Source organism: Streptomyces sp. NPDC047886 (genome assembly GCF_043204435.1).
Lineage (GTDB): Bacteria > Actinomycetota > Actinomycetes > Streptomycetales > Streptomycetaceae > Streptomyces.
In genome coordinates this window covers 897,448-955,118 of the sequence record NZ_JBIDCF010000001.1, presented here as the reverse complement: position 1 = coordinate 955,118, position 57,671 = coordinate 897,448, and the positions used below count along the sequence as shown (strand labels likewise).

Annotated in this window: 39 protein-coding genes and 1 pseudogene; 15 read left to right on the top strand and 25 right to left on the bottom strand. The window is 71.6% G+C overall.

Translation table 11 applies throughout. The features are described 5' to 3' along the window. Positions 1-6: 6 nt before the first annotated feature. The 8 genes from ACGF5U_RS04175 to ACGF5U_RS04140 all read right to left on the bottom strand — a co-directional run bounded on the left by ACGF5U_RS04175 (position 7) and on the right by ACGF5U_RS04140 (position 9,774). Positions 7-1,056 carry a glutamate ABC transporter substrate-binding protein gene (locus tag ACGF5U_RS04175; RefSeq protein WP_392712782.1) on the bottom strand — a complete coding sequence of 350 codons (1,050 nt, stop codon included), beginning with the start codon at positions 1,054-1,056 and terminating at the stop codon, positions 7-9. Between the two features lie 91 nt (positions 1,057-1,147). Then, positions 1,148-2,569 (bottom strand): hypothetical protein, encoded by a 1,422-nt coding sequence (locus tag ACGF5U_RS04170; RefSeq protein WP_392712781.1) that lies wholly within the window; start codon positions 2,567-2,569, stop codon positions 1,148-1,150. Between the two features lie 352 nt (positions 2,570-2,921). After that, positions 2,922-3,947, bottom strand: a complete 1,026-nt coding sequence (locus ACGF5U_RS04165) for an N-acetylglucosamine kinase (RefSeq protein WP_392712779.1) — start codon at positions 3,945-3,947, stop codon at positions 2,922-2,924. After that, a complete protein-coding gene (locus tag ACGF5U_RS04160) occupies positions 3,938-5,200 on the bottom strand; it encodes a 6-phospho-beta-glucosidase (protein WP_392713199.1) in 1,263 nt (420 codons plus the stop codon). Before ACGF5U_RS04160 ends, ACGF5U_RS04165 begins: the two co-directional genes overlap by 10 nt. Before the next feature lie 17 nt (positions 5,201-5,217). After that, a complete protein-coding gene (locus tag ACGF5U_RS04155) occupies positions 5,218-6,114 on the bottom strand; it encodes a carbohydrate ABC transporter permease (protein WP_392712778.1) in 897 nt (298 codons plus the stop codon). Positions 6,115-6,119: 5 nt separating this feature from the next. Further along, positions 6,120-7,094, bottom strand: a complete 975-nt coding sequence (locus ACGF5U_RS04150; protein WP_392712777.1) for a carbohydrate ABC transporter permease — start codon at positions 7,092-7,094, stop codon at positions 6,120-6,122. Between the two features lie 7 nt (positions 7,095-7,101). Continuing rightward, positions 7,102-8,439 carry an ABC transporter substrate-binding protein gene (locus ACGF5U_RS04145; RefSeq protein ID WP_392712776.1) on the bottom strand — a complete coding sequence of 446 codons (1,338 nt, stop codon included), beginning with the start codon at positions 8,437-8,439 and terminating at the stop codon, positions 7,102-7,104. 171 nt (positions 8,440-8,610) lie between these two features. Then, a complete protein-coding gene (locus ACGF5U_RS04140; RefSeq protein WP_392712774.1) occupies positions 8,611-9,774 on the bottom strand; it encodes an ROK family protein in 1,164 nt (387 codons plus the stop codon). Between the two features lie 481 nt (positions 9,775-10,255). On the opposite strand from ACGF5U_RS04140, the gene ACGF5U_RS04135 reads away from it, so the two are divergent. The 3 genes from ACGF5U_RS04135 (at position 10,256) to ACGF5U_RS04125 (ending at position 21,078) form a co-directional block, all read left to right on the top strand. Next, a complete protein-coding gene (locus tag ACGF5U_RS04135; protein WP_392712772.1) occupies positions 10,256-13,975 on the top strand; it encodes a LamG domain-containing protein in 3,720 nt (1,239 codons plus the stop codon). 103 nt (positions 13,976-14,078) lie between these two features. After that, positions 14,079-20,639: an RHS repeat-associated core domain-containing protein gene (locus ACGF5U_RS04130; protein ID WP_392712770.1), complete on the top strand. Its 6,561-nt coding sequence runs from the start codon at positions 14,079-14,081 to the stop codon at positions 20,637-20,639. A gap of 163 nt (positions 20,640-20,802) precedes the next feature. Further along, positions 20,803-21,078 carry a hypothetical protein gene (locus tag ACGF5U_RS04125; RefSeq protein ID WP_392818317.1) on the top strand — a complete coding sequence of 92 codons (276 nt, stop codon included), beginning with the start codon at positions 20,803-20,805 and terminating at the stop codon, positions 21,076-21,078. A 161-nt stretch (positions 21,079-21,239) separates the two neighbouring features. On the opposite strand, the pseudogene ACGF5U_RS04120 reads toward ACGF5U_RS04125, so the two are convergent. The 4 genes and pseudogenes from ACGF5U_RS04120 to ACGF5U_RS04105 all read right to left on the bottom strand — a co-directional run bounded on the left by ACGF5U_RS04120 (position 21,240) and on the right by ACGF5U_RS04105 (position 23,990). Continuing rightward, positions 21,240-22,055, bottom strand: a pseudogene (locus ACGF5U_RS04120) (IS5 family transposase). After that, positions 22,052-22,405 carry a hypothetical protein gene (locus ACGF5U_RS04115; protein ID WP_392712768.1) on the bottom strand — a complete coding sequence of 118 codons (354 nt, stop codon included), beginning with the start codon at positions 22,403-22,405 and terminating at the stop codon, positions 22,052-22,054. The pseudogene ACGF5U_RS04120 and the gene ACGF5U_RS04115 overlap by 4 nt, the downstream one beginning before the upstream one ends. Further along, positions 22,402-22,869, bottom strand: coding sequence for a hypothetical protein (locus tag ACGF5U_RS04110; RefSeq protein WP_392712767.1), 468 nt, complete (start codon positions 22,867-22,869; stop codon positions 22,402-22,404). Before ACGF5U_RS04110 ends, ACGF5U_RS04115 begins: the two co-directional genes overlap by 4 nt. A 38-nt stretch (positions 22,870-22,907) precedes the next feature. Next, on the bottom strand, positions 22,908-23,990 hold the full coding sequence (locus ACGF5U_RS04105) for a mechanosensitive ion channel family protein (RefSeq protein ID WP_392712765.1): 1,083 nt from the start codon (positions 23,988-23,990) through the stop codon (positions 22,908-22,910). A gap of 236 nt (positions 23,991-24,226) precedes the next feature. On the opposite strand from ACGF5U_RS04105, the gene ACGF5U_RS04100 reads away from it, so the two are divergent. After that, positions 24,227-24,763: an HNH endonuclease gene (locus tag ACGF5U_RS04100; protein WP_392712763.1), complete on the top strand. Its 537-nt coding sequence runs from the start codon at positions 24,227-24,229 to the stop codon at positions 24,761-24,763. Between the two features lie 165 nt (positions 24,764-24,928). On the opposite strand, the gene ACGF5U_RS04095 is transcribed toward ACGF5U_RS04100, so the two are convergent. Then, positions 24,929-28,129 carry a beta-N-acetylglucosaminidase domain-containing protein gene (locus tag ACGF5U_RS04095; protein ID WP_392712762.1) on the bottom strand — a complete coding sequence of 1,067 codons (3,201 nt, stop codon included), beginning with the start codon at positions 28,127-28,129 and terminating at the stop codon, positions 24,929-24,931. A 343-nt stretch (positions 28,130-28,472) separates the two neighbouring features. On the opposite strand from ACGF5U_RS04095, the gene ACGF5U_RS04090 reads away from it, so the two are divergent. The 3 genes from ACGF5U_RS04090 to ACGF5U_RS04080 are packed head-to-tail and all read left to right on the top strand — an operon-like array spanning position 28,473 to position 31,237. Continuing rightward, positions 28,473-28,721, top strand: coding sequence for a hypothetical protein (locus tag ACGF5U_RS04090; RefSeq protein ID WP_392712760.1), 249 nt, complete (start codon positions 28,473-28,475; stop codon positions 28,719-28,721). Positions 28,722-28,757: 36 nt separating this feature from the next. Beyond that, the gene (gene malQ / locus ACGF5U_RS04085) at positions 28,758-30,986 is read left to right on the top strand and encodes a 4-alpha-glucanotransferase (protein ID WP_392712758.1); all 2,229 of its coding nucleotides are present in this window, start codon (positions 28,758-28,760) and stop codon (positions 30,984-30,986) included. 20 nt (positions 30,987-31,006) lie between these two features. Further along, the gene (locus ACGF5U_RS04080) at positions 31,007-31,237 is read left to right on the top strand and encodes a hypothetical protein (RefSeq protein ID WP_392712756.1); all 231 of its coding nucleotides are present in this window, start codon (positions 31,007-31,009) and stop codon (positions 31,235-31,237) included. Between the two features lie 93 nt (positions 31,238-31,330). On the opposite strand, the gene ACGF5U_RS04075 is transcribed toward ACGF5U_RS04080, so the two are convergent. Then, on the bottom strand, positions 31,331-31,858 hold the full coding sequence (locus ACGF5U_RS04075; protein ID WP_392712755.1) for a MarR family winged helix-turn-helix transcriptional regulator: 528 nt from the start codon (positions 31,856-31,858) through the stop codon (positions 31,331-31,333). Between the two features lie 232 nt (positions 31,859-32,090). Here ACGF5U_RS04075 and ACGF5U_RS04070 point away from each other — a divergent pair, with 232 nt between their 5' ends. Together ACGF5U_RS04070 and ACGF5U_RS04065 are read left to right on the top strand one after the other, a co-directional pair. After that, complete coding sequence (locus ACGF5U_RS04070) at positions 32,091-33,059, top strand: EamA family transporter (protein ID WP_392713197.1); 969 nt, start codon at positions 32,091-32,093, stop codon at positions 33,057-33,059. Between the two features lie 57 nt (positions 33,060-33,116). Beyond that, positions 33,117-34,055, top strand: coding sequence for a DMT family transporter (locus tag ACGF5U_RS04065; protein ID WP_392712754.1), 939 nt, complete (start codon positions 33,117-33,119; stop codon positions 34,053-34,055). 186 nt (positions 34,056-34,241) lie between these two features. Here ACGF5U_RS04065 and ACGF5U_RS04060 read toward each other — a convergent pair whose 3' ends face one another. After that, positions 34,242-34,811, bottom strand: a complete 570-nt coding sequence (locus ACGF5U_RS04060; protein WP_392712753.1) for a hypothetical protein — start codon at positions 34,809-34,811, stop codon at positions 34,242-34,244. Between the two features lie 222 nt (positions 34,812-35,033). Here ACGF5U_RS04060 and ACGF5U_RS04055 point away from each other — a divergent pair, with 222 nt between their 5' ends. Next, positions 35,034-35,936 (top strand): LysR family transcriptional regulator, encoded by a 903-nt coding sequence (locus ACGF5U_RS04055; RefSeq protein ID WP_392712752.1) that lies wholly within the window; start codon positions 35,034-35,036, stop codon positions 35,934-35,936. An 87-nt stretch (positions 35,937-36,023) separates the two neighbouring features. Here ACGF5U_RS04055 and pepN (ACGF5U_RS04050) read toward each other — a convergent pair whose 3' ends face one another. From pepN (ACGF5U_RS04050) to ACGF5U_RS04035, 4 genes are all read right to left on the bottom strand, one after another. Further along, positions 36,024-38,588 (bottom strand): aminopeptidase N, encoded by a 2,565-nt coding sequence (pepN, locus tag ACGF5U_RS04050; protein ID WP_392712751.1) that lies wholly within the window; start codon positions 38,586-38,588, stop codon positions 36,024-36,026. A 122-nt stretch (positions 38,589-38,710) separates the two neighbouring features. Further along, positions 38,711-39,727, bottom strand: coding sequence for an aspartate-semialdehyde dehydrogenase (locus tag ACGF5U_RS04045; RefSeq protein ID WP_392712750.1), 1,017 nt, complete (start codon positions 39,725-39,727; stop codon positions 38,711-38,713). A gap of 230 nt (positions 39,728-39,957) precedes the next feature. Beyond that, positions 39,958-43,272 carry a S8 family serine peptidase gene (locus tag ACGF5U_RS04040; protein WP_392712749.1) on the bottom strand — a complete coding sequence of 1,105 codons (3,315 nt, stop codon included), beginning with the start codon at positions 43,270-43,272 and terminating at the stop codon, positions 39,958-39,960. Between the two features lie 210 nt (positions 43,273-43,482). Further along, the gene (locus ACGF5U_RS04035; protein WP_392712748.1) at positions 43,483-44,028 is read right to left on the bottom strand and encodes a CGNR zinc finger domain-containing protein; all 546 of its coding nucleotides are present in this window, start codon (positions 44,026-44,028) and stop codon (positions 43,483-43,485) included. 183 nt (positions 44,029-44,211) lie between these two features. On the opposite strand from ACGF5U_RS04035, the gene ACGF5U_RS04030 reads away from it, so the two are divergent. From ACGF5U_RS04030 to ACGF5U_RS04015, 4 genes are all read left to right on the top strand, one after another. Further along, positions 44,212-44,667, top strand: coding sequence for a VOC family protein (locus tag ACGF5U_RS04030; protein ID WP_392712746.1), 456 nt, complete (start codon positions 44,212-44,214; stop codon positions 44,665-44,667). A 20-nt stretch (positions 44,668-44,687) separates the two neighbouring features. Next, positions 44,688-45,596 (top strand): pyridoxamine 5'-phosphate oxidase family protein, encoded by a 909-nt coding sequence (locus ACGF5U_RS04025; RefSeq protein ID WP_392712744.1) that lies wholly within the window; start codon positions 44,688-44,690, stop codon positions 45,594-45,596. A gap of 27 nt (positions 45,597-45,623) precedes the next feature. Further along, a complete protein-coding gene (locus tag ACGF5U_RS04020; RefSeq protein WP_392712742.1) occupies positions 45,624-46,082 on the top strand; it encodes an NUDIX hydrolase in 459 nt (152 codons plus the stop codon). Between the two features lie 176 nt (positions 46,083-46,258). Continuing rightward, positions 46,259-47,440, top strand: a complete 1,182-nt coding sequence (locus ACGF5U_RS04015; RefSeq protein ID WP_392712741.1) for a serine hydrolase domain-containing protein — start codon at positions 46,259-46,261, stop codon at positions 47,438-47,440. Positions 47,441-47,507: 67 nt separating this feature from the next. On the opposite strand, the gene ACGF5U_RS04010 is transcribed toward ACGF5U_RS04015, so the two are convergent. Together ACGF5U_RS04010 and pepN (ACGF5U_RS04005) are read right to left on the bottom strand one after the other, a co-directional pair. After that, a complete protein-coding gene (locus tag ACGF5U_RS04010) occupies positions 47,508-48,515 on the bottom strand; it encodes a hypothetical protein (RefSeq protein ID WP_392712740.1) in 1,008 nt (335 codons plus the stop codon). A 297-nt stretch (positions 48,516-48,812) separates the two neighbouring features. Further along, positions 48,813-51,395 carry an aminopeptidase N gene (gene pepN, locus ACGF5U_RS04005; protein WP_392712739.1) on the bottom strand — a complete coding sequence of 861 codons (2,583 nt, stop codon included), beginning with the start codon at positions 51,393-51,395 and terminating at the stop codon, positions 48,813-48,815. A 146-nt stretch (positions 51,396-51,541) separates the two neighbouring features. On the opposite strand from pepN (ACGF5U_RS04005), the gene ACGF5U_RS04000 reads away from it, so the two are divergent. After that, positions 51,542-52,177, top strand: coding sequence for a DsbA family protein (locus ACGF5U_RS04000; protein WP_392712738.1), 636 nt, complete (start codon positions 51,542-51,544; stop codon positions 52,175-52,177). A gap of 206 nt (positions 52,178-52,383) precedes the next feature. Here ACGF5U_RS04000 and ACGF5U_RS03995 read toward each other — a convergent pair whose 3' ends face one another. The 4 genes from ACGF5U_RS03995 to ACGF5U_RS03980 form a co-directional block, all read right to left on the bottom strand. Beyond that, positions 52,384-53,019 carry a superoxide dismutase gene (locus tag ACGF5U_RS03995; RefSeq protein ID WP_392712737.1) on the bottom strand — a complete coding sequence of 212 codons (636 nt, stop codon included), beginning with the start codon at positions 53,017-53,019 and terminating at the stop codon, positions 52,384-52,386. Between the two features lie 77 nt (positions 53,020-53,096). Further along, entirely contained in the window at positions 53,097-54,257 is a 1,161-nt protein-coding gene (locus ACGF5U_RS03990; RefSeq protein ID WP_392712736.1) for a glycerophosphodiester phosphodiesterase family protein, read from the bottom strand. A gap of 77 nt (positions 54,258-54,334) precedes the next feature. Then, positions 54,335-55,846, bottom strand: coding sequence for an amino acid permease (locus ACGF5U_RS03985; RefSeq protein WP_392713196.1), 1,512 nt, complete (start codon positions 55,844-55,846; stop codon positions 54,335-54,337). A 202-nt stretch (positions 55,847-56,048) separates the two neighbouring features. After that, the gene (locus ACGF5U_RS03980; protein ID WP_392712735.1) at positions 56,049-57,425 is read right to left on the bottom strand and encodes an amino acid permease; all 1,377 of its coding nucleotides are present in this window, start codon (positions 57,423-57,425) and stop codon (positions 56,049-56,051) included. Between the last annotated feature and the right edge of the window lie 246 nt (positions 57,426-57,671).

Genomic DNA, 57,671 nt, shown 5'->3' with positions numbered 1-57,671 from the left:
AGAGTGTCAGCCGGTCCGGTACTTCGCCGCCGGGGGGCCCGATATCCCGGGCAGGTCGGTGCTCAGCCACTTGTGGTACGAGGCCATCCACGGCCCCTTGCGGTACTCCGCGAGCACATGGTTGACACGGCGCACCAGATCGTCGTTGCCGAGCTTGGCGGCGACACCGTAGTACTCGGTGGTGAAGGGCTTGCCCTTCAGTTCGACGGCCGGGTCCTGCGCCGCCTGGCCGGCGGCCAGCGCGTTGTCCGTCACCACCGCGTCCACCTCGCCCATCTGCAGCCTCACCAGGCAGTCCAGTTGGTTGGGCACCGTGTACAGGTCCGCGTCCCGTTCGGTGCCGTCGCCCTCGTCCTTGAACGTCGCCCCGAACGGGTTCTTCTCCAGCGCCTCGTACGCCGTCGACCCCTCCGCCGAGCAGACCCGCTTCCCGGACAGCGACCTGTCGTACCCGGTGATCGGCGAGTCCTTCGGCGCGAGGACCTGCTGACCGGCCTGGAAGTACGCCGTGGAGAAGGCGACCTGCTCGATCCGGGCACAGTTGATCGTCATCGTGCGGACGACCAGGTCGACCTTGCCGCCCTCCAGGGCGGCGATCCGCTGGTTGGTGGGGACGGCACGGAAGATGACGGCGTCCTCGCTGCCGAGGATGTTCGCGGCGATGGCCCGCGCGAGATCGATGTCGAATCCCTCCAGGGTGCCCTTCGCCGGGTTCCGGTAGCCCCACCGGTAGCTGTTCTGGTCGACGCCGACGATCAGCTTGCCGCGCGCCTTGATGGCGTCGATGGCCGGCCCGTCGGCGACCGACGGGGTCAGCGACGCCTCCGGGTCGGTGCAGGAGCGGATCTCGGCCCGTACGACACCGGTCGGGCCGTGGGCGCCCGGCGACTGCGGGACGGCCGCGCCGCCCCGGGACAGCGGCAGCAGGGTGAGCGCGGCCGTCAGTCCGCACGCGGCGGCCATGGCGGCCACCCCGCCCCAGCCCCGGAGCCGGCCGGCGAAGCGGCCCGCCGGCCGGCCGGGGAACCGGTCGCCGAACCGGTCGTCGCCCTCCATGCCGTCTCCTCCGCTCACTCCCGTACGCTCTTTCCCACTTCCGCCGCCGCTGCCACCGGCCGGTTCCGTCGTCGTCTCGGCCACCGCCACCTCACCGGTACTCCGACAGCCTGCGGTTGACACCCACGACGACGCCCGCGGCGCCCAGCACGGCCAGGGCGGCCGCCCCGACGGGCAGACCGGTGAGCGCGCCGAGCCCGGCGCCGGCCGCCCGCGTGAACTCGCCCTGCTCGTGGTCCAGGGCCTTCTTCAGGGCCGCGTCCACCTGGTCGAAGGAGGCACCGGTGGAGTCCTTGCCGCCGATCACCCGGGCCAGCGCGCCCTCGTAGTCACCGGCGTCGTCCGTCTCGCGGGCGCCCGCGTGCCGCTTCTGCCATTCGCCGACGCGCAGGAGGGCGTCATCGACGGGGGCCCCGCCCGCCGTGTCGTCGGCGAGCCGGCGCGCCTCGGTGAGCGCGGCGCGCAGCCGGTCCATGCCCGCGCCGTACTGGGTCTCGTACTTGTCGTGCCTGCCGTCGTCGGTGAGCACCGCGCCTCGCGCCACGAGGGTCAGGTTCTCGTTCGCACGGGCCTTGAGGGAACTGATCCGGGCCTCGTTCAGCACCTTGAGCGAATTCTGGCCATGCGCGGTGGCCTCCCCGAGCCCGGCACGCGCGAGCGTGTGCCCGGCCGCCAGCCACAGCAGCACCGCCGCGGCCGCCGCTGTCGCGGTGAGCAGGCCGCGGTTGAAGACCCGGTTCGTCCGCAGGTAGTGGCGTCGCTGCGTCCAGGCCAGCAGGGCGAGGACCACGACTCCCGCCGCCAGCGACAGGAAGGGCCACGAGCGGGCGTCCCGGTCGTCGTCGGCGAGCCGGGCGGTCTCCGCCTCGTAGAGCCGCTCGGCGGCCGGCAGGAGCTGGGTCGTCATCTGCTGGTTCGCGTACCGCAGATAGGCGCCGCCCAGCGGCAGCCCCTGGCGGTTGGCGGCACGGGCCCGCTCGATCAGTCCGGTGTAGCGGGGAAGCCGCTCGTTGAGCGTCGCTATCTCGCGGGCCGACTGCGACGAACCGTCCGTGTTCGCCGCCGCCTTGACGAGCAGCCGCGACGCGGTCGCGATGTCGTCGTCGTACCGCTCCCTGACCTGGGCCGGCTCCTGCGCGCCCGCGAGGAATCCGCTCGCGGCCGCCGTGTCGGCGTCGGCCAGCGAGCGGTAGATGTCGGCCGCGTCGGCGCTCAGCGGCTGGCTGCGGCTCACCACGTCGTCGGCGGCCGACGCGCGGGCGGCGACCTCCAGGGCGGTGCACGCGCCGAACGCCACGACGAGCGCGGCCAGTACGGCACCGAGGATGCGCAGGCGGCCCGGTTCGGTCGTCGCGGCGGCGCGCAGCCTGGCCGCGCCCTCGGCCCAGGCGCCCCTGCCCGGGGGCGGCTCCGGCACCGGCGGGACGGCCCCCGGCGCCGGCGGCCCCGGGGGCGGCGGCTGGGGTCCCGCGTGAGCGCCGGGCGCGGGCTGCGCGTTCGGCGGGTATGTCACGTGACCTCCCCCTCGGTCGCTGACGTCGGCCCGCCCCCGGCGGGTCGGGGGACGGCTGCCCGGCCAGCAGTATGGCCGCAGGGGCCGACGATGACACCACGATTGACTGGATCTTGTTCCTATCGTGCCCGACGTCCCCGCCGCGCTCTCACGCGGCACCCCACCCGATCCACCCGATCCGTCTGATCCACACCGCGCGCCCGTCGATCCCCACCCGTGAATACGTTCCGCACGCCCGATCGGTTCCCGTCCACCTGTACCGCGCCCGGCCGTTCCCCGGCCGGTCAGCCGTACCGCGCCCGGCCGTTCCCCGGCCGGTCAGCCGTAGTGCGCCCGGTCGTTCCCGGGCCGGTCAGCCGTAGTGCGCCCGCAGCGTCAGCGCCGCCTCCGCCGGTGCCCCGACATGGTCGAGGCCGAGGAGCGCCGCGCCCAGCACCGGCGGCTCCGTCACCACCCGTACCCGCGCCTTGGGCGCCTTCACCGCGAGCAGTTCGGCGATCCGCGGGTTGAGCCGCGGGTGCCCGGCGGCCAGCACACTCCCGCCCAGCAGCACCGGAACGTCCGCGTCCAGCAGGTTCAGCCTGGCCAGCGCGACCGTCGACATGGCGACGACCTCCTCGGCCAGCCGCTCGACCAGGGCGCGGGCCACCGGGTCACCGGCCGCGCCCGTCGCGAACAGCACCGGTGTCAGCTCATGGCGCCGCGCGTACGGGATACGCCCCAGGTGCAGCGCCTCGATCAGCGCGTACATCGAATCGAGCCCGAAGTGCGCGGGCAGTGTCCTGGCCAGCTCGGTCGGCTCGCCGCGCCCGTCCTCCGCCCGCGCCCCCCACCACAGGGCCTCCTCGGCGAGCCCCGAACCGCCGCCCCAGTCGCCCGAGATGCGGCCGAGCGCGGGGAACCGGGCGGTGCGCCCGTCCGGGAGCATGCCGACGCAGTTGATGCCCGCCCCGCAGACGACGGCGACGCCCCGGGGCTCGTCCACCCCCGCCCGCAGGATCGCGAACGTATCGTTGCGCACCTCGGCGGACGCGCCCCAGCCGCGCGCCCTCAGCGCGCGCGTCAACTCGCGCTCCTCCACCGGCAGGTCGGCGTTGGCGAGGCAGGCGGACACATGCGTCGCGTACGGGGCGCCGGCCGCCGCGACACCCGCCGCCGCACAGGCCGCGTCCACGGCCTCCGCCAGTACGCCGAGCGCCACGTCGACGCCCACGACCGGCGGCTGGAAGCCACCGCCGCGCGCCGCGCCCAGGACCGTACCGTCCGCACCGACGACCGCGACGTCGGTCTTGCTGTTGCCCGCGTCGATGGCGATGACGGCCGCCCGCCGGGGCGCGCCGCCTGCGGACGCGCCCCCGCGCACCCCGTTCACGCCCACGCGAGATGCTCCCGGTTGTGGGCGATCAGCCGGTCCGTGAGCGTCTCGGCGTACGCGTACTGCCCGATCAGCGGATGGGCGAGCAGCGCCCTGAACACCCGGTCACGGCCGCCGCGCAGAGCCGCGTCCAGGGCCAGCTCCTCGTACGCCGTGACCTGCGCGATCAGCCCCGCGTACAGCGGGTCGAGCTCGGGCACGGCGAGCGGTACGGCACCCGACGCGTCCACCTTCGCCTGCACCTCGACGACCGCGTCGTCCGGCAGGAACGGCAGCACACCGTCGTTGCACGTGTTCACCACCTGGACCGCGTCCCGCCCGCCCAGCAGCGACGCCGCGAGGTCCACGGCCGCCTCCGAGTAGAAGGCCCCGCCGCGCTTCGCCAGCAGTTCCGGCTTCTCGTCCAGCGCCGGGTCGCCGTACATCTCCAGCAGCCGCCGCTCCATCGCCGCGACCTCGGCGGCGCGCGACGGCTTGGTCCGCAGCTCCCGTACCACCTCGTCGTGCGCGTAGAAGTACCGCAGGTAGTAGGAGGGGACGACACCGAGCCGGTCGAGGAGCGCGCGGGGCAGCCCCAGGTCGTCAGCGAGGCCGTCCCCGTGCTCGGCGATCAGCTTCGGCAGCAGGTCCTGCCCGTCGGGACCGCCCAGCCGCACGCCCCGCTCCCAGGTCAGATGGTTGAGTCCGACGTGGTCGAGGTGGAGGTCGCCCGGCGCCACACCCAGCAGCTTCGCGAACCGCCGCTGGAACCCGATGGCCACGTTGCACAGCCCGACGGCCTTGTGCCCGGCGTGCAGCAGGGCCCGCGTCACGATGCCGACCGGGTTGGTGAAGTCGATGATCCAGGCGTCCGGGTTGGTACGCCGTACCCGCTCGGCGATGTCCAGCACCACCGGCACCGTCCGCAGGGCCTTCGCGAGCCCGCCCGCACCCGTGGTCTCCTGCCCGATACAGCCGCACTCCAGCGGCCAGGTCTCGTCCTGCTGCCGCGCCGCCTGCCCGCCGACACGCAGCTGGAGCAGCACCGCGTCGGCGTCGGCGACGCCCGCGTCCAGGTCGGCGGTCGTCGTGACGGCCCCCGGGTGGCCCTGCCTGGCGAAGATGCGCCGGGCCAGCCCGCCCACCAGCTCCAGCCGGTCCGCCGCCGGGTCGACGAGGACCAGTTCATCGATCGGCAGGAGGTCGCGCAGCCGCGCGAAACCGTCGATCAGTTCGGGGGTGTAGGTGGAGCCGCCCCCCACCACGGCCAGTTTCAAGCTCATGTCGATCAGCCCTAGCCCTTCACTCCGGTCAGTGTGACGCCCTCGACGAATGCCTTCTGCGCGAAGAAGAACACGAGGATCACCGGGGCCATGACCAGCACCGTCGCGGCCATGGTCAGATTCCAGTCGGTGTGGTGCGCGCCCTTGAACGACTCCAGTCCGTAGCTCAGCGTCCAGGCCGCCGGATTCTCGGAGGCGTAGATCTGCGGCCCGAAGTAGTCGTTCCACGCGTAGAAGAACTGGAACAGCGCGATCGCCGCGATGCCCGGCTTCGCCATCGGCAGCACCACCCGGAGCAGCGTCCTCAGCTCCCCGCAGCCGTCGACCCTCGCCGCGTCGAGGTACTCGTCCGGGATGGTCAGCAGGAACTGGCGCAGCAGGAAGATGGAGAACGCGTCCCCGAACGCCATCGGCACGATCAGCGGCCACAGCGAGCCCGACAGGTCCATCTGCTTCGCCCAGAACAGGTACATCGGGATGATGACGACCTGCGGCGGCAGCATCATCATCGAGATGACCAGCATCAGCGCCAGCCGCCTCCCCCGGAAGCGGAACTTGGCGAGCGCGTACGCGACGGGGACCGACGACACGACGGTGAGCACCGTCCCCAGCCCGGCGTACAGCAGCGTGTTCCGCCACCAGCCGGCGAACCCGGGCGTGCGGAACACCTCCACGTAGTTGCTCCACTCCCACGTCCGGGGCACCAGGTCCCGGGTGAGCGCCTGCTGGTCGCTCATCAGCGACGTCAGCAGGACGAACACGAACGGCAGCACGAAGAACAGCGCGGCCGCCACGCCCAGTGAGTGGACGGCGATCCAGTGCAGCACCGCCCGCCGCCGGGCGGTCCGCGCGGCGACGGTCACCGTCCGCGCGGGGGCGACCGGCGGCCGTTCGAGTGTCTGTGTCATGGCGATCAGTCACCCACCTGTACGAGGCCGCTCCGCCGCCGCATCAGCAGCGCCGTGAAGGCCATGGCGAGGGCGAACAGCACCAGGGCGACGACACAGGCCGACCCGTAGTCGAAGCGCTGGAAGCCCAGGTTGTACACGAGCTGCGGCAGGGTGATCGTCGACTTCTCCGGGTAGCCGGGCTCGAACTGCTGGCCGCTGTTGCCGATGATCCCGGAGGCGACCTTCCCCGCCACCAGGGGCTGCGTGTAGTACTGCATGGTCTGGATGACCCCGGTGACCACCGCGAACATCACGATCGGCGAGATGTTCGGCAGGGTGACGAAGCGGAACCGCTGCCATGCCGACGCCCCGTCCAGCTCCGCCGCCTCGTACTGCTCCTTCGGCACGTCGAGGAGCGCGGCCATGAAGATCACCATCAGGTCGCCGACGCCCCACACCGCGAGCATGGTCAGCGCCGGCTTGGACCAGGCCGGGTCGTTGAACCATCCCGGAGCGGGCAGCCCCGCCCCCTCCAGGATGGCGTTCACGGGTCCCGTACCGGGGTTGAGGAGGAACACGAAGGCGAGGGTCGCGGCGACCGGCGGGGCTAGGTACGGCAGGTAGAACAGCGTCCGGAAGACCCCGGCCCCCGTCCTGATCCTGGTGATGAGGAGCCCCACGCCGAGCCCGAACGCGACCCGGCAGGCGACCATGACGACCACCAGCCACAGCGTGTTGCCCATCGCCGGCCAGAACGCCGGGTAGTCGGTGAAGACGTAGGTCCAGTTCTCCAGTCCGTTGAAGACAGGCTCCCTGAAGCCGTCGTAGTGGGTGAAGGAGAACCAGACGGAGGAGAGCAGGGGGTAGGCGAAGAAGACCGCGAACCCGATGAGCCAGGGCGACAGGAAGGCCAGGGTGCGCAGCGCGCCGCGTACCCGCCGGGACCGTGCCGTGTACGCCCCGACCCGCGCCACGGGATGCGTCGTACCGGTACTCATCGCCGGTCTACTTGGCCTTCTCGATGTCGGTGTCGATCTGCGCCGCCGTCCGCGCGAGGCCGGCCTTCAGGTCCTTCTCCTTGCCCGACTCGTAGAGGTAGCCGAACTCCTGGAGGGTCACCTGGTAGGCGCCGCCGTTGACGGAGGCCGGGGTCGTGTTGGACTTCGGGTGCCCGGCGATGTTGAGGAACGTCCTGAAGCGCGGGTCCAGCCTCAGCTTCGGCGAGGTGAGCGCCGCGTGCGTGGAGGGCACGTTGCGCAGCTCGTTGGCGAAGTTCACGACCGCGTCCGTGTCGGTCGTCATGTACTTCACCAGCTCCCACGCGGCGTTCTGCTTGGAGCTGGTGGAGGCGATGCCGACGATCGTGCCGGAGAGGTAGCCCTTGCCGTAGTCGGCCGCCTGGTCGTCGGCGACGGGCAGCGGAGCGACCCCGACCTCGAAGGGCACCTTGGCGTCGGCGGTCATGCCGAGCCGCCACTCGCCGTCGAGCTGCATGGCGACCTGGCCGGTGTGGAACGGGTGCTTGGCGCCCCACTCGTCACCGAAGGTGTTGCGGTACTTCTCCAGCTTCGCGAACCCGCCGAGCTTCTCGACCAGGTTCTTCTGCCAGGTGAACATGGCGGCGAACGCCGGGTCCCTGGCGATGTTCGACTTGCCGTCCCCGTCGAAGTACGTGGGCCCCCACTGGGCGACCAGGTGCCCCGGCGTGGACTCGTAGCCGTGGAAGTTCGGCATGAACCCGAGCCGCTCGTAGGAGTCGCCCTTCTCCCTGGTCAGCTTTTTCGCGACCTCGTCGAACTCGCTCCACGTCCTCGGCGGGGCGGTGACGCCCGCCTCCTCGAAGGCGTCCTTGTTGTAGTAGAGGCCGTACGCGTCGCCGAGCAGCGGCAGCGCGCAGCGCGTCCCGTCGAACTCGGTGTAGTCGAGCCGGGGCTTCGGGAACGTCTCGACCAGGTCGATCCCCGACTTCTCGATGAACGGCTTCAGGTCCGCGAAGGCGCCCGACGAGCAGAACTTGCCCACGTTGTCGGTGGTGAACGAGGAGACGACGTCGGGCGCGTTGGACCCGCCGGCGCGCAGTGCCTGCTGGATCTTGTCGTCGGTGATGTTGGGGACGGCCTTCACCTTGATGTTCGGGTGCGCGTCCTCGAACCGCCTGATGTTGTCGTTGACCGCCTTGACCTCGTTGGGCGCCGACCAGCCGTGCCAGAAGGTGAGCGTCACCTCGGCGTTCGGATCGTCGTTCGCGCCGTTGCCGGCGGAGCCGGTGCAGCCGGAGGCGGCCAGGACTATGGACACGGTCGCGGCGAGCGCGGCGACGGCGGCACGCGGACGTACGGGCATGGCGGTGACTCCCTTGATTCGGATCGGGCTTGATACGGATCGGGTACGGGGATCAGCTCGGGCTCGTGGATCTGCTCGGGCCCATGGATCTGCTCGGGCCCATGGGTCTGCTCGGGCTCGTGGATCTGCCCGGGTCCATGGGTCTGCCCGGGTCCACGGGTCTGCCCGGGTTCATCGGGCGGAGGTGTCGAAGACGTCGTCACGGGTGGCGGCCAGGGCGACCTCCAGGGCCCCCCGCAGCACCGGGTCGTGCTGGACGCCGCCGATCACGAGCCGTGGCCGGGAAGCGGCCAGCTCGCCCAGCTCGGCGCGGACCCGCTCGCACAGGGGCTGCCCCCCGGCGACGATCACCCCGCCGGACAGCACGACCAGCTCCGGGTCCAGGACGGCCACCAGTGAGGCGAGGCCGGTGGCGAGGCCCGTCGCGAACAGGTCGAGCAGCCGCCCGTACGCCCCCGAGTCGTCGGCGGCCGCGCGCCGCACCAACTCGGTGGCGACGCCGACGTAGTCGCCCTGCGGCAGTTCGTCGACGCCCGCGTCGGCGGCCAGCCGGGGCAGCACCTGGGCGCCGGCCAGCTCCTGGAAGCCGCCGCTGCCCGCCTTGGCCACCTGCCGCACCAGCGGGGCGCCCGGCACCGGCAGGAAGCCGACCTCGCCGGCGCCGCCGGTGAACCCCCTGTGCAGCCGCCCGCCCAGCACCAGGGCGGCGCCGAGGCCCTCCTCGTTCCACAGCAGCACGAAGTCGTCGTGCCCCCGGGCGGCGCCGAGCCGCTGCTCGGCCACGGCCACGAGGTTGACGTCGTTCTCGTACTCGACGGGCATGGGCAGCACGGCCGCCAACTCGTCCAGCAGGGTCGGCGCGTGCCACCCGGGCAGATGGGACGCGTACCGCAGCCGCCCGGTCGACGGGTCGAACGCGCCGGGCGTCCCGACGACCAGCCGGTGCACGTCCGCCCTGCTGAGCCCGGCGGCCTTGACGGCGCCGTCCAGCGCGTCGGTCACCTGCCGTACGACGCTCCCGGCGCGCCGCCCGGGCGTGGGCAGCTCGAACTCCCCGACCACCTCACCGGTCACGTCGGCGACGGCGGCGAGGATGCGCCGCGGGTTCACGTCGAGCCCGGCGGCGTACGCGGCGCGCGCGTTCACCGCGTACAGCTGGGCGTTCGGCCCCGGCCGCCCCTCGGTCGTCCCGGTCGCCACGACGAGCCCGGCGGCCTCCAGCCGCGCCAGGAGCTGCGACGCGGTGGGCTTCGAAAGACCGGTCAGTTTCCCGATCCGGGTACGGGAGAGGGGCCCGTGCTCCAGCAGCAGATCGAGCGCGGCCCGGTCGTTCATGGCCCGCAGGACCCGAGGCGTCCCAGGCACCCCGGCCCCACCGGGTCCGTACGGACCGCCGGCACCCCCGGGGCTCTGGGAACCCCCGGTACCGCCGGGGCCGCTGGGGTTGTTTCCGGTCACGGCGGGGTGCACCTGCCTTCGTCCGACCGCTGCGCGGGCACTGTTAGGAAAGTTTCCTATTCGGTTGCGCAGAACGTAAGGCGCACGTCAGCGCCCCGTCAATACCCCGCCGCACGCCACGCCGTGGCGGCAACCAAAGTGTTATGCGGTCCGCTCGCGCGGCTCATCGTCGTATGTGTGCCGATTCGATGGGGTTGATGGCGCCTTGTGGGAGGGTCAGGTTCTTGTTAGCTGCATGAACTGCCGCGATAACTCGTTGACCCCCCACGGTGTCGCTCCGTAATGTCGACCATCGATCTTCAATAGATCGCTAGTTCGAAAGTGGGGTCTGGGGAGGCCCCTGGGGGTGGGGTGAGTCATGCCCGAAGGCAGACGAAGAACGACAAGACCGACGACCTACCGGGGGCGGGGGTTCGTCCTGGCGCTGAGCGTGGCGCTGCTGGCAGGGGGCGTGTCCGCGTTCCCGGCGGGCGCCGCGCCGGTGACCGGACCGGCGGTGGAGGAACGCGGGGGCCGCACGGCGGCCGCCGCGTCGCGCCAGGCAGCGGAGTCGGGTGAGCCCGTCGAGGTGGTCGCGGAGCGCTCGGAGTACACCGAGACGCTGGCCAACCCGGACGGCACGTACACGCTGAACCAGTTCACGACACCGCAACGCGCCCGCGCCGAGGACGGTTCGTGGCGCGACATCGACGTGACCCTGGAGCGCCGTGCGGACGGCACGATCGGCCCCAAGGCCGCCGTGGTCGACCTGGCGTTCTCCGGCGGCGGCAGCGGCGAGGACCTGATCCGCCTCGGCTCACCCAAGGGCGCCGTCGAACTGGGCTGGGCGGGCACGCTTCCCGCACCGCGCCTGGAGGGCCCGACCGCCACGTACCCCGACGTGTACGAGGGGGTGGACCTGCAGCTGACCGCGACGCCCGAAGGCTTCCGCGAGGTGCTCGTCGTCAAGTCCGCCGAAGCGGCAGCCAATCCGGCACTGGACAAGGTCAGCCTGTCGGCCAAGGGCGATCGCCTGGACATCGTGGCCGGCCCCGGCGGCGGCATGCGGGCACTTGACGACGACGGCAACGCCGTCTTCACCGGCCCGGCGGGCGTGATGTGGGACTCGTCCGGTGACGCGGGCCCCCAGACCCAGTTGCTGCGGAGCGTGTCCACCGCGGGTGAGAAACCTGGCCTCGGCGACCGCGACCGCGCCCAGCCGGGCGAGGGCGACACCACGGCCATGCTGCCCGTGGAGGTCGGCCCCGGCACGGTGAGCGTCAGGCCGGACAAGGCGCTGCTGCGCGGCAAGGACACGGTCTACCCGGTGTACATCGACCCGCCGCTCTCCGTCGGCCACTCCGAGCGCACGGTGCTCTCGTCGGACGGCGACCGCTTCTGGGCCTTCAACGGCGACTACAGCGTGGGCCGCTGCGGCATGTCCGGCGCGTACTACTGCACCACGGGCACGCCGTACACCAACCGCATGTACTTCGAGTTCGCGCCCACGAACCTGGTCGGCAAGTACGTCATCGACGCCACGTTCCGCGCGTACGAGACCTGGTCGTTCGACTGCAACCCGCACTGGATCGACCTCAAGCGCACCAACAACATCTCCGAGAGCACACGTTGGCCGGGCCCCACGGTGCTCGACCACCTCGGAGACCGGAATGTCGCCGCCGGGCGAGGCGACAACTGCTCGCCCTCGCAGCCCGACTCTTGGATCGAGTTCAACGACAACCCCGACGAGACGGACGAGAACCTGACTCCGACCGTCCGCTCGTTCGCGGCGGGCAAGTTCTCCCGGCTGACGCTGATGCTCGCGGCGAAGGACGAGACCGACCCCACCGCGTGGAAGCGCTTCAAGGACAACGCCGTACTGCAGGTCGTCTACGTGCCGTACGCGGGCGTACCGACGGGCGTGGGCGTCATCCCGGGGGAGGGCGTCCAGCCGCAGTGCGCCACGGCCGCGAGCCCGACCGTCGTGACCAGGCTGGACCCCTACCTGCAAGCTTATGTACAGACACAGGTCCAGCCCAAGGGGACCGAGTTCACCGGGTCGCTGCGCAGCTACAAGGCCGTGGAGAAGTCCGACGGTGCCGGCGGGTGGAACGCCGTCTGGACCTCCATCCATCCCGCGTCGGGCTTCGTCCCCGACGGCTCATCGGCGGGTGTTCGCATGCCCGCGGGCCAGGACGGGGCGACATACCGCTACAAGACGTTGACGCAGTCGTACTACACACACGACGGAACGACACGGTACGTGTCCTCCCCGTTCGCGGCGTACTGCTACTTCACGCTGGACACCACCGCACCGAAGGCCCCGACCATCACCTTCGCCACCGGCACCCCCTACACCGAGTGCACGGCGACCTCGTGCGTGGCGGGCGGCAGCCCGGGGACGCCGGGAAGGTTCACCCTCGCGCCGAACGCTGCCGATACCGACATCACCAGCTACCGCTGGACGCTCCAGGGCCAGCCGCCGGTGGAGACGGCGAAGGGGACGAATCTCACGATCGAGGCTGTCCCCTCCCTTGCCGGGACTCAGATCCTCACCGTGCAGGCCAAGGACGTCCGCAACCGCTACGGCACGCCCGCGGAGGTGTCCTTCAAGGTCAAGCCGGCTTCAGGCGCCGTCGGCCGCTGGCACTTCGATGACGGCACGCCCGGTTCGACCGTCGCCATCGCCGCCGACAGCGCGGAGGAGGGCGGCAGCCACCCGGCGACACTGCACCCGCGGGCCGGTGGCACGGCCGCCGACTGGTCGCCGATGGGACGCCTCGGAGGGGGTGACCACTCCCTGGCGCTGAGCGACGCCGTCAGCGACCCGGTCCTCAACGCCGGGTACGCCGTGACGGAGAAACCCCCGGTGAACACGCGGGACTCGTTCACCGTCTCCGCCTGGGCCTACCTGAACGACACCTCACAGATTCGCATGGTGGCCTCGGCCCCGGGAACCTACGCCTCGGCGTTCAACCTCTTTTATTCGAGTGCGACGAAGAAGTGGGCGTTCAACCGCGTCACCGCGGACGTGCAGGGCTACGTCTACGCGGACTCCCTCGCCGACACGCCCAACCCGCCGACCAAGGTCTGGACGCATCTCGCGGGAGTCTTCGACACGAAGGCCGATGGCGACAAGACCAACGACACCATCCAGTTGTTCGTCAACGGCCGCCCCCAGGGCAAGCCGGTCGTACTGAACGCCGTCAACCCGGCCTACACGCCGCTGGCGTCGGCCGAGGGCATGCTCATCGGCCGTTCCAAGCCGAAGAACTACACCTACTCCGGCCGCATCGATGAAGTCGCCGTGTGGCAGCGGGCGCTCACCGGTGAAGAGATCCGTGCCGAAGGCGCTCTCACGAAGAACAGCCTGCCCGCCACGGAGTTGGTCGGGCACTGGAACATGGCAGGGGCCGCCAGCGGCAGGGTGCCCGAGCTGACTCCGTACCCGGCACAGAACATGACCATCTCGGCCACCGGCGCTGCCGCCGACTCGGAGGCCGGTGAACTGGTCCTGGACGGCGTCTCGGGCTCGCTGTCGACACCAGGACCGGTGGTGGACGAGACCGGTTCGTTCACGGTGACCGCCTCGGTGCGCCTGGACAGCGCCAAGCTCGCGACGAAACCGGTCGGCTACCGGGGTCAGGTCTTCGGACAGCACAGCCCGCTCGGGCAGGAGTCGTCGTGGGCGCTGTGGGTGGAGAAGCTGGCCGAGGACGTATACGTCTGGAAGTTCGGCCGTACAGCGACCGGTCCGGCAGGGAACGTGGTGGAAACGGCATCCGTCCCCTCGCAGGACTTCGCGGATCTGGATACGCCGGTCCAGATCACCGGGGTGTTCGACGCGGCCGAGCCCACCAGTGAGGGATTCGGCGCCACACACCTGTACGTCGGTGCGCTGGATCAACTCAGACGAGACCCGTACTCGTTCACCACACCGATTCAGGGCAGCGGCCCCCTCTCCGCAGGCGCCGGTGCGGCTCTCGGGAGAACCGGCCACCACCTTCCGGGCGGGCTGGGAGAGATCCGCGTCTGGACCGGCGCGATGACGGCCGACCAGGTCGGTTCACAGGTGCTGCCAGACACCGGCACCGCATAGAAGGCGCCCTTTGCCGGGCGGCAGCCGTGGTGGCTGCCGCCCGGACCCCTCGTCGTTCACGGGCTCAGCCCCTGCCGCCCGCGCGGCCTCATTGGAGACTCATATGAACCGGCCAAGAACCTGGAGACGCAGACGCGCCATCGCCGCGACCGTCGGCTTCGCCCTGGTGCCAGGACTACTGACCTCGACCGTCACCTACGCGGACGACGTCAAGCCGCTCGGCAGGCCCGCACTGCCCGCCCCGAGGGCGGACAAGGTCACCCCGTTCACCGAGGCGGCCAACCGACAGGCCGCCGCGACCGCGAAGAAGGCCGAGGAGGCCACGCGCGAAGACGCCGCCCGCGCCAGAACGCAGCAGAACGCCGGCACCGTCACCTGGCCCGAGGCGGGGACCGCTACCCTGACGCTTCCGGCCAAGGGCAAGGCGAAGGCCGCGCCGGGGACGCTGCCCGTCACGTTGGCTCCTCCCGAGACGGACAAGAGCGGAAGATCGGCGAAGTCCGCGACACCGGCCTCTTCTGTGACGGTCGACGTCCTCGACCAGAAGAAGGCCGATGCCCTCGGGGTCAAAGGCGTCGTCCTGACCGTCACGGGACCGCGCGGCGGCGGCCAGGCCGCCATGTCCATCGACTACGGCACGTTCGCCACCGCGTACGGCGGTGACTGGGCCGGCCGCCTCCAGGTGCTGCGGCTGCCGGACTGCGCGCTCAGGGATCCGGCGAGCGCCAAGTGCCGTACGCGCACGCCCGTCGAGTTCACGAACGACCGCGAGCAGGAGACCCTCAACGCTCGACTGACGTTCCAGGCCGCTGCCGCGCCCCGCGAGGTGGCGTCCATGGCCGCCGCGGCTCCGGCGGGCGGCCAGATGATGGTCCTCGCCGTAGCCGCCGGTACCAAGTCGGGGTCCGGCGATTACCAGGCCACGCCGCTCGCCTCGTCCTCCACCTGGGAAGCGGGCGGATCCTCCGGCAACTTCACCTGGTCGTACCCTCTGCGCGTACCGCCCCCTGCGGCGGGGCCGAAGCCCGAGCTGAGCATCTCGTACGACTCGTCGAGCGTGGACGGACGCACGGCCTCCACGAACAACCAGGGCACGGTCATCGGTGAGGGCTTCGACATCACCTCGTCGTACATCGAGCGCAAGTACGGCTCCTGCGACGACGACGGTCACGAAGGCAAGCACGACCTTTGCTGGAAGTACGAGAACGCGTCACTCGTGCTGAACGGCAAGGCCACCGAGCTGGTAAAGGACGACACCACCGGCAGATGGCGGCTGAAGAACGACGACGCCTCCACCGTCATCCACTCCACCGGCGCGGACAACGGCGACAACGACGGCGAGTACTGGACCGTCATCACCGGAGACGGCACCAAATACGTCTTCGGCCTCAACAAGCTGGCCGGCGCCGGCACCGGGGACCGCACCCGGTCGGTGTGGACCGTTCCCGTCTTCGGTGACGACTCCGGCGAGCCCGGCTACACCGACGGCACCACCTTCGCCGGACGCGGCAAGACCCAGGCATGGCGGTGGAACCTCGACTACGTCGAGGACACCCACGACAACGCCATGAGCTACTGGTACACCGCCGAGGCCAACCACTACGACAAGCTGGGCGACGACAACACCGGGACCGCCTACGTCCGGGGCGGCTACCTCGACGAGATCCGCTACGGTCAGCGGGCCGGGGCACTGTTCAGCGGCGCCCCGCCCGCGTCCGGCAAGGTCGTCTTCCACTACGCCGAGCGCTGCCTCGCGGCCGGCACCGGCTGCCAGTCCCTCAACCAGGACACCCGGGACAACTGGCCGGACGTCCCCCTGGACGCCATCTGCAACGAGGGTGCCAAGTGCACCGGCAATACCGGGCCGACCTTCTTCACCCGCAAGCGCATGACCGCGATCCACACGTACGCGTGGAACGCGGCCGCCGCCACGCCGGGCTTCAGCGCCGTCGACTCCTGGGCACTGACCCAGGCGTACCTGGAGCCGGGTGACACCGGTGACGCCACTGACCAGTCCCTGTGGCTGTCGCGGATCCAGCACACGGGCAAGCACGGCTCGCCGCTCACGCTCGATCCGGTCTCGTTCACCCACCAGTGGCTGGCCAACCGAGTCGACGGGGCCACGGACGACATCCTGCCGCTGCACAAGCCGCGTCTCTACACCATCACGTCGGAGACAGGCGCCCAGACCATCGTCAACTACCACGCCGCCGACTGCACGGCCGCGCAGACCAAGCCGAGACCCGACCAGAACACCAAGAGCTGCTACCCGGTCTACTGGTCCCCGAACGGGGCTCCGGAGCCCCAGCTCGACTGGTTCCACAAGTACCCCGTGCGGTCCGTCATGACGACCGCTCCCCGGAGCGGCTCGGAGGCCGTCGAGCACGCCTACCTCTACTCCGGTGGGGGCGCCTGGCACTACAACGAGGACCCTCTGGTCAAGGAGAAGGAACGCACCTGGTCCGTCTGGCGTGGCTTCCAGAAGGTCACCCACCTGACCGGCAGCGGTGCCGGCGGCCGCACACAGTCCAAGACCGTCTCCGTCTATCTGCGCGGCATGAACGGTGACCGTGTCCTGGGCGCCGACGGCAAGCTCGACCCGGTCAACCGCAAGTCCGTCACCGTCACCGGCATCAAGGCCCCGGCTGTCACGGACTCCGAGCAGTACGCCGGCTTCATCCGGGAGTCGGTCACCTACAACGGCGCCTCCGGCCCGGAGACCAGCGGCCAGATCTTCGACCCCTGGTCCAAGCGCACGGCCACACAGCACAAGTCGTACGCCGACACCGAGGCGTACTTCGTACGGACCCGGGGAACCCAGACCCGGACCAACATCACCACGAACATCCCGCCCCGTGACCGGGTGCACTCGACGGTGACCGCCTACGACGACTACGGCATGGCCGAGACCGTCGACGACAAGGGCGACATCGCCGTCGCCGGCGACGAGAAGTGCACGCGGAACTGGTACGCCCGTAACGACCAGGCAGGCATCAACAACCTGGTCTCCAGGACCCGTGTCACCACCAGACCGTGTACCACCACCGACGAGACGCTGGACCTGCCCGCCACCGCGGAACGGGAGGGCGACGTCATCTCCGACACGGCGACCGCCTACGACTCGACCACATGGACGGCCGCCCAGACACCCACCGTCGGTGAACCGCAGTGGACCGGCCGCGCCAAGGGGTACGGCACCGACAACCAGCCCGTCTGGCAGAAGGTCGCCACGACCACGTACGACACCCTCGGTCGTCCCCTGACCGTCAGGGACACCCGCGGCACGCTGACGGCGAGCACCCAGTACACCCCCACGGCGGCCGGACCGGTGACCGCGACGAGCGTCACGAACGCCAAGACGCACAAGACGACCACGCGGCTGGACTTCGCCACGGGTGTTCCCCTCAAGGTCACCGACCCCAACGGCAGGATCACGGAGAGCCAGTACGACAGCCTGGGCCGCATCACCAAGGTGTGGCTGCCGGATGAGCTCAGGGCCCTCGGACACCTGCCGAACTACGTCTACACGTACAGCGTCACCTCCTCCCACCTGCCCTGGGTCTCCACCGGCACGCTCAACGCGGAGGCGAACGGCTACAACACCACCTACGAGATCTACGACCCGCTGCTGCGCCCGCGTCAGACGCAGACCCCGTCGCCCAGGGGAGGGCGGCTGATCGCGCTGACCGTGTACGACGACCGAGGCCTCGCCGTATCGGCGCAGGCCGACATCTGGGACCCCGCCAACGCCCCGTCGTCCCAGCTCCAGGAGACCGATGGTGGCGAGCCCCCGATGCAGACGGACACCACGTACGACGGTGCCGGCCGTGCCACCAAGACAGAGACCAAGGTCCGCAACGTTCCGCGCTGGACCACGGAGACCCGGTACACGGGCGACACGGTGACGTCCACCGCACCGCCGGGCGGCCAGGCGACCGCCGTGGTCACCGACGCCCTCGGCCGGACGACGGAACGCCGCGAGTACGGCGGACCGCAGCCGACCGGAGACGACTACACGACGACCAGGTACACCTACGCTCCGACGGGCCGACAGAGCACGGTCGAAGGCCCCGACAGGACGAAGTGGACCTACACCCACGACCTCTTCGGCCGGCAGACGAACGTCACGGATCCCGACAAGGGAACCTCCACGACCAAGTACGACGACCTGGACCAGGCGGAGACCACCACCGACTCGCGGGGCAGGATCCTTACGGCCGAGTACGACATCCTCGGCCGTAAGACGGGCCTGTGGGACGGCGGCACGAAGACGGACGCCAAGAAGCTCGCCGCGTGGACCTTCGACGTCCTCGCCAAGGGCCAGCAGGACACCGCCGTCCGCTACGAGAACGGCGTGGGCCAGACCGACAGCAAGAGCTACACGCAGAAGGTCGCGGCGTACGACCGGCTCTATCGGCCGACGACCACGCAGCTCACCCTCCCCGCCGACGACCCGCTGGTCACCGGCGGCGTGCCGCAGACGCTCAGCGCGACCGTCGCCTACAACGCCGATGGAACCGTCAGGCAGCAGGCCGCGCCCGCCGTCGCCGGACTCCCGGCCGAGACGCTCTCCTACAAGTACGGCTCCCAGAGCCAACTGCTGTCCTTCACGGGTAGCACCGGCTACCTCCAGGACGCGCTCTACTCACCGCTGGGAGACCTGCGGCAGATGAGCCTGGGCACCGACCCCACGGCGTCCAAGAAGGCGTACCTCACGTACGACTACGAGGACGGCACGCGCCGCCTGGCCCGCTCCTACGTCACCGACGACGTCCACGGCTACATGCCGCAGGAGCTGAAGTTCACGCAGGACGACGCGGGCAATGTGACGTCGATCTTCGACGGCGGGTACCAGGCCGGTACGGGAAAGCCCGACTACCAGTGCTTCGCCTATGACGGCCACCGTCGCGTGAAGGAAGCCTGGACGCCGAGCACCGCGGACTGCGCGGCGACGGGCCGCACCACGTCCAACATCGGCGGCGCCGCTCCGTACTGGACGAGCTACACGTACAACGGCGCCGGTCAGCGGGCCACGGAGACCGAGCACACGGCCTCGGGCGACAAGACCACGACGTACACGCACGGTACGCCGATCGGCCAGCCGCACCCGCTGGCCAAGACGGAGGGCGCGAAGACCGGGACGTACACCTACGACAAGGCGGGCAACACGACGGGCCGCCCCGGCACACAGGGGCAGCAGACGCTGACCTGGGACGCCGAGGGCAAGCTGGTCTCCACGACGGAACCGGCGTCGGGTACGAAGCCGGCTCTCAGCACCGGCTACCTCTACGACGCTTCGGGCGAGCTCCTGATCCGCCGCGCGGTCGGTGACGGTGACACGGTGCTCTACCTCGGCAGCACGGAGATCCGCCTCACGACGAAGGGCACCACGAAGACCCTCAACGGGACCCGCTACTACAGCGCGGCGGGCAAGACGATCGCGGTCCGCACCGCGACGGCGGGCGTCACCGGCACGAAGCTGAGCTTCCTGGCGGGCGACCACCACGGAACGAGCAGCCTGGCCCTGGACGCCACGACGATGGCGGTCACCAAGCGCTACACGACCCCGTTCGGCGCCCCACGCGGTACGGCGGCCACGACCTGGCCGGACGACAAGGCGTTCCTCGGCAAGCCTTCCGACACGTCCACGGGCCTCACCCACATCGGCGCCCGCGAGTTCGACCCGTCGATCGGCCTCTTCCTGAGCGTCGACCCGCTGATGGAGCTCGACAAGCACCAGACGCTCAACGGCTACACCTACGGCGCCCAGAACCCGGCGACGTTCTCGGACCCGTCGGGCATGGGCCTGGCGTGTGGAGCATCCGGCGACGGCTGCCCCCGCAACCGGAACGGCGGCAGCAGCGGCCAACCGGACAGAATCCGCGGCGCCGACCACGTGGATCCGAACGCGTCGCCAGGCACCGGCGGTACGAACGGTACGTCTGGCAGCGGTCCGGCTTGCTCCGTGAAGGAAGGAAACTGTCTCCAAGACAGCATGTCCGGCCCCTCTGACCCGGGTCCTCTTGGCGCGTTCCTGTTGGGTTTGGCCAGGAACATTCCGTATACGGCTGAGCTGTTTGGTTGGACTGTCGACAGCGACTGCCGCGCAGGCGGCGGAGCAGGTGCACCAGGTTGCGACTACGGCACGCAATACGACCTGTGGGCAGCCCGGAACGGCTACGATGTTACAGGTGACTGGTACCTAGTGCCCGGCTTGATGGGCGCTGTAATTGCACACAGAAGCCCAATGCCCGGGCCTAGAAGAATCCCGATGGGGTTTCCCAATGCTGCATCGTTCTCATCTTTTGGTGGGAAGCTTAAAAGTGGACTGAAGGATGCCGGTTATGGTGGTACCACAGCCGTATTTCATGGAAGTTCCGTAACGGGGAAGAGTCACAAGGAGGGGATTCCCTTCGGGAGGCATAGTGACTATGATATTGCCCTGGCGGGTGAGGGGGTGTTGGCCCGTGCCAAACAGGTAGGCATTCCATTGCGTTCGCGGGGGTCGCGGACTGGTCCGCTGACAAAATCCGATCTACGCAAGATGGGCCTCGACGGGTTGGCGAAAACACTGTCAAATGAGGCTGATAGGCGCGTTAACTTTATGGTGTACGGATCTATCGAAGGCGCCACCGGTCGAGCGCCTAGCATCGTCGTCCGGTAGTGGCGTCAAGTGGTATGCGTCATGTTCCCATCTTTGGTTCGATGGGCACTAGGGCGGCGGGAAGCCCTGAAGGGCCTCCCGCCGCCTCCTTTGCTTCAGGGTGAGTAGTCGGAGATGATTGAGAGTGTCAAAGTTTATCCTATTCGGGGTTGCGGAATTCAGAGTGAAGGTTGTCGCGGGTCGACTAAGTCGAGAGCTTGGAATAGCGTTCCAGGTGCGCGAGAGTGCGTATCGGGGCGGGGAGTACTTCTTGTTCGACCTTCCCTCTGGTGGCGAGGTGAGCGTAGAACGCAATTATGAAGATGAGGAAGGTTTTCTGATGGAGGCTGATTTTCCAGACTTCTCCACTCTTGTCTATTTGAGCGATGTCGAGGATTCGACAGTAGTTGCCGTGTCGCGCCTCAGTGGTTTTGTCGAGTTGCGCCGTGAGGAGCTGTAAGCTGTTGAGTCCAGATTGACTTCGAAGTCGGCGCCTGCGTCCAGTTCAGCGAGAGCTGCATGTGCGGAGACGCTGCCTCGCAGACCAGTATGGAGCGCAGGGTGTCGCGGTTCATGCGATCAGTCTGTCGGACCCGCATCTGGGCGTGAGGCGGGTGCCGATCACGTCAGAGACAGCACTTGTCGGTGGGTAATCAGACAACAGGCCAGTGCGAGGAAGGCTTCGTGGATGTCGGCTCGTCGTTCCCAGCGGACGCGGAGTCGTTTGAAGCCGTGGAGCCAGGCGAAGGTCCGCTCGACGACCCACCGGTAGGTTCCGAGCCCACTGCCGTGAGGTGTTCCGCGGCGGGCGATGGCAGGGATGATCTGGCGGGCCCGGACCTGGTCGCGGTAGATGTCGTGGTCGTAGCCTCGGTCGGCGAAGACGGACTGGGGCTTGCGGCGGGGCCGTCCGGGCCTGCCCCGGACTGGTGAGATGGTGTCGAGCAAGGGTATGAGTTGGGTGACGTCGTTGCGGTTGCCGCCGGTGAGGATGACCGCGAGCGGGGTGCCCGTGGCCGTCGGTGATCAGGTAATGCTTGGAGTCAGCCCGTCCCCGATCGACCAGCGACGGGCCTGACTTGAGCCCCTTTTTAGCGCTCGGACGTGGCTGGAGTCGACGACTGTCCTCAACCAGTCGAGTCTGGCGGCGGCGTTCAGCTCGGCGAGCAGCGCCTCGTGCAGCTGTTGCCAGACTCCGGCCTCGTTCCAGTCTCGCAGCCGGCGCCAACACGTCATGCCGGAACCGAAGCCGAGCTCCTGGGGCAGGTGTTCCCACTGGATGCCGGTATGCAGGACGAACAGGATCCCGCACAGCACCTGTCGGCCCGGGACCGGCTTGCGACCCGGGTACCTGAACCGTCTCTCCCGCTTCGGCAGCAGCGGTTCGATCCGCTCCCACAGGTCAGACGTCGGGGCCTCAGCGCCCGTTGTGGTTATTCGGTGGCTTTGGGATGTCCGGTGCCCGCGTAGGTGATCCACGCGGTGCGGGTGGTGTCGTCGATCAGGTACCAGATGCGACCGCCGCCGGTGACTTCGAACTGCCAGCGTTCCACCGTGTCGCCTTTCCATGTGGCGCTTCCCAGCCTGCCCTTCAGCCGGTGGTGGCGGTCCGGCTCGTCCGTTGCGCGGGGGCTGGAACGGACCTTGTCGAAGGCGCGGCGGAGGTTTCCGGCGGCGTGCCGGGCCAGGTGCTCCCAGCCCGTCGCGGCCTCGGTGTTGGCGAAGCGGAGATCGTACTCGTCGCCGATCGGCGGTGGCGCGGCCCGGTCGCCGCGCTTGGGGGTCACTCGTCCGCCTCCGGCGCCGGGACGGGGCCGAGGTCGCCGTCGGGTTCGCGGGTGAGGACGGCGTGGAGTGCGGGGTCGGCGTAGACCTCCGCGCTGTGCTGCCACTGGGAGAGGAGCAGGGCGATGGGGGCGAGGTTCTCCAGCGCGGCGGCTCCCCGGGCCGTCTCCGCCAACTCGGCCAGCATGGTCTCGACGTCTTCGTCCGGCAGGAAGACCGACCAGGGCAGCGCGTCGGGCAGGAGTCGGCGCAGCGCGGCGATGTTCTCCGTCCGCACCAGGCCGGCCAGCAGGCGGGCGGTGAAGTCCACCACGGTGGCGTCCCGCTCCAGTTGGTCGGCGCTGATCAGGGCCAAGTCCCCGGCGCCGCGGCGCCGCAGCCGCAGCCCGCGGACCACCTCCAGGCGCCGGGCGGTCGCGGCGGGGTGGTGTAGCAGTTCGCTGAAGGGCACATCTTCGTAGGCCATCGGCATAACTTCCACAGTAGCGTGGAAGTAGCCCCGCGTCAGTGCTTCGCCAGGCTCGGGCCGCCCGCCTGGGGCGGTATCGGGTTGGTGGCCAGGGACTGGGGGGACGTCGGGGACGCGTAGGCGGACGGGGCGGCGATGGACGCCGACGGGTCCTTCGCCGGGGTCTCGTCCGTGGCGGCCGGGGGGCCGCCGACGATGCGGATGCCCGCCTGGTCGAAGGAGCGCTTGATCCGCCAGCGCAGTTCGCGTTCCACGCCCAGCGCCTTGCCCGGCATCGTCTTGGCGGAGACGCGCAGCGTCATCGAGTCGAGGAGTACCTCGTTGAGGCCGAGGATCTCGATGGGGCCCCAGAGGCGCTCGTTCCAGGGCTCGTCGGCGGCCATCTCGTCCGACACGTCCTCGATGAGCTTGCGGATCAGGTCCAGGTCCTCCGTCGGGCGGACCGTGACGTCGACGCCCGCCGTGGCCCAGCCCTGGCTGAGGTTGCCGATCCGCTTGATCTCGCCGTTGCGGACGTACCAGATCTCGCCGTCGACGCCGCGCAGCTTCGTCACGCGCAGCCCCACCTCGATGACCTCGCCCGACGCGACGCCCGCGTCGACCGAGTCGCCCACCCCGTACTGGTCCTCCAGGATCATGAACACCCCGGACAGGAAGTCCGTGACCAGGTTGCGGGCGCCGAAGCCGATCGCGACGCCCGCCACACCCGCCGAGGCGAGCAGCGGAGCCAGGTCGATGTTGAACGCGCCGAGGACCATGAGCCCTGCGGTGCCGAGGATCAGGAACGACGCCACCGAGCGGAGCACGGAGCCGATGGCCTCGGAGCGCTGGCGGCGCCGTTCCGCGTTCACCAGCAGCCCGCCGAGCGCCGTGCCCTCCACGGACTGGGCGCTGCGGTTCATCCGGTCTATGAGCTTGGTCAGCGCCCGGCGGATGAGCATCCGGAGGGTGAACGCGACCACCACGATCAGCAGGATCCGCAGGCTCGTGTTGAGCCAGGTGGACCAGTTCTGCTCGACCCACCCCGCGGCCTCTCCGGCCTGCTTGGCGGCTTCGTCGAGGGACACCGGTGAGGGGGTCGAGTCGGTGGCGGTAGACGGTACGTCCGACCTGAGCACGGCGGGGAACCTCCAGGCATCACGAGCGGGTCACATTAATTTAACGGAGGGGAGTAGGTGGTTCGTCGCCGTGTTCGAGGGAGATCCGCGTCTCACCGGGGGATGACCAGGGTGTGGTCGAAAACACTTCGAGCCCGTTACTGGTACGTGGTGGCGCTTCGACCTGGCATGAGGAGAGACTGAGAGCAGATCGTCCCGGCGCGAGCCACGCGCCGCCGGCGTACAAGGAGGCATCCGTGCCGCATGTCCTGGTCCTCAACGCGTCGTACGAGCCCCTCGGCGTCGTACCGCTCCGCCGCGCGCTCGTCCTCGTCCTCGAGAACAAGGCCGTATGCCTCGAGGAGTCCGGCGCCTTCCTGCACAGCGCGACCCGTGTCATGGCCGCACCCAGTGTCGTACGGCTCAAGCGCTTCGTGCGGGTCCCCTACCGGGGGCCCGTTCCACTGACCCGCAAGGCGCTCTTCGCCCGTGACGGCGGGCGCTGCATGTACTGCGGTGGCGTCGCAACCAGCGTCGACCACGTCGTTCCGCGCAGCCGTGGCGGCAAGCACGCCTGGGACAACGTGGTGGCGGCGTGCCGCCGCTGCAACCACGTCAAGGCCGACCGGCACCTGCGCGAGCTGGGCTGGCGGCTGCATCAGCAACCCGCCCCGCCGAGTGGTCTGGCGTGGCGGATCATCGGAACCGGCCATAGGGACCCGCGCTGGCTGCCGTACTTGCAGCCGTACGGCGCGGACGACGCCATGGCCCGGATCGACGGCATCTCCGCCTGAGACCCGGGCCCTGTCATAGGCCGGCCCGCCCTGTCATGGCCGGACCGCCGTCGTGGGTCCCGGCCCTGTCGTGGGCCGGGACCCTGTCCTGTTGGGGGCCACCCCGGCTACGCGGCAGCGCGTCGGCCTGGCTCTGGGGCGCCGGGCCCGGGTCGCCGGGCCCCGTCAGCGGCGGTTCGTCAGCGGCGGTTCGGTCGTGGCCGGTCCCGTGCCCGCCCCTCCGGAGCCGGAGGCGGAGCCGGAGCCGGCGTCGGCTCCGGAAGCGGAGCCCGGACCGGAGTCGGCTCCCGTCCCCGTCCCCGTGCCCGTCTCCCCGGTCCCCGCGCCCGGGGCTGCGGGCGGCTCGGCCGGGGGCCGCTCCGTCACGGCGTAGGCCTCGGCCGTGAAGAACGAGTAGCCGTACTCCGTCGCCCGCGCGTCCCCCTGGACCCGGACGAAGCGGGCGCCCGGGGCGTCCATCCTGATCGCCTCCCGGCCCCCCTTCCCGTCCTGGACGGTGGCCGCCGTGCGCCAGGTGCGGCCGTCCGCCGACACCTGGATCCGGTACTTCGTCGCGTACGCCTCCTGCCAGTGCAGGACCACCTGCCCCACCCGGGCGGGCTCGGGCAGCTCCAGCTGCCACCAGGCGCCGTCCTCGGCGGGCGACGACCAGCGCGTCTCCGGGTCGCCGTCGATCGCGGCGGACGCCGGGAAGTCGGCCGTCTCGTCGCCGGACGAGGACGCCGTCGCGCCCGGTGTACGGGCCAGGTCGGCGCCGCCCGTAGCCGGGTACGCCCGGACGTTCAGCGTCCGCTCCCCGTCCGCGAACGTGACCGTCACCGGGTACACGCCCGCCGGGGTGCCCTCCGGGACGGTGATCGTCACCGGGACGGTCGCCGAGGTGCCGCGCGGCACCGTCGTCTCCTTCGGGACGCTCACCACGATGCCCTGCGGCGCGCGGGCCACGAGCCTGTCCCGGACGGCCCCGGGGCGCTGCGCCGAGAGGATCGCGTCCACCCGCTGCGGGGCGCCGCCGATCACCGCGTCCGTCTCGGTGCGGGACAGCTCCAGCGCCACCCGGGGCTCGTCCGCGAACCAGGGCACCAGGGAGTGGACGGCGGGCACCTGCCCGTCCCGCCCGGTGACCCGGACGGCGTCCACCCGCAGCCCCCGCGCGGCCGTCTGCGTCCAGCCGGTGTCGGACGTGATGCCCAGCCGACGCCAGCCCTCGCCCGGCACGTGGACCTCGATGCTGCCCGGGGCCGGCGGCGCGGCACCCGCCGCGCCCGGTCCGCCCGGCGGCGTCGGCTCGGTCATCGCGGTGACCGCCTCCACCGGGCGCGGATGTCTCAGGTGCACGGTGTACGAGGTCTCCGTGCGGTGCGTCTCACCCGCCGCGCGGGACGCGCCCGTCCACGCGGCCGCCTCCTTCGCCGCCCGGTCCAGGAACGGGTCGAGGACGCCGTGACCGACCTTGGCGGGGCTCTCCTTCAGCGCCGCACGGACCGGTTTCAGGTCCAGCTGCGCCTGCCACGCCGCCGCGCCGTCCCCCCGGGACTGGGCCTGGAGCATGTCGACGGCCGTCTCGCCCGCCCGCCCGTACCGGGCGAGCTCCTCCAGCCAGGGCCGTACCTCGTCGTCGAACCGTCCGTCGGCGGGCGCCGTCAGCCGCTCCGGGGCCCGGCGCATCACGGTGAACGCCGCGCGCAGGTCCGCGGCCGCCTTGTCGCGGGCCGCCGCCGACGCGCCGGCCGACGTGCGCGTACGCCAGAAGGCGGCGAGCAGCGGGCGCAGGTACGCCGACTCGTTCTCCGGGTCCAGCAGCGACGACATGTCGTTGCCCGCGAGTGCCGCCAGCGCCTCCCGTGCCTCGGGGTCGCCGCCCGCCAGGTCGGTCAGCGCGGCCTGCCAGGACTCCTGGGGCCGGTAGCCGCGCGGGTTCCAGGCGAAGTCGGCGGCCGTGAAGACGGGGATGCGGGACGCGGACGCCTGCTCCATGGCGTTGGCGAGCAGCGCGGCGGAACCGACGGCGACCGCGGGCTCCCGGCCCGTGTAGGGACCGAGGAAGATACGGTCCTGCGCGAAGTCGTTGACCGGATAGTTGTCCATGGTGACCAGCGGGTGCTGGAACGCCGCGCGGGCGCCCGCGAGTTCGCGGCCGGTGATGGTGCGCGGCACCACTCCGACGCCCGTCCACGCCACCTGGACGCGGCTGTCCAGCTCCCCGGCCAGAGCGGTGCGGTAGTCGGTCGCCCCGTCCTGGTAGTACTCGGTCGGCATCAGCGACAGCGGCTCCGCCTCCGGGAGGCGCTCGGCCAGGTGCCGGGCCAGTTCGCTGGCCACGCGCGCGTGCGCCCTGGCGGCCCCGCGCGGTCCCGCCCCGAACGCGTCCGCGTCCCGGGAGCAGTGCCACTCGTCGTAGCCGGCGTCCTGGAACTGGATCTGGAACGCCCGTACGCCCAGCGCGTACATGGCGTCGATCTTGCGCTTGAGCGCCTTGACGTCGTCGGGCGACGCCAGGCACATCGACTGGGCGGGTGCGATCGCCCAGCCCAGCGTCACGTGGTTGCGCCGGGCCCGCTCGGCCAGCTCCCGGAACTCGGCCCGCTGCGCCGCCGGGTAGGGGTCGCGCCACTGGAGCTGGCGGTACGGGTCGTCGCCGGGCGCGTAGAGGTACCGGTTCTGCTTGGTGCGACCCATGAAGTCCAGCTGCGCGAGGCGCTGGTCGTGGCTCCACGGGCGGCCGTAGAAACCTTCCGTCAGGCCGCGCACGGCGGTGCCGGGCCAGTCGCGGACGAGGACGCCCGGCACCGTCCGGTCCCGCGTCACCAACTGGCGCAGGGTCTGTACGGCGTGGAAGAGACCGTCGTCGCCGACACCGTCGACGGCGATCGTGTCGCGGTTGTCGACGCGGCCGGTCGCGATCCGGTAGCCACCGGAGGGCAGATCCCCGCGCTCGGGAGCGCGCAGGGCGCGCAGCGCCTTCTGCGCGCCGGTGCCGCCCATCAACACAACGGGTCCGCGGTCGCCGCCGGGCGACGTACGGACGTTCCGCACGCCCGCCTCGCGCAGGACGCCCTGGAGCGCGGCCACCGCGTGGGGATCCGCGCCCGCGTCCGCGACGACCGTCACCTCGTCGCCGAGCGGTACGTCCGCGCCGGCCGTGCGCAGCGACTGCGGGCGCGGCCACACGGCGGGCGGCCGCGCGCCGTCGCGCTCCGGATTCGTGGTCGTGGGGGAGCCGGGGCCGTCGCCGGGCGCTGCCAGCGCGCCGGGGGCGCCACCGAGCAGACCGCCGATCACCGCGACGGCGACGGCCGTCGCGGTCCGCTTCCGGCGTCCGAACCGGCCGAAGTGGGCGAACTGGCCGAACTGCCCGAACTGCACGCGCGTCTCCCCTCGTTCCCCGTCGTCCTGTCGGTAGCTTTGCCGGTGGTCGTACCGGTGGGTTTCGAGCCCACCACCCCCTTGCCGAAGGTGTCAATGTGCGTGGCCGATGTGTCGTATTTGCACACCAGGGCGTGAGGCGTTCTCCCTCTTCCCCCGTCCACCCGGCCCTCGTTCGCCCGGCCCCCGTCCACTCGGCTTGTGTCCCCGCTGCCTCCGGCCACCCGGCGCTCGGCCGGAACGCGACGGGCGTGCGTGTGACCAGTGACACGTTTCGCGGATGTGTCGGGATTCGCTGGGTAGGGCTGCTGTGGTCCCACTGTCACCTCATAGGGAGCTCACCGTGGCCGCAGCCGCACACCTTCTGCTCACCGCCCTCTCCAAACAGGTCCCCGGACCGACTTCCGGACACGCACCGGAACGGCTCTCCGGACCGCACGCCGGCCACATCCCCGGCCCGTTGACCAGTGAACCGCCCCTCGCCGACGCCGCGCCGCTCACCAGCGAACCCCCGATGACCGACGCCACGCCGCTGACCAGCGAGCCGACCGCGCGCGGCACGGCCGGAGGACCGGAGTTCCCCCGCCCCTAGGGGTCTTCCCCAGACGCCGAAGCCCAGGAGCCCGAATTGACCCTCGCCCGGCTCGCCGCCCTGCACGGAGTCGCGACCGCGTACTCCCCGTCCGCGGGCGTCACCGTTCCCGTCCCCGACGCCACGGTGATCGCCGTCCTCGCCGCCCTGGACGTCGACGCGGCGACACCCGCCGCGGTACGGGCCTCCCTCGCGGACGCCGAGGCGGCCGCGGCGGACCGGCTCCTCCCGCCGACCGTCGTCGTGTGGCAGGGCGACGAACCGTCCGGGCGCCCCCGCCCGCTCGCCGCCCTCCCCCCGGGCACAGCCCTGCGGATCACCACCGAGCGGGGCGAGGACATCGAGTCCCCCGTGCCGTGGGCCGAACTGCCGCTGGGCGTGCACCGGCTGCGGGCCGAGGCCCCCGACGGACGCACCGCGGGCACGGCCCTCGTCGTCGCCCCCGCGCGCGTGCCCCAGCCGCCCGCGCGGGGGCACGGCGTGCTCGTCCAGCTGTACTCGCTGCTGTCCAGCCGCTCCTGGGGCATGGGCGACCTCGGCGACCTCAGGGAGCTCGCCGCCTGGGCCGGGCGCGCCGTCGGCGCCGGGTTCGTCCAGGTCAACCCGCTGCACGCGGCGGTGCCCGGCACTCCCACCGACCCGTCCCCGTACCGCCCGTCCTCACGACGCTTCCCCGACCCCGTCCATCTGCGGATCGAGGACGTCCCCGAGTACGCGTACGTGCGGGGCGAGGACCGCGTCGAACTCGACGCGCTCGTCGGCCGGGGCGCCGAACTGCGCGAAGGGGTGCTCCGCAAGGGCGAGCTGATCGACCGCGACGCCGTGTGGGTCGTCAAGCGCCGCGCCCTGGAGCTGCTGCGGCGCGTACCCCCGGGCCCCGGCCGCGAGGCCGACCACCGGGTCTTCCTCGCCGCCCAGGGCCGGGCCCTGGAGGACCACGCCACCTGGTGCGCCCTCACCGAGCGGTACGGCTCCGACCGGAGCCAGTGGCCCGAGGGGCTGCGTGACCCCCGCTCCGCCGACACCGCGCGGGCGCGCGCCGAACTCGCCGACCGGGTCGCCTTCCACGGCTGGCTCGCCTGGCTCACCGACGAGCAGCTCGGCGCCGCCGCGCGTGCCGCCCGGGACGCGGGCATGGGCGTCGGCATCGTCCACGACCTCGCCGTCGGGGTGCACCCGGACGGCGCTGACGCATGGGCGCAGGCGGACGCGTTCGCCGCCGGCATGTCCGTGGGCGCGCCGCCCGACGCGTTCAACGCGCGCGGCCAGGACTGGGGCCTGCCGCCGTGGCGCCCCGACGCCCTCGCCGCCTCCGGCTACGCCCCCTACCGCGACCTGCTGCGCGGGCTCATGCGGCACGCGGGCGCCCTGCGTATCGACCATGTGATGGGCCTGTTCCGGCTCTGGTGGGTGCCCGCGGGCTGGGAGCCGACGCAGGGCACGTACGTGCGGTACGACGCCGACGCCATGCTGGCCGTACTCGCCCTGGAGGCGCACCGCGCGGGCGCCTGCGTCATCGGCGAGGACCTCGGCACGGTCGCCCCCGGCGTGCGGGACGCCCTCCAGCGGCGCGGCGTCCTCGGCACGTCCGTCCTGTGGTTCGAACGGGACTGGGAGGGCACCGGCCGCCCGCTGCCCCCCGGGGCGTGGCGCGCGGACTGCGTGGCCACCGCCACGACCCACGACCTGCCGCCCACGGCGGCCCGCCTCTCCGGTGACCACGTCGACCTGCGCCACCGGCTCGGCCTGCTCACCCGGCCGCTGGCGGACGAGCGGGCCGAGGCAGCGGCGGACGTCGCCGAGTGGCTGGCGTACCTGCGCGAGCTGGGCGACCTCGCCGAGCCCGCGGCCACGACCGTGCCGACGACCCCGCCCACGGCCACGACCGTGCCGACGACCGAGCTCACGACCCCCACCCCTACTGCCTCGGTCACGGCCGCGACCGCGCACGCGACCGGGCCGGCGGCCACGGCCTCGACCGGGGCGGTGCGGGGCGGCGAGGAGGAGGAGATCCGGGCCGTGTACCGGTTCCTGCGCCGCACGCCCGCCAGGATGACCGGCGTCTGGCTGCCGGACGCCGTCGGGGACCGCCGCCCGCAGAACCTGCCCGGCACCTGGGACCAGTACCCGAACTGGCGGCTGCCCATCGCCGACGCCGACGGCCGCCCCGTCACCCTGGAGGACCTCGCCGCCTCGCCCCGGCTGCACGCGCTCCTGGACGAGTTCCGGCCCCGTACGGCACCCCCGGGCGCGCGGCGTCTCTAGGCGTTCGCTACGTTTGCACCGTGGACAAGAAGAACGCCCTGCGCACCGGCGCCGTCGCGGCCGGTACGACGCTGATGATGCTGCTCATGTCGTCCCCCGCGCTCGCGCTCACCCGCGACGACGGCGACGACCCGGGTTCCGGCCTGAGCGTGATGGAGACGCTCGGCCTCTTCGTGGTGGCCCCGATCGTGCTGTTCCTGGTGATCGCGGGCCTGGTGATGGTGCTCGACAAGTCCAAGAAGCAGGCCTGACCCCACTCTTCGAGGGCGCCGGGCCACGGGTGACACCCCGTGGCCCGGCGCCCTCGCGTGTGCGCACGCGCGCAGCGGGCCCGGCTCGGGGTGTCAGGCGCCGGTCCCCGTGAGCAGCTTCCGGAGGAGGCCGGACAGGTGCCGGGCCTCCTCCTCGTCCAGGGCCGCCTCCAGCGCCTCCCGCTGTACGGCCAGCCCCGCCGTCACCGCCTCGTCGACGAGCGCGAGCCCGCGTTCGCTGAGGGTAACCCGCAGGCCCCGCCGGTCGTGCGGGTCGGGGCTGCGGGCGAGGAGGCCCGCCCGCTCCAGCTTGTCGAGCCGCCCCGTCATTCCGCCCGTGGTCAGCATCAGCGTCGCCGAGAGCTGGCGCGGCGACAGCGTGTACGGCTCGCCCGAGCGACGCAGCGTCGCGAGGACGTCGAACTCCCCCCGGGAGATGCCGAACGCCGCGTACGCCTTGTCCATGCGCTCGCCCATCGTCTGCGTGAGCCGGTAGACGCGCCCGAAGACCGCCATCGGGACGGTGTCCAGGTCCGGTCGTACGACGGCCCACTGCGCGGTGATGGCGTCGACGGCGTCGGGGGCGGCGGTCGCGGAGTCCGCGCGTGATGTCGAGGTCATGGCGGAAGTGTCCGTCCCCCAGGTGCCCCTTGCAACAAAGAAGCTCACGAGACGGCAGCTCAGCAGAGAGAAGCCCGCGTGTAAGAAGCCTGCCAGTAAGAAGCTTGCATGTAAGTAGCTTAGCGGTAAGCTACTTACCGCTGAGCCACTCGCTCTCGCGCCGGTCGCCCGTGTTTCCGGGGCATGGCTCCGCGCGTGCTCCGGAGCGTGTGCCGTCGTGTCTCCGAGGGGAATCGCCGTGTCCCGAGCCGCCGCCGTCGCCCTGACCGCCCTGGCCCCGATCTCCTGGGGTTCGACCTACGCCGTCACCACCGAGTTCCTGCCACCGGACCGGCCCCTGTTCACCGGCCTGATGCGCGCCCTCCCGGCGGGGCTCGCCCTGCTCGTCGCGGTGCGGACGCTGCCGCGCGGCGCCTGGTGGTGGAAGTCGGCCGTCCTCGGCGCGCTGAACATCGGCGCCTTCTTCCCGCTCCTGTTCCTCGCCGCGTACCGGCTGCCCGGCGGTGTGGCCGCCGTCGTGGGCTCGGTCGGCCCCCTCTTCGTCGTCGCCCTGGCCGCCCTGCTGCTGGGTGAGCGGCCCACCGCGCGGGCGGTGCTCGTGGCCGTGGCCGCCGCGTTCGGCGTGAGCCTCGTCGTGCTGAAGGCCGGCGCCGCGCTGGATCTCGTCGGTGTGCTCGCCGGGCTCGCGTCGGCCGCCGCCATGTCCGCCGGGACGGTGCTCACCAAGCGGTGGGGCCGGCCCGACGGTGTCGGCCCGCTGGCGCTCACCGGCTGGCAGCTCACCGCCGGTGGGCTGCTCATCGCCCCGGTCGCGTTCGCCGTGGAGGGCGCGCCGCCCGCGCTCGACGGCCGCGCCCTCGCCGGATACGGCTATCTCGCCCTCGCCAACACGGCGGTCGCGTACTGGCTCTGGTTCCGTGGCATCGGGCGGCTGTCCGCGACGTCCGTGACGCTCCTGGGCCCGCTGTCGCCGCTCAGCGCCGCCGTCATCGGCTGGGTGGCGCTCGGTCAGGCGCTGGGCCCCGTCCAGCTCGTCGGCATGGCGATCGCCTTCGGGGCCACGATCGTCGGTCAGCTCGGGGGAGGCAAGGGAGCCAGGGGAGGCGGGGGCGGCGTCCGTGGGCTCCGATCGTTCAGCAGAGCTGAAAAGCAGCGTCAAGAACTTTCGATGGACCTCAAGAGTTCCGCGGTGCGACGGTAGTCCCCTCACCGCACCCGGACCCACCCCGAGCACGGGGTAGAGAGGCGGACGACGACCGTGACGCTCCCGGCCCCGACCCCGACCCGTATCCGACACAGCCCGAGAACGACCGGTGCGTGGCGGGCGGTACGCGCCTCCGCCCCGCTCGGTCTGCTCCTGGCGGTCGTCGCGACGGTCGTCTGGTCCGGCAGCTTCGTCGCGTCCCGCGCCCTGCACGACACCGTTCCCCCCGTCCAGGCGGCGTTCTGGCGCTGGATCGTCGCGATCCTCGCCGTCGCGCCCTTCGCCGCACGCGCGACCTGGCGGCAGCGCCGGCTGATCCGCCGTCACCTCGGCTTCCTGCTCCTGGCGTCGCTGCTCGGCGTGACCCTCTACAACACGCTCGTCAACCAGGCCGGACTCACCGCGTCGGCCGGCACCATGGGCATGATCATGGCCGCCTCGCCGGTACTGATGGCCGGGTACGAGAGGCTCGGCGGCGCCCGCCTCGGCCCGCGCCGGGTGCTCGGGATGCTCATCGCCTGTGCCGGGGTGGTCCTGCTGATGGGCCGTGGTGGCGGCGGGTTCGTCGCGGGTGACCTGTGGATGGTGGCGGCGGCCGTGTGCTTCGCCTCGTACAGCGCCCTGATCAGGCGACGGCCTCCGGGTATCGGCGGGCCGGCGCTGCTGCTCGCGACCTTTGTCGTCGGCGCGCTGATGCTGCTCCCCGCGTACGCCGTCAGCCTCGCGGTGCAGGGCGGCTTCACGGTCACGGCGGGCACCGCCGGACCTCTCCTGTACGTCGGGGTCTTCTCCTCCGCCGTCGCGTTCTTCGCCTGGAACAAGGCCGTCTCGCTGATCGGCGCCGCCCGTGCCGGAGTCGTCTACTACCTCCAGCCGCTGTGCGTGGCGCTGCTCGCGTACGTCCTGATCGGTGAGGAGGTCGGGACGGTCGGAGCGCTCTCCATGGCGCTGATCCTCGGAGGGGTCGTCCTCGGCACCCGCCGCACCCCGTGAGCCGGTGCCAGGGGCTGGTGCGGGGGCCGGTCGCACGGGGAGGCCCCGCACCCGCCGTTGGTCGGGCGGCGGGGGCGGGGCCCTTGGGGAGGGGTGATGGTTCGTGAGGGACCGGTCAACCGGTCGGCACGGGACGGCAGCCGGTCGGCACGGGACGGCAGCCGGTCGGCACGGGACGGCAGCCGGTCAGCACGGGACGACGTACCAGACCGGCACCCAGTTGTAGTCCGGGCTCTCCGCGTACGCGCCCGGCGTCGTGTAGATCGTGTTCCGGTTGCGGTCCTGGAACCTGGCGCGCGTCCCGGGGGTCTGGTTGTTGATCCAGGAGCCGCTGCTGTTCCAGTGCGACAGGGCGTACGACTGGCACTTCCACAGGTTGAACTGGGTGCCGCTGTAGTACGTCCCGGTGAACATGCAGAAGTTCTCGTACGGGCAGGAGGCCCGCGCGCCGGTGGTCAGGTCCCGGGCGTACCGCTCGCCGGGCAGCGCCACCGTGATCTCGCCCTTCCCGGGAACCGCCACCTTGTTGGCGGCGACCTGTGTGCCGCCCTCCCGCGCGACGTAGCCGTCGACCGTCGACTGGAGCTCCGCCGCCTCGGCGGCGGTCAGTCCGGCGGCTTTCGCCTGCGCGGCGAACTGCTGTTCCCCTGTCGGTGCCGCTGCGTTCGCTGCCGCCGTGGCGGTGAAGCCGAACATCGTCGTGGCGATCAGGACCAGGGCCGCGGCGATTGCCGTGGCCGGCTTGCGCAATGCCATGCCGAATTCCCCCTAGGGCGCTGTGTTGCTTCCGCTGGTGCTGCTTCCGCGCTGCCGCTTCCGCTGGTGCTGCTTTCTGTGCTCGCGCCGCACCTGCGCATCCACTGCTGATGCAGTCCTTACGCGGCAGGTGCTCTTCGAGTGTCGAGCGCCCCGGAACCCCCGGCAACCGATTCGGGGTGGATGTCCGGTAGACGCCAACCGCCGGATAGGTTGCCCGGCATGACCGAGTGGGACGTCAAGAAGCTGCGGATCCTGCGGACCCTGCGTGACCGGGGCACGGTGACCGCGACCGCCGAGGCCCTGCACATGACCCCGTCGGCGGTGTCCCAGCAACTCGCCGGCCTGGCCAGGCAGCTCGGCGTACCGCTCCTGGAGGCGCACGGGCGGCGCGTCCGCCTCACCGACGCGGCCCATCTGGTGCTGGGCCACGCCGACGTGGTCTTCGCCCAGCTCGAACGGGCCGACGCGGAACTCGCGGGCTACCTCGAGGGCGAGGCGGGCGAGGTACGGGTCGGGGCGTTCTCCACCGCCGTGCCCGCCCTCGTGGTGCCCGCCGTGCGGCGGCTGCGCGCCGCCCATCCGGGACTGGAGGTGCGGGTCAGGGAGGCGGAGGCCGCCGAGGCGTACGCGCTGCTGTCCACCGGGGCCGTGGACCTCGCCCTGTCGCTGGCCGCGCACGCGCCGACCGCCCGGGATCCGAGGTTCACCCGCGTACCGCTGCTCGCCGACCCGCTGGACGTCGCCCTCCCGGAGGGGCACCCGCTCGCCGCGGCGCCCGGGCCGAGGCTCGCGGACCTGTCGGGCGAGCGGTGGATCTTCGGTGGCAGCGGGCCCTGGTCCGAGATCACCACGGCGGCGTGCGAGGCGGCCGGGTTCGTCCCCGAACAGGCCCACTCGGCCGCCGGCTGGACCGCGATCCTCGCCATGGTGGGCGCCGGCATGGGCATCGCGCTGGTGCCCAGGATGGCCGCCGCCGAACGCGTACCTGGCGTGGCGGTCCGGGCCCTGCTCCCGGACCCGCCGCTCCGCCACGTCGTCGCCGCGGTGCGGCGCGGTTCCGAGGCGTCCCCGGGCGTGGCCCATGTGCTCGCCGCGCTGCGCGAGGCGGCGGCGGCCCGCTGACGGCACCGCGACGGCCGGTCGCCGGACAGCGAGAACGGCGCCCCCTGGACAGGGGACGCCGTTCAGCGACCGGCCAGGACCCGCGTGCTAGACGTCGGCCGCCTGGGCCTTCAGGGCGCGCTCCACGCCCGCCCGGGACTCCGACACCAGGCGGCGCAGGGCCGCGTTGGGCTCGGCCGAGTCCAGCCACGCGTCCGTCGCGTCCAGCGTCGCCCGCGACACCTGGACCGACGGGTAGAGACCGACCGCGATCTGCTGGGCCATCTCGTGCGAGCGGGACTCCCACACGCCCTTGACGGCCGCGAAGTACTTCTCCGTGTACGGGGCGAGCAGCTCACGCTGGTCGGTCTGGACGAAGCCGGCGATCACCGCCTCCTGCACGGCGTTCGGCAGCTTGTCGGACTCCACGACCGACGCCCACGCCTCGGCCTTGGCCTCCGGCGTCGGCCGCGCGGCCCGTGCCGTCGCCGCGTGCCGCTCACCGGCCGCGGTCCGGTCCCGCTCGTGCTCTGCGGCGATCTCCGCCTCGCCGAACCTGCCGGTCGCGGCGAGCCGCTCCACGAACGCCCAGCGCAGCTCGGTGTCCACGGCCAGGCCGTCGAGGGTCTGGGAGCCGTCCAGCAGCGCGGCCAGCAGGTCGAGCTGCTCGTCCGTGCGGGCCGTGGCCGCGAACGCGCGCGCCCACGCCAGCTGGTGGTCGCTGCCGGGGGCCGCCGCCCGCAGCTGCTCCAGCGCCGCCTCGGTCCAGCGGGCCAGGCCCGTGGGCCGCCAGTCCGGCGCCGCGTACAGGTCGAGGGCCAGCTTCACCTGGCGGTGCAGCGACTGGACCACGCCGATGTCGGACTCCTTGGCGATACCGGACAGCACCAGGTCCAGGTAGGCGCGGGTGGCCAGCTCGCCGTCGCGGGTCATGTCCCACGCGGACGCCCAGCACAGCGCGCGCGGCAGGGACTCGGTGAAGTCGCCGAGGTGCGCCACGACGTTCCGGAGGGACTCCTCGTCCAGGCGGACCTTCGCGTACGACAGGTCGTCGTCGTTGAGGAGCACGACCGCCGGGCGCTCCTTGCCCACCAGCGCCTCGACGCCGGTCAGCTCGCCGTCGACGTCCAGCTCGACGCGCTCGGTGCGCACGAGCTTGCCGGACCCGTCCAGGTCGTACAGGCCGATCGCGATGCGGTGCGGCCGCAGGGTCGGCTCGCCCTTGGCGCCGGCGGGCAGCGCCGGGGCCTCCTGCTTGACCGCGAACGACGTGATCTTCCCGGCGGCGTCCGTGTCGATCACCGGGCGGAGGATGTTGATGCCGGCGGTTTCCAGCCACTTCTTCGACCAGGTGCTCAGGTCGCGGCCCGAGGTCTCCTCCAGCGCGCCCAGCAGGTCGGACAGGCGCGTGTTGCCGAACGCGTGGCGCTTGAAGTACGCCTGCACGCCCGTGAAGAACGCGTCCATGCCGACGTACGCGACGAGCTGCTTCAGCACCGAAGCGCCCTTGGCGTAGGTGATGCCGTCGAAGTTGACCAGGACGTCGTCCAGGTCGCGGATGTCGGCCATGATCGGGTGCGTGGACGGCAGCTGGTCCTGCCGGTACGCCCAGGTCTTCATCTGGTTGGCGAACGTCGTCCACGAGTGCGGCCACTTCGAGCCCGGCGCGTACGCCTGGCAGGCGATGGACGTGTACGTGGCGAACGACTCGTTCAGCCACAGGTCGTTCCACCACTCCATGGTCACGAGGTCGCCGAACCACATGTGGGCCAGCTCGTGCAGGATGGTCTCGGCCCGTACCTCGTACGCCGCGTCCGTCACCTTCGAGCGGAACACGTACTGGTCGCGGATGGTCACCGCGCCCGCGTTCTCCATCGCGCCCGCGTTGAACTCCGGCACGAAGAGCTGGTCGTACTTGGCGAACGGGTAGGCGTAGTCGAACTTCTCCTGGAACCAGTCGAAGCCCTGCCGGGTGACCTCGAAGATCGCGTCGGAGTCCAGGAACTCGGCGAGCGAGGGACGGCAGTAGATGCCGAGCGGCACGGTCTGCCCGTCCGGGCCCTCGTAGACGGAGTGCACCGCGTGGTACGGGCCGACGATCAGCGCGGTGATGTACGTGGAGATCCGCGGCGTCGGCTCGAAGACCCAGACGTCGTCCTTGGGCTCCGGCGTCGGGGAGTTCGAGACGACCGTCCAGCCGGCCGGCGCCTTCACGGTGAACTGGAACGTCGCCTTCAGGTCGGGCTGCTCGAAGCTGGCGAACACCCGCCGCGCGTCCGGCACCTCGAACTGGGTGTACAGGTACGCCTGGTCGTCGACGGGGTCGACGAACTTGTGCAGGCCCTCGCCGGTGTTCGTGTACGCGCAGTCGGCGACGACCCGCAGCTCGTTCGCGCCCTGCCGCAGCCTCGGCAGCGCGATCCGGGAGTCCCGGAAGACGGCCGCGACGTCGAGCGACGCGCCGTTCAGGACGACCTCGTGCACGGCCGGAGCCACCAGGTCGATGAAGCTCTCCGCGTGGTCGTCGGCGGACTCGAAGCGCACAGTGGTGACGGACCGGTAGGTCTCCTCCTCCTGCGCGCCGCTCAGATCGAGGTCGATCTCGTACGAGTCCACGGTCAGCAGCTTCGCCCGCCGCTGCGCCTCTTCACGGGTCAGGTTTGTGCCAGGCACCCGGTCATCTCCTCGTTGTACGACGTTTTGCGGTCATCCTTCCACGCCGGACAGCCCGGGGGAGAGCGGAAAAAAAGGGGCGGCTCCACCGTTGCGGTGGAGCCGCCCCTGAAGCGGGGGCGTCAGCCCTGCAGCTCCTCGGCGACCAGCTCCGCGATCTGCACCGCGTTCAGCGCGGCGCCCTTGCGCAGGTTGTCGTTGGACACGAACAGCGCGAGGCCGTTGTCGACCGTCTCGTCCACCCGGATGCGGCCCACGTACGAGGCGTCCTTGCCGGCGGCCTGGAGCGGGGTCGGGATCTCGGAGAGCTCCACGCCCTCGGCGTCCTTCAGCAGCTCGTAGGCGCGCTCGACGCCGACGGGACGCTCGAAGCGGGCGTTGATCTGGAGCGAGTGGCCGGAGAAGACCGGGACGCGGACACAGGTGCCGGACACCTTGAGCTCCGGGATCTCCAGGATCTTGCGGGACTCGTTGCGGAGCTTCTGCTCCTCGTCCGTCTCGTGCGAGCCGTCGTCCACGATCGAGCCGGCCAGCGGCAGCACGTTGAAGGCGATGGGGCGCTTGTAGACGCCGGGCTCGGGGAAGGCGAAGGCCTCGCCGTCGTGGGTGAGCTCGGTGGCGCGGTCGGCGACGGCCTTGACCTGGCCGTCGAGCTCGGCGACGCCCGCGAGGCCGGAGCCGGAGACCGCCTGGTAGGTGGTGGCGACCAGCGCCACCAGGCCCGCCTCCTGGTGGAGCGGCTTCAGGACCGGCATGGCGGCCATGGTGGTGCAGTTCGGGTTGGCGATGATCCCCTTGGGGCGGTCCTTGATCGCGTGCGGGTTCACCTCGGCGACGACCAGCGGCACCTCGGGGTCGCGCCGCCATGCGGAGGAGTTGTCGATCACCACGGCACCCTGCCCGGCGACCTTCTCGGCGAGGGCGCGGGACGTGGCGCCGCCGGCCGAGAACAGCACGATGTCGAGGCCGGTGTAGTCGGCGGTGGAGGCGTCCTCGACGGTCACGCCGTCCAGGACGGTGCCCGCCGAACGGGCGGAGGCGAACAGTCGCAGCTCGTCCACCGGGAAGTTCCGCTCGGCCAGGATCCTGCGCATGACCGTGCCGACCTGACCGGTGGCTCCGACGATTCCTACCTTCACGGGTCTCCTCCGTACGTACGAGCGGCAGGGGTGCCGCGTCCATGATGCGTATGTCCCCGGCCGCCTTGTCCAATCCATTGTCCAGGGGGTGAGAACCGCCACGGACACACCGTGCGGGAACGACGAGGGCGGGCGCCCTTGTGGACACCCGCCCTCACACTCCGTATCCCTCCAGTACTACGGAGATCCCTCCCGTACCGGAGATCCCTCCGGCACCGGGGAGCGGCGTACTACGGAGTGACCTTGCCGATCACGACGCTGCCGGTGCCCGCGGCGGTTCCGCGCGCGTTCAGCAGCTGCACCTCGCCGAAGAACTGCCGGCCCTCGGGAGCCGCGCCGTTCACCAGCACCTCCGCGCCGAACCGGGCCGACGCGCCGTTGCCGAGCGAGATCGACGCGGACTCGTCCACCGTGACCTCGCCGAGCGCGGACGAGAAGTACACGTCCTTGTAGTCGTACGCGGTCTCCCCGGCCGGTACGGCGTAGCCGTCGACGACGATCGTGTACGTGCCGGCGGCGGGCTTCACCAGGGACACCGACTCCTCGGAGTCGCCGTCCGCGGACGAGCCGACCTGCACACCGTCGCGCAGGACGATCAGGTCGAGGTCGGCGGCCTTGTCGGAGACGTTGCCGATGGCGACGTCGAAGCGCTCGACGCCCGCACCGATCTCGACGGTGGTCCGCTGCTCCGCGTGGTGGGCGATGGTCGGACGCGCGACCTTCGCCGAGCCGAGCGAGCCGCCCTTCAGCTTGCCGTCGATCGCGGCGAAGCCGTTGGTGACGTTCCACGCGACCGGGGCGGCCTCCCCGGCCTTGGCCTCGGGCAGGGTCTGGACGGCCGGGTCGAAGGAGGCGCCCAGGACCGTGACGTCCAGCTTGTACGGGTTGTCGAGCAGCGGCGACGTACGGCGCGACTCGACCTCGATCTCCCAGACGCCCGGCTGCGGGTTCGCGTAGGAGCGCAGGTCGGGGCGGCAGGTGTTCGCCGGGTTCGGGTAGTTCGGGTAGCAGACGATCGACGACGTCGACTCCGACGGCACACCGTACGGGTGGATCGCGATGAACCGGGTCTGGCTGCCATCGGCGAGACCGCCGAGCGCGACCTCCAGGGACCGCGCCCCGGCCGGAACGTTCACGAAGTACGACCGGTGGCTGTTGCGCTGCACGGAGCCCTCGGCCGAGACGCTGAACGCGGGCTTGGCCAGCTCCTCGGCGGCGATCACGGTCGTGAGGATCTGCCGGTCGATGCCGACGGTGCGCGGGTCGGTCAGCTCCAGGATGGCGCTGTGGACACCGGACGTGCGCGGCTTGGCGGCGACCTTGAAGGTGACCGGCTTGTTCAGCGGCAGGTACACCTCGTCGCTGCCGACGATCCGGAAGGTGCGCTCGTGGTTGTTCTCGAACCACAGCTCGTGGCGGATCGGCCGGTCGGCGCCCGTGGTGCGGACGACGGTGACCTCGTAGACCTTCTCCTGGCCGACCTTGAGGCCGCCCTCACGGTCGTACAGGCCGGTGCCGAAGCCGGGCGTCTTCAGGAACTGGTCGATCGCGGTGTCGACCGGCGCCTTCACGCTGTACTCGTGCGCGGTGGCGCCCCGGAGGATCTCCTTCCAGGCGTCCACCACGTTGAGCAGACCGGCGCCCTGCTCATGGGCCTGGACACCGTCGATGCGGTCGGCCTGGCTGACGACCGCGGTACGCAGCGTGGCGGGCGTCAGGGCGATGCCCTTCTGCTTGGCGGCGGACAGCAGCAGCGCCATCGAGCCCGTCGCCTGCGGCGCGGACATCGAGGTGCCGTTCAGCATGGAGTAGCCGGCCGGGAGCGGGTAGCCCGCCTCGGCGACGGGGCCGCCGGGCGCCCAGGTCTGCGTGGTGTTGATCGCGGAGCCGGGCGCGCTGATCACCGGGGTGAAGCCGCCGTCCTCGCGCGGGCCGCGGGAGGAGAAGGGGAACATCGCGTACGGCCTGGCGACGGCCGAGCCGTAGTTGGCGGCCCAGGTCTCCTTGGAGATGGCCGCGCCGACGCTGATGACCTTGTCGGCCAGCGACGGGTCGCCGATCGTGTTGACGCCGGGGCCGCTGTTGCCGGCCGAGATGACCAGCTGGACGCCGTAGGTGTCGATGAGCCGGGTGTAGAGCGCGGCGCGGGCGTTGTTGCCGTCGTTGAGCGCCGGGAGGCCGCCGATGGACATGTTGACGATGTCCACACCGCGGTTGACGACGAGGTCGATCATGCCCTCGGTCAGCGCGATGTTGGTGCAGCCGCCGCTCCAGGTGCAGGCGCGCGAGGAGACGAGCTTGGCGCCGGGGGCGGCGCCGTTCATCCGGCCGCCGAACAGCTTGTGGGCGGCGGTGATGCCGGCCACGTGCGTGCCGTGCGAGCCCTCGATGACACCGATGTTGACGTAGTCGGCCTTGGCGCCGGCGCTGTTGTAGACGACGTCCTTGCGGATCTCGACCACGAACGGGATGCGCTCGACGACCTCGGTGGCCGGGTTGTCGGTGCCGAAGTAGCCGATCTGGAAGCCGTCCTTGTACGGCTTCATGGCCTCGTCGTCGCCGAAGTCGCCGTTGCCGTTCAGGTCGACGCGGACGGTGCCGGCGGCCGGGTCGTAGAGCACGCCCCAGACGTCGGTGGTGTCGCCGTCCCGGTTGAGGTCGCCGTTCATGTCGCCGCCCCTGGTGGCGGCCTCGGCGAACGCGCGGTACTTGTAGGAGCCCTCGGGGGCGTTCCAGGTGCGGCCGTCCGCGGTGAACGTCGGGCCGGCGACGCCGACGTCCATCCGGCGCCAGGTGTTGTCGCCGTCGCTGACCGGGTCGGTGGCGGTGACCCAGTCGACGATCTTGCGCTCGCCGGTGCTGGTCTTCTGCAGCGCCGGGTGGCCCAGGTCGATGCCCGAGTCGAGGATGCCGATGGTGACACCGCGGCCGTCGGCGGTCGGGTTCTTGCGGACGAAGTCGACCGCGCCCGTCTCGTGGGCCGGGTTGTACGGGTTCACCGCGGGGGTGTCCTTGCCGGGCCCCGGGTAGGTGGTCGCCGTCGTCTGGGTCGTGGCGCCCTTGGCACGGTCGGCGGCGGGCGTCGGGTCGTCGAGCACGATCTCGTGCTTGAGGTCGATGCCCTGGACGCTGGACAGCTTGGCGGCCGCGGTGATCGCGGCGTCCGCCTCACCGGTGGGGACCGTGGCGCGTACGTAGCCGAGCTTGTCGTACGTCTGGCCGACCGTGCCGCCCTTGACCGCGTCGAGCTGGCGCGCGACCTCCTCGGTGGCGCCGGGGGCGGTGGCCACCATGAGGGTGATGTTCTTCTCGCCCTTGGCCTGGGCCTCGGCGAGCAGTTCGGCGTCGTCCGAACCGAGCTTCTTCGCCGCGGACTTCGCCGGTTCGGGGGCCGTCGGCCCGGCCGGCGGGGTGTCCGCGGGGGCGGAGAAGGCGGGGGCGGCGCCGGCGGCGACGAGCGCCGCCACCATGCCCGCGGCGGCCGCGATACGGGCCGCGCGTCTCACCCCGGGTATGGGGTTGGGGGGTTCGAGGGTCATCTGCATCCCTGTTTGTGAAAGGAAGGGTCCGGAATTCGGTGCCGGATGACCGCTGAGCCTTTCGCACGTGACCAGGGTTTGTGGAGAGCTCCTGGAGACGGAATGCGGCCATGGCGTACATCCGCCACTGCGGGAGATACGCCATGGGGAACGAACCGGGATGTACCCGCCCGTGAGGACGCCGGTCGGCGGTGGGCGGGCGGGGGTGATGGGCGGTCAGTTGTCCTTCGTGCGCGCGTAGTGGCGGGACGCCTTCGCGCGGTTCCCGCACGCGGCCATCGAGCACCAGCGCCGGGTGCCGTTGCGGGAGGTGTCGAAGAAGTGCAGGACGCACGCCTCGTGGGCGCAGGCGCGGATCCGGTCGGGCGCCGTGCGCAGCAGGTCGAGGTAGTCGCGGGCGGCGGTCCAGGCGGGGCCCCAGGAGGGGTCGGGGAACTCGGGCTCCTCGCCCGGACCCCCGGGGGTGAGCGTGGCGCGGATGCGCCCCCGGTCCAGGACCGCGTTCAGCAGGGCGGTGCCGTCCGGGTCGCCGGGGGCGTCCACGACGGCGGCGATGGCCTCACGGGCGGCGCGGGTGTGCTCCAGTGCCGGCGCGTCGGCGGTGAAGCGGGCGGCGAGGCCGGCGCTGGTCAGCCAGACGGCCAGCCCGTCGGTGTCGGTCAGCAGGTCGTGCGGGACGCCGTCGTCGATCCAGCGGGTGTTGAGCAGGTCCAGGGAGACCGGCTCCCCGATGAGCGGGCGCGGATCGGGCGTCGCGGGCATGTTCCGTCTCTTCCTTCTCTTCCTCGTGGAGGCGCTCCTCCTCGTGGAGGCGCCCTTCTCACGGGGGCTCTCTTCCTCGCGGAGGCTCCAACTAACCCCTCAAGCGTACGTGAGCGGTTGACGCCCGCCGATCTAACCTCTAAAGTCAATATCAACGGTTAGAACCGATGAGAGGGGACCGCCATGACGGCGACCAGCACGCTGCGCACCGGCCACATCGGCCTCAATGTCACGGACCTCGAACAGTCCCTCGCCTTCTACGGCGGCGTCCTCGGCTTCGACGTCCTCGGCGAGGGCAAGGAGGACGGCAGGCGCTACGCCTTCCTCGGCCAGGACGGCAGCCTCGCCCTCACCCTCTGGCAGCAGGCCGACGGCGCCTACGCCCCGGCGTCCGCCGGGCTCCACCACCTCGCCTTCGAGGTGGAGAGCATGGACCGGGTCAAGGCCGCGGAGGCCGAACTGAAGGAGCGCGGCGTCGACTTCGCGTACGAGGGCGTCGTCGCCCACGGTGAGGGCGCGGCGTCCGGCGGGATCTTCTTCCACGACCCGGACGGCACCCGCCTGGAGATCTACGCCCCGAGCGGCGCCGAAGACGCCGACGCACCCCACACCGCCGCCCCCACCTGCGGCTTCTTCTAGAAGAGCGGAGGTTCGCGCCCATGAACGGCACGCCGTCCGGCCGGCCGTACCACGAGGGATCGCTCGCCGTGCAGACCCGCGTCGGCGTCCGGGAGCTCGCCGATCACGTCGGCCGCTCCATCGGGCACGGCATCCGTCCCGTCGCCGCCGCGTTCCTGGAGCTCCAGCCGATGCTGGTCATCGGCGCCGCCGACGCCGAAGGGCGCGTCTGGAGCTCCCTGCTGACCGGCGAGCCCGGGTTCGTCCGTGCCACCGGGCCCGCCTCCGTCTCCGTGGCCGCCGGCCCGGACGGGCGGCCGACGGCCGCGGGCGACCCGCTCGCCGGGACCCTGGCCGCCGGGCCCGTACGGGTCGGCACGATCGCCCTCGACCCGCGCACCCGCCGCCGCATGCGGCTCAACGGGACGGCCAGGCCGAGCCGCCGCGGCCTGGCGATCGTGGCGGACGAGGTGTTCTCCAACTGCCCCAAGTACCTCCAGAAGCGCGAGCTGTACGCGCCCGACACCACCACCCCGCCCGGTCCCGTACGGCACGGCGACCGGCTCACCCCCGAACAGGAGGCGTTCGTCCGCGCCGCCGACACCTTCTTCGTCACCACCGTCGGCCCCGACGGCGCCGACGCCAGCCATCGCGGCGGCAACCCCGGCTTCGTGAGCGTCGACTCGCCCACGGAGCTGACCTGGCCCGACTACCAGGGCAACGCCATGTTCCTCACCCTCGGCAACCTGGAGACCGACGCCCGCGCCGGGCTGCTGTTCCTGGACTGGGCCACGGGCACCACCCTGCAGCTCACCGGTACCGCCCGCACCGACTACACCGCCACCGGCCGTACCGTCCGGTTCACCGTCCAGCGGTCCGTCGAGCACCCGCACGCCGCCCCCCTGCGCTGGTCCGCCCCCGAGTACTCCCCGGCGAACCCACCGGCGTGACGGGCCGCCACCTCCTAACCTCCCCTCATGAAGAAGAGGCTGAGGGTGGCGGCCTACGCCGTCTGCGTACGCGAAGGACAGCTCCTGCTGGCCCGGGGCACCGCCCAGGACGGGAGCAAGGAGTGGACCCTGCCCGGCGGAGGGATGGAACACGGCGAGGATCCCCTCGACACCGTCGTACGGGAGGTCGAGGAGGAGACCGGGTACCTCACCGAGGTGACCGCCCTCCTCGGCGTCGACTCGATACGCCGGCCGGACCACCCCGGGCGGCTCGGCACCGCCGTGGACTTCCACGCCCTGCGCATCCTGTACGAGGGCCGCGTCACCGGCGGGGCGCTGCGCCCGGAGGCGAACGGCTCCACCGACCTCGCCGCCTGGCACCCCCTCACCGGCGTGCCCGCCCTGCCGCGCGTCCGGCTCGTCGACACGGCGCTGCGGCTCTGGCGCGACCGGCCCGCGCCCGGCCGCGCACGCGAAAGTGACTGAAACCCGCTCAACCGGCCGTACCCGGGGCAACTCGCACGGCGGAACGGGGGTCCTTCCCGGCGACTAGAGTCGTCGTCGGACGAGGGGGAACGCACGTGTCAGGGACGCCAGTACGCGCGGTACGGCCGGTACGAACGAAGGGGGACCCAGGAGGGGCGGAAGGGACGGGGCGGACCGTGCGGACGGCACGGCCGGTACGGACGGTGGCCGCGGCCCTCGCGGTCGTGGCAGCCGTCGTCGCCACCGCGCTCGCGGCACCCGCGTCCGCCGGTGAACGCCCGGACCACGCCCGGGACAAGGGCCGTCACCAGGCCACCCAGGACGCCATCGAGGACCTGGTCCGTCAGACCGGGGTGCCCGGCATGCTCGCCCAGGCACAGGACCGCCACGGCACCTGGAACGGCGGCGCGGGGGTCGCCGACCGCGAGACCGGGCGCCAGCGCGCGCCGCACGACCGTTACCGGATCGGCTCCATCACCAAGACGTTCATCGCCACCGTCGTCCTCCAGCTGGAGGCCGAGCGGCGGCTCGACCTGGACGACACCGTGGAGCGCTGGCTGCCCGGCGTCGTCACCGGCAACGGCCACGACGGCCGCCGCGTCACGCTGCGCCAGCTCCTCAACCACACCAGCGGCGTCTTCGACGTCACCTCCGACCCCGGTTTCGCGGCAAGGGTCTTCGGCCCGGACTTCCTCCGGCACCGCTACGACACCTGGACGCCCCGGCAGCTCGTGTCGATCGCCATGAAGCACCCCCCGGCCTTCGCGCCCGGCACCGACTGGGGCTACTCCAACACCAACTACGTCCTCGCGGGCATGGTCATCGAGAAGGCGACGGGACGGCCGTACGGCACCGAGGTCGAGCGCCGTGTCCTGAAACCGCTCGGGCTGCGCGCCACCTCCGTACCCGGCACCGACGCCCGGATGCCACGACCGAGCGGCCGGGCCTACTCGACGCTCGGCGGCAACCCGTACGACCCGTCGACCCCGATCCACGACGTCACCGAGCTGAACCCGTCGATCGCCGGGGCCGCCGGGGAGATGGTCGCGGACGCGGCGGACCTCCAGCGGTTCCTCCGGGCCCTGCTCAAGGGGAAGCTGCTGCCGCCCGCGCAACTGCGGGAGATGACCGACACGGTCGCGATCGACGGGGAGGCGGCGCCCCTCCGCTACGGCCTCGGCCTGATGCGCTGGAAGCTCTCCTGCGGGACGGAGGTGTGGGGCCACAACGGCGGCATCCACGGCTCCGGATCGGTGGTCGCGGCCACCCGGAACGCCCGCCACTCCCTGGCGACGAACATCAACGGGGACTGGGGCGGCGGCGCGGACACCGTGCTCGAAGCCGAGTTCTGCCGCTGAACCACGACGGGCCGCCACCGGGTCACGACCGGCCCCGGGCCGGGAGTGACACCGGTCCCGCCGGGCCTCACCTCGGCAGGACGACCACATACGCGGCCGGCGCCCGGTCGTCGGCCGCCATCAGGGCCGTACGCACCACCACCGCCTGCTGGTCCAGCGCCTCCCGCAGCTTCCTGGGCGTGATGTGGACGACCGTGATCCCGAGCCGCTCCAGGTGTTCGCGCTTACGGGTGTACTCGGACCACATGGCGTCGTCCTCCTGGCGGGGCGCCCGGGTGTCCAGCTCCACCGCCACCGCGTGGTCGGGCCAGTAGGCGTCCACACCGCCCAGGTGCGGGCCGCCGGGGAGCCGCAGGTCCACGTTCCACAGCGGGTCCGGCAGCCCGTGCTCCCGCACCATCGCGAACAGCCGGTCCTCGGCCAGCGCCCGGCCCTCCGCGAGCAGCGAGTCCACCGCGTCCACCACGTGGGGGCGCGACAGCAGCCGGGCCCGGCTCAGCTCCCGCACCACGGACGCCGGTTCGCAGTGCCCGCCGCGAACCGCCTCGGTGAGCAGCCGGCGCACCGCGAGCGGGTCGGTCAGCTGCGCCACCGCGTCCGCGAGGGCCCGCGCCACCGGGGCGACCGGTACGGAGGTCACCTCCTGCGGCGTGGGCAGCTCGTGGGCGGAGCGCACGATCCGGACGAACCCGGCCGACCGCAGCCGACGGGTGCGTGGCACCAGGACGTCGATCCGGTCCAGCGACAGCAGCGGGGGAGCGGAGGAGAACCGGTACAGGGCGAGCGCCGCCAGACCGGTGATCATCGCCTGGCCGTATCCCGCACCGTCATCCGCCGCTGACCGGCGCCCCGTGTACAGCAGCGCGGCGTGCAGCCGCTCCTCACTGGTCGGCGGCCCGGGGTGGAGCAGATACACGCCCGGCAGCACCTGCTGCCAGGGGCCGCCGGGCCGGCACTGCGCGGCCAGCTCGGCGGCCGGTACGCCATGGGCCCGCAGCTGCGCGGCGGACAGGACACGGCGCTGGGCGCCCGGCAGGTGGGACAGGGGGCGGGGGGAGAGCGGGGTGTTCTTCATGCTCCGGGAGTGCCCGCCAACTGCCCGCTCGCTAACCGCTGTTACAGGCCCGTCGACAATCCGGGACAAGCCTGTCCTAAAGTACGGGCGTTCGATAGCCGATGATGGGTAGCCCTTTCGGCCTACTGCACGGCAGGGGGCGGGCGCGCCGACGTGGCACGCCCGCCCCCTGGCCGGAGCGCCGACGTGGCATGCCCGCCCCCTGGCCGCAGCGCCGACGTGGCACGCCCGCCCCCTGGCCGGAGCCCGGCGGGCCCGCGCCGGAACCACCGGCACGCCCGCCCCGGGCCGGTCAGGTCAGGCCGTGGCCCCGGTCGCGGTCGCCGCGGCCTCGTCGCACGCCTGTCCCCGCAGCGCGCGGGCCAGGTCGTCGCGCGCCTCAAGGACGAGCCGCCGCAGCGCCGGGGCGGCCGACTCGTGCGCGGCCAGCCACGCGTCCGTCGCGTCCAGCGTCGCCCTGTCGCCCTGGAGCGCCGGGTACAGGCCCCGTACGACGTCCATGCCGATCTGGATGGACCGCTCCGCCCACACCCGTTCGATCGCCTCGAAGTACTTCGGCGCGTACGGCGCCGCCAGCTCCCGCTGCGACGGCTGCGTGAAGCCCGCGATCGTCGCCTCCACCAGCGCGTTCGACAGCTGGTCGGACTCGACGACCTGCGCCCACGCCTGCGCCTTGACCGCCTCCGAAGGGCGGGCCGCCAGGCAGCGGACCTGGTGCCGCTTGCCCGACGCGGTGTCGTCACGGGCCAGTTCCGCGGCGATGGCCGACTCGTCGGCGCGGCCGTGCGCCGCCAGCGGCTCCAGGAACGACCAGCGCAGCTCCTGGTCGACGTCGAGGCCGTCCACCGCGGCCGACCCGGCGATGAGCTCCTCCAGGAACCGGAAGTCCGCGTCCGCCGTCGCCGACGCGGCGAAGAACCGCGCCCACGTGAGCTGGTGCTCGCTGCCGGGCTCCGCCCGCCGCAGCTCCCGCAGCGCCCCGTCGGCGAGCAGGCGCCCGCCCTCCTCGCGCCATCCCGGCGCCGCGTAGTGCACCAGCGCCGACCGCGCCCACGCGTGCAGCATCTGCAGCACGCCGATGTCGGACTCGCGGCCCGCGAAGTCCAGGACCAGCGCGATGAAGTCCCGCGCCGGCATCAGCGCGTCCCGCGTCAGGTTCCACAGCGCCGACCAGCACAGCGCCCGCGCCAGCGGGTCGGTGATGTCGCCCAGGTGGGCGCGGAGCGTGGCGAGCGACCCCTCGTCGAAGCGGACCTTGGCGTACGTCAGGTCGTCGTCGTTGACCAGCACCAGCGCCGGACGCTCCGCGCCCGCGAGCTCGGCCACGACCGTCCGCTCCCCGGTGATGTCGGTCTCGGCGCGGGCGTACCGCACGAGTTCGCCGCCCTCCAGCCGGTACAGGCCCACGGCCGCCCGGTGCGGGCGGGCCGCCGTGTCGCCGCTCTGCTCCACCACCAGCTCAGCGATCCGGGCGTCGCCTTCGCCCGCACCGCCGTACGTCACCACCGGCGTCAGCACATTGACCCCGGACGTCTCCAGCCAGGACCGGGACCAGGTCTTCATGTCCCGCCCCGACGTCTCCTCCAGCACGGTCAGCAGGTCGCCCAGGGTCGTGTTCCCGTACGCGTGCCGCGCGAAGTAGCGCCGGGCGCCCTCCAGGAACGCCTCCCGCCCCGCGTACGCGACGAGCTGCTTCAGCACGGCCGCGCCCTTGGCGTAGGTGATGCCGTCGAAGTTCAGCTTGGCGTCCTCCAGGTCACGGATGTCGGCCGTGATCGGGTGCGTGGACGGCAGCTGGTCGGCCCGGTAGGCCCAGGCCTTGCGGTTGTTGGCGAAGGTCACCCAGCTGTTGGTGAAGCGGGTCGCCTCGGCCAGCGAGAACGAGCCCATGAAGTCGGCGAAGGACTCCTTCAGCCACAGGTCGTCCCACCACCTCATGGTGACGAGGTCGCCGAACCACATGTGCGCCATCTCGTGCAGGATGACGTTCGCCCGGCGCTCGTACGCCGCCCGCGTCACCTTGCCCCGGTAGATGTACTCCTCGCGGAAGGTGACCATGCCCGGGTTCTCCATGGCACCGAGGTTGTACTCGGGCACGAACGCCTGGTCGTACTTCCCGAAGGGGTACGGGTAGTCGAAGTTGTCGTGGAAGAAGTCGAAGCCCTGCTTGGTGATCAGGAAGACGTCGTCCGCGTCGAAGTGCTTGGCCAGCCCCTTGCGGCACATCGCGCCGAGCGGGATCTCCAGATCGCCGCGCCGGTAGGTGTCCGTCACGTAGTGGTACGGGCCGGCGACGACACAGGTGATGTACGTGGAGATCGGCTCGGTCTCGGCGAACGTGCGCACCTCGCCCTCGCGCGACTCCTCCGCGCCGTTGCTCCACACCGTCCAGTCCTCGGGCGCCGTCACCTCGAACCGGTACGGGGCCTTCAGGTCGGGCTGCTCGAAGTTGGCGAACACCCGGCGGGCGTCGGCCGGCTCGTACTGCGTGTAGAGGTAGACCTCGCCGTCCTCCGGGTCGACGAACCGGTGCATGCCCTCGCCGGTCCGGCTGTACGCGCACCGCGCGTCCACCACGAGCACGTTCTCGGCCGCCAGTCTGTCCAGCGCGATCCGGGACCCGTCGAACACGGCCGCCGGGTCCAGCGCGCGCCCGTTCAGCGTCACCGACGTCACGGACGGGGCGATGAGGTCCGCGAACGTGGCCGAACCGGGAGCGGCGCAGCGGAACCTGATCGTCGTCACCGACCGGAACGTACGGGGCTCCGGCCCGCTCGCCCCGACCGCGGACCGCAGGTCGAGGGCGACGTGGTACCCGTCGACGGACAGCAGCGCCGCCCGCTCGCGGGCCTCGTCGCGGGACAGATTCTCACCGGACACGGGCGACTCCTTCGTGGCTCGTCAGTACAGGGGCGATCCTGCCACGTGCGACTGACACGGGGGACGCCGGGAATCGGGAATGAGGCGCCCCCCGGGAGCGTTGTGGCGCAGAGGCGCACCACCGTATGCACCCGATGAGGAGAGACATGTCCGAGACCAGGACCACCGCCCACTTCTGGTTCGACCCGCTGTGCCCCTGGGCATGGATGACCTCGCGCTGGATGCTGGAGGTGCGGAAGGTGCGCCCGGTGGACGTGCGCTGGCAGGTGATGAGCCTCGCCGTCCTCAACGAGGACAAGCTCGACGAGGTCCCCGAGGCGTACCGCGAGATGCTCTCGACGACCGCGTGGGGCCCGGTCCGGGTCGCCGTCGCGGCGCAGCAGCTGCACGGCGACGAGGTACTCGACCGCCTCTACACCGCGATGGGCACCCGGTTCCACAACCGGGGCGAGGCCGTGAACCGCGAGACCATGGCCGCCGCCCTGGAGGAGGCCGGGCTGCCGGCCGAGCTCGTGGAGTACGCGGACAAGGACACGTACGACACGGAGCTGCGCGCCTCGCACAAGGAGGGCATCAACAAGGTCGGCCAGGACGTCGGTACGCCGGTCATCGCGGTGCCGGGCCCCGACGGCCAGGAGGTCGCGTTCTTCGGCCCCGTGGTGACCCCCGCCCCGAAGGGCGAGGCGGCGGCCCGGCTGTGGGACGGCACGCTGCTGGTGGCGTCGACGCCCGGCTTCTACGAGATCAAGCGCACCCGTACGCAGGGCCCCGTCTTCGACTGAGCCCGCCGCCCGCCGCCCGCCGCCCGCCGCCCGTCCGCCCACCGTCCTCGGCGGGCGCCGTGAACGGCGGGTGCCATGAACGGCGGGTGCCGTGAACGGCGGCAGCCCCCGCGAGTCCTGTCCTCGCGGGGGCTGCCGCTTTCCATCCGCCTGCCCGGTGAAGGTTGAGAAGACGATCACGAGCAGGACGACCGGTGCGCCGGGGGCTACGGCGCGATCAGCGGCGTGCGCTCCTTGGCCTGGGCATAACGCTTCGCCACGTCCTGCCAGTTGACGACCCGCCACATCGCCTCGATGAAGTCCACCTTCTGGTTCTTGTACTGGAGGTAGAAGGCGTGCTCCCAGGCGTCGAAGACCAGGATCGGGACCGAGCCCTGGCCGACGTTGCCCTGGTGGTCGTAGACCTGCTCGACGATCAGACGGCCGCTGACCGGTTCGTACGCGAGGACGCCCCAGCCGGAGCCCTGCGTGGTCGCGGCGGCCTTGGACAGCTGCGTCCTGAACCTGGCGAAGGAGCCGAAGGACTCGGCGATGGCGTCCGCGAGTTCGCCGACGCCGTCCGCGGCCAGCGGTTCGCCGCCTCCGTCCCCGGTCATGTTGTGCCAGTAGATGGAGTGCAGGATGTGGCCGGAGAGATGGAACGCCAGGTTCTTCTCCAGCCCGTTGATGGAGCCCCACTGCTCCTTGTCGCGGGCCTCCTCCAACTGCTCCAGCGTGTCGTTCGCGCCCTTGACGTAGGCGGCGTGGTGCTTGTCGTGGTGCAGCTCGATGATCTGCGGGTCGATGACCGGTTCGAGCGCCGCGTAGTCGTACGGAAGCTCAGGAAGTGTGTAGATCGCCATGTCCGTCCGTGCCCTCCGACTGCTTATTGCACATCTTATGCAAGTGCAGGCTAACAGCAGGAAGCCCAGGAAGTTGATCAGTCTTTCGACCTGGGCATGTCCGGCGGGCACGCCCGGGGCCCGGCCGGCCGGCGATCCGGTGCGTCCCACGCGTCCGCGGCGAGCGCCGCGAGGTCGGGGAAGTCCGTGACCAGCGCGTCCACCCCCCACGCGAGATGGCGGGCGTACTCGGCGAACGCGTCCCCGAAGGCGTTCGGATCCGAGCCGCGCCGCAGGTCGGCCGGGAGGTAGCGGTTCTCGGCGCGGAAGGTGTACGCCCCGACCCGGAGGCCCGCCCCGTGCGCGTCCGCGAGCAGCGTCGACGGCGGCACCAGGGCCGACTTGTCGGCCCCGATCCACTCGGCGTACGCGGCGATCGCCCGCAGCCCGGCCGGAGCGGCCATCTCCCGGTACGTCACGTCGTGGCCGTACGGGCCGCCGCCGGTACCGAGCGCCTGCCAGAGCGGAACGCCCAGCCCCTCCTCGGCGAGCCGCAGCAGACTGGACGGCTCGAAGGACTGGACGACGCACTCGTGCGGGCCGAGCCGTTTGCCGCGGACGGCCCGCGCGAGGAGCGGCTCCAGGGGCAGGCCGATCGAGCGGAAGTACGTCGGGTGCTTGGTCTCGGGGAAGACGGCGACGGTACGGCCGTGCCGGCGCGACAGCCGCCGGGCCAGGTCCACGACCTCCTGGAACGTCAGGATCCGCTCCCGCCCGTCGAAGACGGTGTTGCGGTCGCGTACGAGCGGCAGGCGCTCGACCGCCCGGAGGGTCCTGAGCTCGGCGAGCGTGAAGTCCTCGGTGAACCAGCCGGTGAGGGTGCGGCCGTCGACCGTCCTGGTGGTGCGGCGCGCGGCGAACTCGGGGCGGCGGGCCACGTCCGTGGTGGCCGAGAGCTCGTTCTCGTGGCGCACCACCAGGTGGTGGTCCCCGGTGGCTACGAGGTCGGGTTCGATCCAGTCGGCGCCGTTGCGCACGGCGAACGTGTAGGAGGAGGCGGTGTGTTCGGGGCGCCACCCGGCCGCGCCCCGGTGGCCGACGACGACAGGACGGTGAGGGCCGGGACGGTGGCTGCCGGGGCCGGGGCCGGGGTGGGGGTGGCGGCGCGGCTCGGTGGTGGCGTGGAGGGCGGTGGCGTGCGGGGCGGCGGACAGGGCGGCGGTCGTGCCCGCCGCGAGGAGTACGGAACGGCGTCTCATGCCCCCCGTCCGTACCGGTACGGCGAAGGCCCCGGCGCGCGACGCGCCGGGGGCCTCCCATGGATCTTCGCGAAGGCTCAGGCCCTCTCGACGGCCTCCGCCTCGACGGCCTCCGCCGCCGGGCCCGAACCGGCCTTCTCCGTACGGGCCGCCGCCGTCGCCCGCTGGTGCAGGTAGCCGACCGCCGCGAGCACGAGCACCAGGCCGCCCGTGTAGTACAGCTGGACGCGCGTGCCCTCCTCACGGGCCATCAGCACGAACACCGTCGTCATCCCGGCCAGCGCCACCCACGTCAGGTACGGGTACGCCCACATCCGCACGACCAGCTTCTCCGGCGCCTCGCGCTCCAGGCGGCGGCGCAGCACCAGCTGCGACACGGCGATGAAGATCCAGACGACCAGGATGATCGCGCCGATCATGTTGAGCAGCCACATGAAGACGTCGTCGGGCCGCCAGTAGCTCAGCAGCACGCAGGTGAAGCCGAAGAGGCACGACGCGAGCACGGCGAGGCGCGGCACACCGCCGGAGATCCGGCCCAGCGCCTTCGGGCCCTGGCCGCGCGCCACGAGCGAACGGGCCATGCGGGACGCGCCGTAGATGTTGGCGTTCATCGCGGAGAGCAGCGCGATCAGGACGACGACCTTCATGATCTCGCCGGCCGCCGGCAGCCCCAGGTGTTCCAGCGTCGCCACGTACGAGCCCTTGTCGGGGTCGGCGAGGGCGGCGCTGTTCCACGGGATGAGCGTGACGACGACGGCCATCGAGCCGATGTAGAAGATCGCGATGCGCCACATCGCCGTACGGACCGCCTTCGCCACACCCTGCACGGGGTGCTCCGACTCGGCGGCGGCGATGGTGACGGTCTCCAGGCCGCCGTACGCGAAGACCGAGGCGAGCAGGCCGACGATCAGGCCCTCGCTGCCGTTGGGCAGGAAGCCGCCGTGTCCGGTGAGGTTGCCCGCGCCGGGGGACTCCGTGCCGGGCAGGAGGCCCAGGATCGCCAGCACGCCGATGACCAGGAAGAGGGTGATCGCCGCGATCTTGAGCGCGGCGAACCAGAACTCGAACTCACCGAAGTTCTTCACGGCGGCCAGGTTCGTGACGCAGAACGCCAGCATGAACAGCGCGACCCAGGCCCACTCGGGTGTCCCGGGCAGCCAGCCGGTCATGATCTTCGCGGCGCCGATGCCCTCCAGGCCCACGGCCACGCAGAGCAGGAACCAGAACGCCCAGCCCGCCGTGAACCCCGCCCAGGGGCCGAGCGCCCGCTCGGCGTGGACCGAGAAGGAGCCGGACGCCGGGTTCGCCGCGGACATCTCGCCGAGCATGCGCATCACGAGCATGACGAGCGCGCCCGAGATCGCGTACGCGAGGATGATCGACGGCCCGGCCGCGGCGATGGCTGCGCCGGAGCCGACGAACAGCCCGGCACCGATGACACCGCCGAGGGCGATCATCGAGAGATGGCGTTGCTTGAGTCCGTGCGAGAGCGGCGCTTCGGCGGACGTCGCCGCATCGGTCGAATCGGTCGATTCGGTCGATCCGGCGGCGGCCGACTCGGCGGGCGCGGGCGCGGAGGTCCGAGACATGGGCATGCCCTGTTCAGTAGCCGTGCGGGGTGAGGGTGGCCCTCAGTCTCGGCGGACGCACCGGCCACAGGGAACCAGTGCCCGCTATACGGACACTGTGCTTACACAAGGTGAAGGATTACGCACAGCAGCGTCACGCTCCGGTCGCCATGTCCCGGCCCCCGCCGCCGGGCCCCGCGCACCCCTCCGCCGGACAGCACATCTAGGGCCGGACGGCGCGCGCACGCCACTCCCGTACCCCCGCCACCAGCAGCACCAACGCCGTCGCGCCGGCCGACCACAGGACCTGCGGCCGTGTCCCGGCGTCCGCCAGCATCAGCACCAGCACCGCCGCCATCGCGACCAGCGCCGCCCACGTCAGCCACGGGAAGGCCCACATCCGCAGCGTGAGCAGCTCGGGCGTCTCCCGCTCGATGCGCCGCCGCAGCCGCAACTGCGACACCGCGATCAGGCCCCAGACGAAGAGCAGCACCGCGCCGACCGCGTTCAGGAGGTAGAGGAAGACGGAGTCCGGCCACTTCAGATTCAGCAGGACGGAGACGAACCCGAACGCCACCGACGCCAGCACGGCCCGGCGCGGCACCCCGCCTTCCGACACCGTGAGCAGCGCCCGGGGCGCCTCGCCGCGCTCCGCCAGCGAGAACACCATGCGGGACGCGCCGTAGAGGTTGGCGTTCAGCGCGGACAGCAGCGCCACGAACACCACGATGTCCATGATCTGCCCGGCGGACGGCACCCCGATCTCGTCGAGCACCGCCACGTAGGGACTGACACCCGGCCGGATCGACGTCCACGGCAGCAGCGTCACGATGACGAGCATCGAGCCGACGTAGAAGAAGAGGATGCGCCACACGGCACTGCGCACGGCCCGCGCCACGTTCCGGGCAGGGTCCTCCGACTCGGCGGCCGCGATCGTCACGACCTCCAGACCGCCGAAGGCGAACACCACGGCGAGGACGCCGGACACGACGCCCTCCCAGCCGTTCGGCAGGAAGCCGCCGCGCCCCGTCAGATTGGCGAGCCCGACCGGGTCGGTGTCCGGCAGCCAGCCGAGGACGGCGACCACGCCGAGCACGAGGAACAGCACGATCGCGCCGACCTTGAGCGCGGCGAACCAGAACTCGGACTCGCCGAAGTTCTTCACGGCGGCCAGGTTGGCGGCCGTGAACACCACCATGAAGACCAGCACCCAGCCCCACTGCGGAACCCCGGGCGCCCACCCCGCCGCGATCTTCGCCGCGCCGGTCGCCTCGACGGCGAGCACCACGACGAGCAGGAACCAGTACAGCCAGCCGACGGAGAAGCCGGCCCAGCGGCCCAGCGCCCGCTCGGCGTGCACCGAGAACGCGCCCGACGCCGGCATGGCCGCCGACATCTCGCCGAGCATCCGCATGATCAGTGTCGCCAGCGCCCCGGCGAGCAGATACGACACGACGATGCCGGGTCCCGCGAGGGCGATGCCCGCACCGGAGCCGACGAACAGCCCGGCTCCGATCACACCGCCCAGGCCCAGCATCGTCAGGTGACGCTGCTTCAGCGCGTGGGTCAACGGCTCCGGCGGGGCTTCGGTGGCGTGCATGCGCGGGTCGCTCTCGGGGCGGTTTGGTGGGACTCCACAGTCTCCCCGGCGGGCGGCTGTTGACGCAAAACGGACCGTTCGTACGGTCTCCCTAGTGACAAGCGTCACGCCTCCGGGAGGGATGGGGGCGCCGTTTGTGCGAACTCCACCACGGCGTGGACATGTGCTTTGTCGTCGGCTGACGGTGATCGCTCGTTCACTCCTGGGCTACGGTCGGCGTGCTTCCCCCTGTCGTCACCCGCGGAG

Bases quoted from the DNA above. Each gene is read 5' to 3' on its own strand.
- ACGF5U_RS04035 (WP_392712748.1), bottom strand. From the start codon at position 44,028: ATGCCCGCGACGCCCGATCCGCGCCCGCTCATCGGGGAGCCGGTCTCC.
- ACGF5U_RS04135 (WP_392712772.1), top strand. From the start codon at position 10,256: ATGCCCGAAGGCAGACGAAGAACGACAAGACCGACGACCTACCGGGGG.
- ACGF5U_RS04150 (WP_392712777.1), bottom strand. From the start codon at position 7,094: ATGAGTACCGGTACGACGCATCCCGTGGCGCGGGTCGGGGCGTACACG.
- ACGF5U_RS04155 (WP_392712778.1), bottom strand. From the start codon at position 6,114: ATGACACAGACACTCGAACGGCCGCCGGTCGCCCCCGCGCGGACGGTG.
- ACGF5U_RS04075 (WP_392712755.1), bottom strand. From the start codon at position 31,858: ATGACCTCGACATCACGCGCGGACTCCGCGACCGCCGCCCCCGACGCC.
- ACGF5U_RS04110 (WP_392712767.1), bottom strand. From the start codon at position 22,869: ATGGCCTACGAAGATGTGCCCTTCAGCGAACTGCTACACCACCCCGCC.
- ACGF5U_RS03995 (WP_392712737.1), bottom strand. From the start codon at position 53,019: ATGGCGATCTACACACTTCCTGAGCTTCCGTACGACTACGCGGCGCTC.
- ACGF5U_RS04145 (WP_392712776.1), bottom strand. From the start codon at position 8,439: ATGCCCGTACGTCCGCGTGCCGCCGTCGCCGCGCTCGCCGCGACCGTG.
- ACGF5U_RS04030 (WP_392712746.1), top strand. From the start codon at position 44,212: ATGACGGCGACCAGCACGCTGCGCACCGGCCACATCGGCCTCAATGTC.
- ACGF5U_RS04025 (WP_392712744.1), top strand. From the start codon at position 44,688: ATGAACGGCACGCCGTCCGGCCGGCCGTACCACGAGGGATCGCTCGCC.
- ACGF5U_RS04020 (WP_392712742.1), top strand. From the start codon at position 45,624: ATGAAGAAGAGGCTGAGGGTGGCGGCCTACGCCGTCTGCGTACGCGAA.
- ACGF5U_RS04140 (WP_392712774.1), bottom strand. From the start codon at position 9,774: ATGAACGACCGGGCCGCGCTCGATCTGCTGCTGGAGCACGGGCCCCTC.
- ACGF5U_RS04060 (WP_392712753.1), bottom strand. From the start codon at position 34,811: ATGGCATTGCGCAAGCCGGCCACGGCAATCGCCGCGGCCCTGGTCCTG.
- ACGF5U_RS04010 (WP_392712740.1), bottom strand. From the start codon at position 48,515: ATGAAGAACACCCCGCTCTCCCCCCGCCCCCTGTCCCACCTGCCGGGC.
- ACGF5U_RS03990 (WP_392712736.1), bottom strand. From the start codon at position 54,257: ATGAGACGCCGTTCCGTACTCCTCGCGGCGGGCACGACCGCCGCCCTG.
- ACGF5U_RS03980 (WP_392712735.1), bottom strand. From the start codon at position 57,425: ATGCACGCCACCGAAGCCCCGCCGGAGCCGTTGACCCACGCGCTGAAG.
- ACGF5U_RS03985 (WP_392713196.1), bottom strand. From the start codon at position 55,846: ATGTCTCGGACCTCCGCGCCCGCGCCCGCCGAGTCGGCCGCCGCCGGA.
- ACGF5U_RS04130 (WP_392712770.1), top strand. From the start codon at position 14,079: ATGAACCGGCCAAGAACCTGGAGACGCAGACGCGCCATCGCCGCGACC.
- ACGF5U_RS04175 (WP_392712782.1), bottom strand. From the start codon at position 1,056: ATGGAGGGCGACGACCGGTTCGGCGACCGGTTCCCCGGCCGGCCGGCG.
- ACGF5U_RS04000 (WP_392712738.1), top strand. From the start codon at position 51,542: ATGTCCGAGACCAGGACCACCGCCCACTTCTGGTTCGACCCGCTGTGC.
- ACGF5U_RS04040 (WP_392712749.1), bottom strand. From the start codon at position 43,272: ATGCAGATGACCCTCGAACCCCCCAACCCCATACCCGGGGTGAGACGC.
- ACGF5U_RS04055 (WP_392712752.1), top strand. From the start codon at position 35,034: ATGACCGAGTGGGACGTCAAGAAGCTGCGGATCCTGCGGACCCTGCGT.